Source organism: Thiorhodococcus fuscus (assembly GCF_042682685.1).
Lineage (GTDB): Bacteria > Pseudomonadota > Gammaproteobacteria > Chromatiales > Chromatiaceae > Imhoffiella > Imhoffiella fuscus.
In genome coordinates, this window is sequence record NZ_JBHUHX010000015.1 from 1 (window position 1) to 56890 (window position 56890).

At 64.1% G+C, this 56890-nt stretch carries 59 protein-coding genes and 1 other RNA gene (1 of these 60 cut by a window edge); 36 read left to right on the forward strand and 24 right to left on the reverse strand.

What is annotated here, in order from left to right; translation table 11 throughout:
- Positions 1-304 precede the first annotated feature (304 nt).
- Positions 305-781, reverse strand: a complete 477-nt coding sequence (locus ACFSJC_RS06570; protein WP_386024928.1) for an Hsp20 family protein — start codon at positions 779-781, stop codon at positions 305-307.
- Between the two features lie 304 nt (positions 782-1085).
- On the opposite strand from ACFSJC_RS06570, the gene ACFSJC_RS06575 reads away from it, so the two are divergent.
- Positions 1086-1961, forward strand: a complete 876-nt coding sequence (locus tag ACFSJC_RS06575; RefSeq protein WP_386024930.1) for a TauD/TfdA family dioxygenase — start codon at positions 1086-1088, stop codon at positions 1959-1961.
- Positions 1962-1965: 4 nt separating this feature from the next.
- On the opposite strand, the gene hisC is transcribed toward ACFSJC_RS06575, so the two are convergent.
- From hisC to ACFSJC_RS06620, 9 genes are all read right to left on the reverse strand, one after another.
- Positions 1966-3042: a histidinol-phosphate transaminase gene (gene hisC / locus ACFSJC_RS06580; protein WP_386024933.1), complete on the reverse strand. Its 1077-nt coding sequence runs from the start codon at positions 3040-3042 to the stop codon at positions 1966-1968.
- Positions 3039-4361, reverse strand: coding sequence for a histidinol dehydrogenase (gene hisD / locus ACFSJC_RS06585; protein ID WP_386024936.1), 1323 nt, complete (start codon positions 4359-4361; stop codon positions 3039-3041). Before hisD ends, hisC begins: the two co-directional genes overlap by 4 nt.
- 172 nt (positions 4362-4533) lie before the next feature.
- Positions 4534-5178, reverse strand: coding sequence for an ATP phosphoribosyltransferase (gene hisG, locus ACFSJC_RS06590; RefSeq protein WP_386024939.1), 645 nt, complete (start codon positions 5176-5178; stop codon positions 4534-4536).
- Positions 5179-5185: 7 nt separating this feature from the next.
- A complete protein-coding gene (gene murA / locus ACFSJC_RS06595) occupies positions 5186-6454 on the reverse strand; it encodes a UDP-N-acetylglucosamine 1-carboxyvinyltransferase (RefSeq protein WP_386024942.1) in 1269 nt (422 codons plus the stop codon).
- 74 nt (positions 6455-6528) lie between these two features.
- The gene (locus ACFSJC_RS06600) at positions 6529-6846 is read right to left on the reverse strand and encodes an STAS domain-containing protein (RefSeq protein ID WP_386024945.1); all 318 of its coding nucleotides are present in this window, start codon (positions 6844-6846) and stop codon (positions 6529-6531) included.
- A complete protein-coding gene (locus ACFSJC_RS06605) occupies positions 6843-7463 on the reverse strand; it encodes an MlaC/ttg2D family ABC transporter substrate-binding protein (RefSeq protein ID WP_386024948.1) in 621 nt (206 codons plus the stop codon). The genes ACFSJC_RS06600 and ACFSJC_RS06605 overlap by 4 nt, the downstream gene beginning before the upstream one ends.
- Complete coding sequence (gene mlaD, locus ACFSJC_RS06610) at positions 7463-7930, reverse strand: outer membrane lipid asymmetry maintenance protein MlaD (RefSeq protein WP_386024951.1); 468 nt, start codon at positions 7928-7930, stop codon at positions 7463-7465. The genes ACFSJC_RS06605 and mlaD overlap by 1 nt, the downstream gene beginning before the upstream one ends.
- 5 nt (positions 7931-7935) lie before the next feature.
- Positions 7936-8718 carry a lipid asymmetry maintenance ABC transporter permease subunit MlaE gene (gene mlaE, locus ACFSJC_RS06615; RefSeq protein WP_386024954.1) on the reverse strand — a complete coding sequence of 261 codons (783 nt, stop codon included), beginning with the start codon at positions 8716-8718 and terminating at the stop codon, positions 7936-7938.
- Complete coding sequence (locus ACFSJC_RS06620; protein WP_386024956.1) at positions 8715-9554, reverse strand: ABC transporter ATP-binding protein; 840 nt, start codon at positions 9552-9554, stop codon at positions 8715-8717. Before ACFSJC_RS06620 ends, mlaE begins: the two co-directional genes overlap by 4 nt.
- A gap of 345 nt (positions 9555-9899) precedes the next feature.
- Here ACFSJC_RS06620 and ACFSJC_RS06625 point away from each other — a divergent pair, with 345 nt between their 5' ends.
- The 14 genes from ACFSJC_RS06625 to mgtE all read left to right on the forward strand — a co-directional run bounded on the left by ACFSJC_RS06625 (position 9900) and on the right by mgtE (position 22195).
- Entirely contained in the window at positions 9900-10919 is a 1020-nt protein-coding gene (locus ACFSJC_RS06625; protein ID WP_386024959.1) for a KpsF/GutQ family sugar-phosphate isomerase, read from the forward strand.
- A 68-nt stretch (positions 10920-10987) separates the two neighbouring features.
- The gene (kdsC, locus tag ACFSJC_RS06630; protein WP_386024961.1) at positions 10988-11509 is read left to right on the forward strand and encodes a 3-deoxy-manno-octulosonate-8-phosphatase KdsC; all 522 of its coding nucleotides are present in this window, start codon (positions 10988-10990) and stop codon (positions 11507-11509) included.
- Positions 11506-12132: an LPS export ABC transporter periplasmic protein LptC gene (gene lptC, locus ACFSJC_RS06635; RefSeq protein WP_386024964.1), complete on the forward strand. Its 627-nt coding sequence runs from the start codon at positions 11506-11508 to the stop codon at positions 12130-12132. The genes kdsC and lptC overlap by 4 nt, the downstream gene beginning before the upstream one ends.
- The gene (gene lptA, locus ACFSJC_RS06640; RefSeq protein WP_386024967.1) at positions 12129-12650 is read left to right on the forward strand and encodes a lipopolysaccharide transport periplasmic protein LptA; all 522 of its coding nucleotides are present in this window, start codon (positions 12129-12131) and stop codon (positions 12648-12650) included. The genes lptC and lptA overlap by 4 nt, the downstream gene beginning before the upstream one ends.
- A 24-nt stretch (positions 12651-12674) precedes the next feature.
- Positions 12675-13400 carry an LPS export ABC transporter ATP-binding protein gene (lptB, locus tag ACFSJC_RS06645; protein WP_386024970.1) on the forward strand — a complete coding sequence of 242 codons (726 nt, stop codon included), beginning with the start codon at positions 12675-12677 and terminating at the stop codon, positions 13398-13400.
- Between the two features lie 270 nt (positions 13401-13670).
- Positions 13671-15158: an RNA polymerase factor sigma-54 gene (locus ACFSJC_RS06650; RefSeq protein ID WP_386024973.1), complete on the forward strand. Its 1488-nt coding sequence runs from the start codon at positions 13671-13673 to the stop codon at positions 15156-15158.
- Between the two features lie 30 nt (positions 15159-15188).
- The gene (gene hpf, locus ACFSJC_RS06655; protein WP_386024976.1) at positions 15189-15512 is read left to right on the forward strand and encodes a ribosome hibernation-promoting factor, HPF/YfiA family; all 324 of its coding nucleotides are present in this window, start codon (positions 15189-15191) and stop codon (positions 15510-15512) included.
- A 434-nt stretch (positions 15513-15946) separates the two neighbouring features.
- Positions 15947-16396, forward strand: a complete 450-nt coding sequence (locus tag ACFSJC_RS06660; RefSeq protein WP_386024979.1) for a PTS sugar transporter subunit IIA — start codon at positions 15947-15949, stop codon at positions 16394-16396.
- 22 nt (positions 16397-16418) lie between these two features.
- Positions 16419-17381, forward strand: coding sequence for an HPr(Ser) kinase/phosphatase (gene hprK / locus ACFSJC_RS06665; RefSeq protein ID WP_386024982.1), 963 nt, complete (start codon positions 16419-16421; stop codon positions 17379-17381).
- Positions 17382-17448: 67 nt separating this feature from the next.
- Positions 17449-18306 carry an RNase adapter RapZ gene (gene rapZ / locus ACFSJC_RS06670; protein ID WP_386024985.1) on the forward strand — a complete coding sequence of 286 codons (858 nt, stop codon included), beginning with the start codon at positions 17449-17451 and terminating at the stop codon, positions 18304-18306.
- Positions 18303-18698: a PTS sugar transporter subunit IIA gene (locus tag ACFSJC_RS06675; RefSeq protein ID WP_386024988.1), complete on the forward strand. Its 396-nt coding sequence runs from the start codon at positions 18303-18305 to the stop codon at positions 18696-18698. Before rapZ ends, ACFSJC_RS06675 begins: the two co-directional genes overlap by 4 nt.
- A 42-nt stretch (positions 18699-18740) precedes the next feature.
- A complete protein-coding gene (locus tag ACFSJC_RS06680; RefSeq protein ID WP_386024991.1) occupies positions 18741-19010 on the forward strand; it encodes an HPr family phosphocarrier protein in 270 nt (89 codons plus the stop codon).
- Positions 19007-20749 carry a phosphoenolpyruvate--protein phosphotransferase gene (gene ptsP, locus ACFSJC_RS06685; protein WP_386024994.1) on the forward strand — a complete coding sequence of 581 codons (1743 nt, stop codon included), beginning with the start codon at positions 19007-19009 and terminating at the stop codon, positions 20747-20749. The genes ACFSJC_RS06680 and ptsP overlap by 4 nt, the downstream gene beginning before the upstream one ends.
- 84 nt (positions 20750-20833) lie before the next feature.
- On the forward strand, positions 20834-22195 hold the full coding sequence (gene mgtE / locus ACFSJC_RS06690) for a magnesium transporter (protein ID WP_386024997.1): 1362 nt from the start codon (positions 20834-20836) through the stop codon (positions 22193-22195).
- Between the two features lie 204 nt (positions 22196-22399).
- Here mgtE and ACFSJC_RS06695 read toward each other — a convergent pair whose 3' ends face one another.
- The 9 genes from ACFSJC_RS06695 to ACFSJC_RS06735 all read right to left on the reverse strand — a co-directional run bounded on the left by ACFSJC_RS06695 (position 22400) and on the right by ACFSJC_RS06735 (position 32105).
- On the reverse strand, positions 22400-23887 hold the full coding sequence (locus ACFSJC_RS06695; RefSeq protein WP_386025000.1) for a phosphomannomutase: 1488 nt from the start codon (positions 23885-23887) through the stop codon (positions 22400-22402).
- A 128-nt stretch (positions 23888-24015) separates the two neighbouring features.
- Complete coding sequence (yihA, locus tag ACFSJC_RS06700) at positions 24016-24627, reverse strand: ribosome biogenesis GTP-binding protein YihA/YsxC (RefSeq protein WP_386025003.1); 612 nt, start codon at positions 24625-24627, stop codon at positions 24016-24018.
- Between the two features lie 81 nt (positions 24628-24708).
- Positions 24709-25206 carry a cyclic pyranopterin monophosphate synthase MoaC gene (moaC, locus tag ACFSJC_RS06705; protein WP_386025006.1) on the reverse strand — a complete coding sequence of 166 codons (498 nt, stop codon included), beginning with the start codon at positions 25204-25206 and terminating at the stop codon, positions 24709-24711.
- Positions 25206-25751 (reverse strand): inorganic diphosphatase, encoded by a 546-nt coding sequence (ppa, locus tag ACFSJC_RS06710; protein WP_386025009.1) that lies wholly within the window; start codon positions 25749-25751, stop codon positions 25206-25208. Before ppa ends, moaC begins: the two co-directional genes overlap by 1 nt.
- Positions 25752-26057: 306 nt before the next feature.
- Complete coding sequence (locus ACFSJC_RS06715; protein ID WP_386025011.1) at positions 26058-27311, reverse strand: 6-phosphofructokinase; 1254 nt, start codon at positions 27309-27311, stop codon at positions 26058-26060.
- A gap of 295 nt (positions 27312-27606) precedes the next feature.
- Positions 27607-28836: a UbiH/UbiF/VisC/COQ6 family ubiquinone biosynthesis hydroxylase gene (locus tag ACFSJC_RS06720; protein WP_386025014.1), complete on the reverse strand. Its 1230-nt coding sequence runs from the start codon at positions 28834-28836 to the stop codon at positions 27607-27609.
- Positions 28833-30065, reverse strand: a complete 1233-nt coding sequence (gene ubiH / locus ACFSJC_RS06725) for a 2-octaprenyl-6-methoxyphenyl hydroxylase (RefSeq protein WP_386025017.1) — start codon at positions 30063-30065, stop codon at positions 28833-28835. Before ubiH ends, ACFSJC_RS06720 begins: the two co-directional genes overlap by 4 nt.
- A gap of 130 nt (positions 30066-30195) precedes the next feature.
- Entirely contained in the window at positions 30196-31500 is a 1305-nt protein-coding gene (gene pepP / locus ACFSJC_RS06730) for a Xaa-Pro aminopeptidase (RefSeq protein ID WP_386025020.1), read from the reverse strand.
- Positions 31497-32105: a UPF0149 family protein gene (locus ACFSJC_RS06735; RefSeq protein ID WP_386025023.1), complete on the reverse strand. Its 609-nt coding sequence runs from the start codon at positions 32103-32105 to the stop codon at positions 31497-31499. The genes pepP and ACFSJC_RS06735 overlap by 4 nt, the downstream gene beginning before the upstream one ends.
- A 76-nt stretch (positions 32106-32181) precedes the next feature.
- On the opposite strand from ACFSJC_RS06735, the gene ACFSJC_RS06740 reads away from it, so the two are divergent.
- The 5 genes from ACFSJC_RS06740 (at position 32182) to rpiA (ending at position 34308) form a co-directional block, all read left to right on the forward strand.
- Positions 32182-32391 (forward strand): TIGR02449 family protein, encoded by a 210-nt coding sequence (locus ACFSJC_RS06740; RefSeq protein ID WP_386025026.1) that lies wholly within the window; start codon positions 32182-32184, stop codon positions 32389-32391.
- Entirely contained in the window at positions 32388-32783 is a 396-nt protein-coding gene (locus ACFSJC_RS06745) for a cell division protein ZapA (RefSeq protein ID WP_386025029.1), read from the forward strand. The genes ACFSJC_RS06740 and ACFSJC_RS06745 overlap by 4 nt, the downstream gene beginning before the upstream one ends.
- A 14-nt stretch (positions 32784-32797) precedes the next feature.
- A non-coding RNA gene (gene ssrS, locus ACFSJC_RS06750) (6S RNA) lies at positions 32798-32983 on the forward strand.
- A gap of 13 nt (positions 32984-32996) precedes the next feature.
- On the forward strand, positions 32997-33611 hold the full coding sequence (locus tag ACFSJC_RS06755) for a 5-formyltetrahydrofolate cyclo-ligase (protein ID WP_386025032.1): 615 nt from the start codon (positions 32997-32999) through the stop codon (positions 33609-33611).
- Positions 33612-33648: 37 nt separating this feature from the next.
- Complete coding sequence (rpiA, locus tag ACFSJC_RS06760) at positions 33649-34308, forward strand: ribose-5-phosphate isomerase RpiA (RefSeq protein WP_386025034.1); 660 nt, start codon at positions 33649-33651, stop codon at positions 34306-34308.
- A 101-nt stretch (positions 34309-34409) separates the two neighbouring features.
- On the opposite strand, the gene ACFSJC_RS06765 is transcribed toward rpiA, so the two are convergent.
- On the reverse strand, positions 34410-35540 hold the full coding sequence (locus ACFSJC_RS06765; protein WP_386025037.1) for a porin: 1131 nt from the start codon (positions 35538-35540) through the stop codon (positions 34410-34412).
- Between the two features lie 610 nt (positions 35541-36150).
- Positions 36151-37161 carry a sulfate ABC transporter substrate-binding protein gene (locus ACFSJC_RS06770; RefSeq protein ID WP_386025040.1) on the reverse strand — a complete coding sequence of 337 codons (1011 nt, stop codon included), beginning with the start codon at positions 37159-37161 and terminating at the stop codon, positions 36151-36153.
- A gap of 248 nt (positions 37162-37409) precedes the next feature.
- On the opposite strand from ACFSJC_RS06770, the gene cysT reads away from it, so the two are divergent.
- From cysT to ACFSJC_RS06790, 4 genes are read left to right on the forward strand one after another with little or no spacing between them, the layout of a single operon-like run.
- Complete coding sequence (gene cysT, locus ACFSJC_RS06775; protein WP_386025043.1) at positions 37410-38264, forward strand: sulfate ABC transporter permease subunit CysT; 855 nt, start codon at positions 37410-37412, stop codon at positions 38262-38264.
- The gene (gene cysW, locus ACFSJC_RS06780) at positions 38264-39145 is read left to right on the forward strand and encodes a sulfate ABC transporter permease subunit CysW (protein ID WP_386025046.1); all 882 of its coding nucleotides are present in this window, start codon (positions 38264-38266) and stop codon (positions 39143-39145) included. The genes cysT and cysW overlap by 1 nt, the downstream gene beginning before the upstream one ends.
- 10 nt (positions 39146-39155) lie before the next feature.
- The gene (locus ACFSJC_RS06785) at positions 39156-40241 is read left to right on the forward strand and encodes a sulfate/molybdate ABC transporter ATP-binding protein (RefSeq protein WP_386025049.1); all 1086 of its coding nucleotides are present in this window, start codon (positions 39156-39158) and stop codon (positions 40239-40241) included.
- Between the two features lies 1 nt (position 40242).
- A complete protein-coding gene (locus tag ACFSJC_RS06790; RefSeq protein WP_386025052.1) occupies positions 40243-41166 on the forward strand; it encodes a CysB family HTH-type transcriptional regulator in 924 nt (307 codons plus the stop codon).
- A 104-nt stretch (positions 41167-41270) separates the two neighbouring features.
- Here the strand turns inward: ACFSJC_RS06790 and ACFSJC_RS06795 are convergent, their stop codons facing one another.
- A complete protein-coding gene (locus tag ACFSJC_RS06795) occupies positions 41271-42161 on the reverse strand; it encodes an HDOD domain-containing protein (RefSeq protein ID WP_386025054.1) in 891 nt (296 codons plus the stop codon).
- A gap of 373 nt (positions 42162-42534) precedes the next feature.
- Here ACFSJC_RS06795 and ACFSJC_RS06800 point away from each other — a divergent pair, with 373 nt between their 5' ends.
- On the forward strand, positions 42535-43566 hold the full coding sequence (locus tag ACFSJC_RS06800) for a phospholipase A (RefSeq protein WP_386025056.1): 1032 nt from the start codon (positions 42535-42537) through the stop codon (positions 43564-43566).
- Positions 43567-43785: 219 nt separating this feature from the next.
- Positions 43786-44679, forward strand: coding sequence for a YfdX family protein (locus tag ACFSJC_RS06805; RefSeq protein ID WP_386025059.1), 894 nt, complete (start codon positions 43786-43788; stop codon positions 44677-44679).
- Positions 44680-44802: 123 nt separating this feature from the next.
- Here the strand turns inward: ACFSJC_RS06805 and ACFSJC_RS06810 are convergent, their stop codons facing one another.
- Complete coding sequence (locus ACFSJC_RS06810) at positions 44803-45438, reverse strand: LysE family transporter (RefSeq protein WP_386025062.1); 636 nt, start codon at positions 45436-45438, stop codon at positions 44803-44805.
- 27 nt (positions 45439-45465) lie between these two features.
- The gene (locus ACFSJC_RS06815) at positions 45466-45795 is read right to left on the reverse strand and encodes a DUF1820 family protein (RefSeq protein WP_386025065.1); all 330 of its coding nucleotides are present in this window, start codon (positions 45793-45795) and stop codon (positions 45466-45468) included.
- A gap of 250 nt (positions 45796-46045) precedes the next feature.
- Here ACFSJC_RS06815 and corA point away from each other — a divergent pair, with 250 nt between their 5' ends.
- The 10 genes from corA to ACFSJC_RS06865 form a co-directional block, all read left to right on the forward strand.
- Positions 46046-47263, forward strand: a complete 1218-nt coding sequence (corA, locus tag ACFSJC_RS06820; protein WP_386025068.1) for a magnesium/cobalt transporter CorA — start codon at positions 46046-46048, stop codon at positions 47261-47263.
- Between the two features lie 59 nt (positions 47264-47322).
- Positions 47323-48312, forward strand: coding sequence for an acyltransferase family protein (locus ACFSJC_RS06825; RefSeq protein ID WP_386025071.1), 990 nt, complete (start codon positions 47323-47325; stop codon positions 48310-48312).
- A gap of 43 nt (positions 48313-48355) precedes the next feature.
- Positions 48356-50740 carry a penicillin acylase family protein gene (locus tag ACFSJC_RS06830; protein ID WP_386025073.1) on the forward strand — a complete coding sequence of 795 codons (2385 nt, stop codon included), beginning with the start codon at positions 48356-48358 and terminating at the stop codon, positions 50738-50740.
- A gap of 77 nt (positions 50741-50817) precedes the next feature.
- Entirely contained in the window at positions 50818-51762 is a 945-nt protein-coding gene (locus ACFSJC_RS06835) for a hypothetical protein (protein ID WP_386025075.1), read from the forward strand.
- On the forward strand, positions 51738-52124 hold the full coding sequence (locus ACFSJC_RS06840; protein WP_386025077.1) for a hypothetical protein: 387 nt from the start codon (positions 51738-51740) through the stop codon (positions 52122-52124). Before ACFSJC_RS06835 ends, ACFSJC_RS06840 begins: the two co-directional genes overlap by 25 nt.
- Positions 52114-53685 (forward strand): sensor histidine kinase, encoded by a 1572-nt coding sequence (locus tag ACFSJC_RS06845; protein ID WP_386025079.1) that lies wholly within the window; start codon positions 52114-52116, stop codon positions 53683-53685. The genes ACFSJC_RS06840 and ACFSJC_RS06845 overlap by 11 nt, the downstream gene beginning before the upstream one ends.
- A gap of 267 nt (positions 53686-53952) precedes the next feature.
- Positions 53953-55284 (forward strand): sigma-54-dependent transcriptional regulator, encoded by a 1332-nt coding sequence (locus tag ACFSJC_RS06850; RefSeq protein WP_386025081.1) that lies wholly within the window; start codon positions 53953-53955, stop codon positions 55282-55284.
- Positions 55285-55492: 208 nt separating this feature from the next.
- The gene (locus tag ACFSJC_RS06855) at positions 55493-56149 is read left to right on the forward strand and encodes a DUF2202 domain-containing protein (protein WP_386025083.1); all 657 of its coding nucleotides are present in this window, start codon (positions 55493-55495) and stop codon (positions 56147-56149) included.
- 196 nt (positions 56150-56345) lie between these two features.
- Positions 56346-56528 (forward strand): hypothetical protein, encoded by a 183-nt coding sequence (locus ACFSJC_RS06860; RefSeq protein WP_386025085.1) that lies wholly within the window; start codon positions 56346-56348, stop codon positions 56526-56528.
- Between the two features lie 69 nt (positions 56529-56597).
- Positions 56598-56890, forward strand: the 5' portion of a protein-coding gene (locus ACFSJC_RS06865; protein ID WP_386025087.1) for a class I SAM-dependent methyltransferase. The gene runs 535 nt beyond the window's last position; 293 of the gene's 828 nt are visible here — the first part of the coding sequence; it begins with the start codon at positions 56598-56600; the stop codon falls past the right edge of the window.

A 56890-nucleotide genomic window follows, 5' to 3' on the forward strand; every position in this document is an offset into this window, starting at 1 on the left:
ATCGACCCGTATCCGGACTTTCAGTCCGTAGCTTCAACCCACCAGCTTTAGCTGGTGGTTGTTGAGTGGGTCTGGCGGCGGACACGAATCGACCGAACGCGCATCGAGCGCTCACGACCCAAAAGCCGATATTCGTGAAATACCGGCCCGCTGACATCCAGTCAGCGCACACGATACAAGGGGGATGCACCGTTCCGACGAGACGACCGCACCCTGACGAATCGCCAACGAAGAACGGCCGGGTACAAACCCGGCCGTTCTTCGTTGGCGATGGCCCTGCCATCGCCTGCACAGCGTCTCGATACTACGCAGCCTTGGCCGTTTCCTGGGCAGCCGGTTCATGGGTGATCGACGGCCCGCGATCCGTGCTGCGGATCTCGATGCGACGCGGCTTCATGGCCTCGGGGACCTCGCGTACCAGCTCGATGTTCAGCAGACCGTTCTCCAGACGGGCCTCGGCCACCCTGACGTAGTCGGCCAGCTGGAACTTGCGCTCGAAGCTGCGGTTGGCGATGCCGCGATAGAGGAAGTTGCCCTCCGCCTCGGCCGTCTTGCGCTGACCGGTCACGGTGAGCAGATTCTCCTTGGCCTCGATATCGAGCTCGGACTCGGTGAAGCCCGCCACGGCCAGCGTGATGCGGTAGCTGTTCTCGTCAATGACCTCGACGTTGTAGGGCGGATAGCCGCCCGGCTCGGTCCGGTAGGCGGTCTCGAGCGAATTGGCCAGACGATCGAAACCGATCATGGAGCGGAACAGGGGTGAAAAGTCGAGCGTTGTCATGGCATATCCTCCGATGAGCAATATGTGCCGCAAGGCAGTATGAACAATGGAATGGCGTTCTTGCGAACCACCGGTTTCGCAGCCCCCAAGCGGGCGACTGCTTACGTTATGTAAAGTAGAACCTCGTTAGCACTCTGTCAAGATGAGTGCTAACAACCGATTCCAATCTCAAGGAAACGCGACCAGAGCGTGCAACGGCGTCTTCTCGTATACCATCGACGACCGCAAGGGGCCGGCAACCGAGGAGACGAACCACGTTCCAGGCAGGACCCCGCACGACGAACCAGCTAGAGGACGCACGCCAATGCACGACTCCCCGTTCGACCTCGCCAATGATGCTGCCTACCGGCACTGGCACGACGAGAAACTGAGACAGGCCCCGACGGATCTTTCACGGCTGATCGTGGAGATCGGCGATCCTCGCGAACTCAGTGCCACGGAGCACCAAGCCATACTGGAACGCTGCCGCCTCGCCAACATGGCGATCTATGTCGGCAAGACGGGAGACGATCCGGCGAAATCCATCCCGCACGACCTGGGGGCCCGATTCGGACTCACTCGGCTGGATCACAACCCTGGGGCCGACGAGGACGCCATCACCTCGCTGACCGTGCAGACCGACCGCCAGCATCGCGACTTCATTCCCTACTCGAACCGTCCCATCTCCTGGCATACCGACGGCTATTACAACAGCCCGCACCGCCAGATCAGAGGCATGCTCCTGCATTGCGTCCACCCGGCGGAACAGGGCGGCGCAAATGCCCTGCTCGACCATGAGATCCTCTACATCCTGCTGCGCGACCAAAACCCCGATCATATCCGCGCCCTGATGCACCCGGAGTGCATGAGCATCCCGGCACATCATGTCGATGGAGAAGAGGCACGTCCGGAGCGCACCGGCCCCGTGTTCTCGGTGCAATCGGACGGGCGTCTGCATCTGCGTTATACCAACCGCGCACGCAATATCCGCTGGCGCGACGATCCTGAAACCGGCGAGGCCGTCACGGCATTGAGGGAACTGCTCGAACGGGAATCGCCCTGGCACTTCAGCGCGCGCCTGGAACCGGGCTGGGGCCTGATCTGCAACAACGTCCTGCACACCCGCACCGGATTCAGCGACGGGCCCAGCCAGCGCCTCATCTACCGGGCGCGTTATTACGACCGGATCAGCGGAACCTGAGCGCTCAGATCACCGCTTTCAGCGCCGCGACGAAGGCTGCATTCTCCTCCGGCGAGCCGACGGTCACGCGCAGACAATCGGCGAGCAGGGGATGCGCGCCGTCGAGTTTTTTGATGAGAATCTTGCGTTCCTTGAGGCCGTCGAAGACGGCGCCTACCTGTCCGGCCGGGGCGCGCATCAGGATGAAATTGGCCTCGCTCGGAAAGAGATGCAGGCCGTCGATCCCGCTCAGCGCCTCGAACAGATGCCCGCGCTCGACACGGATGGAGTGGGTCTGGGCATCGAAGAGCGGCTTGTGCTCAAGCGCGAAGGTAGCGGAGACCTGCGTGAGGACGTTGACGTTGTAGGGCAGACGCACCTTGTCGATCTCGGCCAGCCAGGGCCTGGGACCGACCAGATAACCGAGCCTTAGACCGGCCAGCCCCATTTTGGAGACGGTCCGCAGGACCAGCAGGTTCTCCCAGTCGCCGAGCAAGCCCAGGAAGCTGCAGTCGGTGAAGGGCGCATAGGCCTCGTCGACGATGACCAAACCGGGTGCCGCCTCGATGATGCAGACCATGTCGTCCGCGTCGAAACGGTTCCCGGTCGGGTTATTCGGATAGGCCAGATAGACCAGCGCCGGCTGTTCGCGCTCGATGGCCTCCAGCATCGCCGGCAGATCCAGCGAGAACGTCTCGGCCTGGAGCGGAACGCTGACATAGTCCATTCCGGCGAAGAGTCCGATCATGCGATACATGACGAACCCTGGATCGACCGACAGCACCTTGCGTCCGGGCTGGGCGACCGTCAGGGCCAGCATCTGGATCAGCTCGTCCGAACCGTTGCCGAGCAGCACCCCCATGTCGTCGGGAATCCCCATGGCCTCGCGCAGCGCATCCTGAAGCAGCTCGCATTGAGGATCCGGATAGCGGTTCAGCTCGACGCCGCGCAGCGCTTCGAGCCACTCGGAGACCAGGGATTCGGGCCAGCCATAGGGATTTTCCATGGCATCCAATTTGATCAGGCCAGCGGCCTCGGCGACATGATAGGCGTCCAGCGCGAGAATTTCGGGCCGAACGAGTGCATCGATCCGCGCCTTCAAGTCCCCTCCTCGCCTCGGTATTCGGCCGAACGGGCATGAGCGGTCAGCCCTTCGCCGCGCGCCAGCACGGAGGCGGTGCGTGAGAGCGTTGCCGAGCCGACGCGCGAGGCCATGATGAGGCTCGAACGCTTCTGGAAGTCATAGACCCCCAGAGGCGAAGAGAAGCGCGCGGTGCGGGAGGTCGGCAGCACGTGGTTGGGACCGGCGCAATAGTCGCCCAGCGCCTCGGCCGTATAGCGCCCCATGAAGATGGCGCCGGCGTGACGGATGCGACCGACGATCGCCTCGGGATTCTCGATCGACAGCTCCAGGTGCTCCGGGGCGATCTCGTTGGCGACGGCGATGGCGTCGTCCAGATCGCGGGCGAGGACGAGCGCGCCGCGCGCCTTCAGGGCAGCGTCGATGATTTCCTGGCGCTCCATGGTCGGCAGCAGCTTGTCGATGCTGGCGGCGACGCGATCGAGGAACTCGGCGTCCCAGCTCACCAGAATGGACTGGGCGTCCTCGTCGTGCTCGGCCTGGGAGAAGAGGTCCATGGCGATCCAGTCCGGGTCCGTCCCGCCGTCGCAGACGACCAGGATCTCGGAGGGACCGGCGACCATGTCGATGCCGACCTGGCCGAAGACGGCGCGCTTGGCGGTCGCGACATAGATGTTTCCGGGACCCACGATCTTGTCCACACCCGGAATCGTCTCGGTGCCGTAGGCGAGCGCGGCAACGGCCTGCGCCCCCCCGACCGCGAAGGCGCGATCGACGCCAGCGACGTGCGCCGCAGCGAGGACCAGCTCGTTGAGTTCGCCGTCGGGAGTGGGCACCACCATGATGAGTTCGGAGACGCCGGCAACCTTGGCCGGAACGGCGTTCATCAGCACCGACGAGGGATAGGCAGCCTTGCCGCCCGGCACATAGAGCCCGGCGCGATCGAGCGGCGTGATCTGCTGACCCAGCAGCGTCCCGTCATCCTCGCGATAGCTCCACCCGGTCATTTTCTGATGCTCGGCATAGGCGCGAATGCGCTCGGCGGCCGTCTCCAACGCCTGGCGCTGTTCGGCCGGGATGGAGGCCCAGGCCCGAGCCAGACGCGAGCGCGGAAGCTCCAGATCGGCCGCAGAGGCCGGCGTCCAGCGGTCGAAACGGGTGGTGTAGTCCAGCAGCGCGGCATCGCCGCGCGCACGGACTTCGCGGATGATCTCGGCGACGGTGCCTTGTACCCGATCGTCGGAGACCGAATCCCAGGCCAGCAAGGCCGCGAGTCGGGATTGGAAATCGGCGTCCTGGGTGGAGAGACGTTTGATATCGGTCACGGTTGTCTCACTCATGTTTGATTGGTAGCTGCCGGCTTCCTGCCACCAGCCACCAGCGGATGTATGTCTTTATGGACGACCCCTTTCCTCATCCAGCCAAGCATCGGTCAAGGGATCGAGATTGGAAAGCGGCTCCAACCAAGCTGGCAGCTGGAGGCTGGCCGCTGGAAGCTGGCCGCTCTCTCAATCACTCGCCGTCGACGGACTCGCGCAGCGACGTCAGCAAGGCGCTCACCGCCTCGTGCTTCATCTTCCAGGATGCCTTGTTCACCACCAGTCGCGAGCTGATGTCGGCGATGTGCTCCAGCGGCACCAGGCCGTTGGCCTTGAGCGTGTTGCCGCTCTCGACCAGATCGACGATCAGGTCGGCCAATCCGACCAGGGGGGCCAGTTCCATGGAGCCGTAGAGCTTGATGATCTCGACCTGCTGTCCCTTGGCGGCGAAATAGCGCTCGGCGCTATGCACGTATTTGGTGGCGATACGCAGTCGGCGGGAGGTCGGAGGCTGGGTATCCGGCAATCCAGCCACCATCAAACGGCAGCGCGCGATCTTGAGATCCAGCGGCTCGTAAAGCCCCTCGCCACCGTGCTCCAGCAGAACGTCCTTGCCCGCCACCCCGAGGTCGGCTGCGCCGTATTGGACATAGGTCGGCACATCGCTGGCGCGGATGATGACGAACTTCACCTTGGGATTGCTGGTTTCCAGAATCAGCTTGCGGCTGGTTTCGGGATCGTCCAGCGGCTCGATCCCTGCATTCGCCAGCAGCGGCAGGGTCTGCTCGAAAATCCGCCCCTTCGACAAGGCAATGGTGAGAGAGGCATTCAAATTCATGGTGCGATCATCCTCTGGCCCCGGCGATGCGCTGGATGCTCGCACCCAACCCCAGGAGCTTGTCTTCGATGTTCTCATAGCCGCGATCCAGGTGATAGATGCGGTCGATCAGGGTCTCGCCCTCGGCCACCAGCCCCGCCAAAACCAGGCTCGCCGAGGCGCGCAGGTCGGTCGCCATCACCGGCGCTGCGGTCAAACGCTCGACACCATGACAGATGGCGATGTTGCCCTCGACACGGATGTCGGCGCCCATGCGCTGCAGTTCCGGAACATGCATGTAGCGGTTTTCGAAGATGGTCTCGGCGATCGAGCCGACACCCTCGGCGATGCTGTTGAGCGCGCAGAACTGCGCCTGCATGTCGGTCGGGAAGGCCGGATGCGGCGCCGTGTGGATGTCGACAGCTTGCGGACGTCGGCCGTGCATGTCCAGCTCGATCCAATCCTCGCCAACACGCACCTCGGCCCCCGCCTCGCGCAGCTTATGCAGCACGGCGTCGAGACAGTCGGGGCGCGTCTCGGTGACGCGCACGCAGCCGCCGGTCATCGCCGCCGCAACCAGGAAGGTCCCGGTCTCGATGCGATCGGGCATGACCCGATAGCGCGCCCCGGACAGCCGCTCCACGCCCTGGATCTGAATCCGATCGGTGCCGGCGCCTTCGATCCGCGCACCCATGGCATTCAGAAAATCGGCCAGATCCGCGACCTCGGGCTCGCGGGCCGCATTCTCGATCAGGGTCTCGCCCTCGGCGAGGGCGGCGGCCATCATGAGATTTTCGGTCCCGGTCACCGACACCATATCCATGACCAAGTGCGCACCGCGCAGACGCCCGGCGCGCGCGCGGATATAGCCGCCCTCGACGGTGACGTCCGCCCCCATGGCGCGCAGACCCTCGATATGCAGATTCACCGGACGCGCCCCGATGGCACAGCCCCCGGGAAGCGAGACGTCGGCCCGGCCATAACGCGCCACCAGGGGGCCGAGCACCAAAATCGAGGCCCGCATGGTCTTCACCAGCTCGTAGGGCGCAACGAAGCTGGCGAGGGTGCGCGGCTCGACCTGCACCACCCCCTCGCCTTGCGGCGTCAGGCATGCACCCATCCGGCCCAGCAGGTCGAAGGTCGTCGAGATATCCCGCAACTGCGGGACGTTGTCGAGCGTCACCGGCTCATCGGCGAGCAAGGTCGCCGCCAGAATGGGCAGCGCGGCGTTCTTGGCGCCGGAGGCCCGCACCTGACCATTCAGGGGGGCACCACCGGTGATGAGGAGCTTATCCATGGTTTTCGTTGAATCGAGAACAGAGTGGGATCGAGAGAAACGGCAGGGGATAAACGGGATCGAGCGCGCGCCGATCAGGCGGCAACCGGCAACACATCCTGCAGATTCGAGAAGGCCGCGATCCGCAGCAGCGAATCGGGGACGTTGGCGTAGGATAGATGAATGCCACGGGCACGCGCCATGTCCGACCACTCCAGCAGCAGGGCCAGCCCGGCGCTGTTGGCCGACTCGACCTCGGCGAGATCCAGGATCAGCGCGCCGCCCTGAGCCGGCCCGGAGTCCTTGAACAGCCGTTCGCCCGCCGTGGCCAGACGGGACACGGTCGTGAAATCCATGGCCCCCGTCAAACGCCACCGGCCGGATTCGATCGGTGTCAAACGCGTCTCGGTCACTCCTGCCCTTTCCTGTTCATGTCGCCCAGCTTGGCGATCAGACCATCGATACCGTTCTGACGGATCTCGTTGGCGAAGCTGTTGCGATAGTTGCCGACCAGGCTGGCGTTGTTGATGACGACGTCGTACACCTTCCAGCCGCTGCCGTTGTCGAACATGCGGTAGTCGACCGGAATCGGCGCAGCGCCCGCCTCGCGCACCTCGGTCGGCACCGTGACCATATTCGGACGACTTCCCGGCTTGGCCGGAAGATAGCGGATCTCCTGACCGGAATAGCTGAGCAGCGAGCGGGCATAGGTGCGAACCAGCACCTGCTTGAAACCGTCGACCAGCTGGCGCTGCTGAGCGGCCGTCGCCTGACGCCAGTATTGGCCAACGGCCCCCTGGGTGATGCGCTCGAAATCGAAGTGCGGCGCCGCGATGCTCTCGATCATCCCGTAGATCAGGGACGGATTGCGCTCCACTTCGCTCCGGCGAGCCTCTAGGGTTGCCAGCATGCGGTCGGCGGTCCGCTTCACCAGCGCGGAGGCGTCCTCCTGGGACGCGAAGAGGCTGCCACTCCACACCAGCGGAATGAGGACCAGCAATAAGAGGAAGACATGACGTTTTTGAAGCATTAGCCGCTTTCACCCGCTTTCTTGAAGAGAAACTGCCCAATCATCTGTTCGAGGAGCAGTGCCGATTGCGTATTGGCGATCTCGTCGCCATCGCGCAGGAATTCCGGACTTCCGCCAGGCTCCAGTCCGATGTACTGCTCTCCCAGCAAGCCGGCGGTAAAGATATTGGCGAAGGTATCGTCGGGAATCGAGTCGATATCCGCGTCGATACGCATCGTCACCAGGGCCTCGTAGCGCGTCATATCGAACCCGATCGACTCGACCCGACCGATACGCACGCCCGCCATCGTCACGGGGGAGCGAACCTTGAGGCTGCCGATGTTCGAGAAACGTGCCGTCAAATGGTAGCCGTCCCCGCTCGACGCCTGGCTGAGATTGCTGACCTGCATGGCCAGAAAAAAGAGCGCGACGACGCCCAGTACCACGAAGGCGCCGACCATGACCTCGATCGTATGCCGCTTGCCCATTGTCATCAGCCTCCAAACATCAACGCCGTCAGGACGAAATCGAGCCCCAGCACCAGGAGCGCGGAATGCACCACGGAGCGCGTGGTCGAGCGACTCACACCCTCAGAAGTCGGAACGGTATCGTACCCCTGAAAGAGCGCGACCCAAGTGATGGCGACACCGAACACGAGACTCTTGATGACGCCATTGACGATGTCCTCCTGAAAATCGACCTTGGCCTGCATCTGATTCCAGTAGGCACCGTCGTCGACACCAAGCAGCCCCACACCGACGAAATAGCCGCCAAGCACGCCGACCGCACTGAAGATCGCCGCCAGCAACGGCATGGCGACCACGCCACCGTAGAAACGCGGCACCAGGATGCGCCGAATCGGATCCACCGCCATCATTTCGAGCCCTGAAAGCTGCTCGGTCGCCTTCATCAGGCCGATTTCGGCGGTCAGCGCCGAGCCGGCGCGACCGGCCACGAGCAGGGCGGCGACCACGGGGCCGAGCTCACGCACCAGCGAGGCGGCGACCATAATACCAAGGCTCTCGGCCGCGCCGAACTGCACCAGCACATAATAGCCCTGCAGCCCCAGCACCATCCCGACAAAGAGCCCGGAGACACCGACGATGAGCAGCGAGAGGACGCCGACATTGTAGATCTGCTCGAACAGCAGGCGCGTATGGCGCAGAACCTCGCCGCTGCCGGCCAGGATCGAGAGCAACAGCAGATGTGCCCGCCCCAAGCGTTGGAGCGCACCCAATACGCCACGACCGAGCACGGCGACGGCCTCGAATCTCATCGTTTTCTCCCCTGGGCACGCAGATCTTCGGCCAGCGGCGGTGCCGGGTAATGGAAGTGAACCGGCCCGTCGGGCAGACCATCCATGAACTGGCGCACCCACTCGGACGAATCCTGGGCGATCTCCTTCGGCGTTCCCTGGGCGACGACCCGCCCCTGCGAAATGAGATAGAGAAAATCGGCGATACCGGACGTCTCGCGCACGTCGTGCGACACCAGGATGCTGGTCATGCCAGAGGCATCGTTGAGCTGACGGATCAGCGTCACCAGCATCCCCATCGAGATCGGATCCTGGCCGGTGAAGGGCTCGTCATAGAGGATCATCATGGGATCGAGCGCGATCGCACGCGCCAAGGCGACGCGGCGCGCCATACCGCCGGAAAGCTCGCTCGGCATCAGATCGCGCGCGCCGCGCAGGCCGACCGCCTCAAGCTTCAGCAGAACCAGCTTGCGCAGCATCGAGGGACGCAGATCGGTGTGCTCGCGCAGCGGATAGGCGACGTTCTCGAAGACGCTGAGATCCGTGAGCAGCGCGCCGCTTTGAAACAGCATCCCCATGCGTCGGCGCAACCGGTAGAGCCCAGCCTTGTCCAGCCGCAGCACGTCCTCGCCATCGACCTCGATAGTGCCTGCGTCGGGATGCAGCTGTCCGGTGATCAGCTTGAGCAGCGTCGTCTTGCCTGTACCGCTTGGCCCCATGACGGCGGTCACGGAACCTCGGCGGATATCGAGATCGAGGTCCTCGAAAATGACGCGGGATCCGCGACTGAACCGGAGCCCGCGAATCTTCACCAAGAGGTCTTGGTCGGCCAGATCGCGATCGGTTTCACCGGACATGACCATCCCCCGCCGCCATCGAAATCGGCATCGATTCATGGATGAGCGCATACAATGCCCCGGCGCGGCCTGCCGCGCACCGAGTCACCGACACCGCCCCCGAGCCTCGCCTATGCATGATGATGGATCCGCGCAAGACGCGTCATTGACGAAAAACAGGTGATTCTCGCGACCGAACCCATGGGCGTCAAGGCGAACCGTGCGGCCCGAATGCCCCGGAACAGCGCTTCACTCGACGCAAATACCGGGACCCGGAGGACATCCGAGTCGCCCATGGTGTATTTTTGTGCACCACCCGAGCCCCATGACGATGAATTAGGCGCTAAACCCAGGACCCCGGCACGCATGACAGAACGCAGACAACTCGGCGCACGCGAGGCCGCGCTGGCCGACGGCCAGGCGGAAAAGATCCTCGAACTCGGCCGCGCCGTGATCGACATCGAGGCCGCCTCGGTCGCCGCCCTGGGCGCACGCATCGATTCGGCCTTTCTCAGCGCCTGCCGCTACATGCTTGCGTGCGAGGGACGCATCGTGGTGCTCGGCATGGGCAAGTCGGGGCACATCGGCGGAAAGATCGCCGCGACCCTCGCCAGCACCGGCAGTCCGGCCTTCTTCGTCCATCCCGGCGAGGCGAGCCACGGCGATCTGGGCATGATCACGCCACGCGACGTGGTTCTCGCCATCTCCAACTCGGGCGAGACGAACGAGCTTCTGGTCATCCTGCCGATCATCAAGCGACTCGCCGTCCCCCTGATCTCCATGACCGGCCGACGCGGCTCGACCCTGGCGCGCGAGGCCGATGTCTGCCTCGACATCAGCGTCGCCAGCGAGGCCTGTCCGCTGGGCCTGGCCCCTACATCGAGCACCACGGCCGCGCTGGCCATGGGCGACGCACTGGCGATCGCTCTGCTCGAAAGCCGAGGCTTCACCGCCGAGGACTTCGCACGCTCGCATCCGGCCGGAACGCTCGGACGACGACTGCTGCTGCACGTCCGCGACGTCATGCACCACGGCGAACGCCTGCCGACGGTTGCCCTGGGCACCAGCCTCATGGCCACGCTGGAGGAGATGTCGCGCGGCGGACTGGGGATGAGCGCGATCCTGGCCGCCGACGGCACACTCGCCGGAATCTTCACCGACGGCGACCTGCGCCGCGCACTCGATCGCGGGATCGACGTCCACCAGACACGCATCGATTCGGTCATGACGCGCGACTGCGTCACGCTGTCGCAGGACGCGCTCGCCGTGGAGGCCGTGCGACTGATGGAATCCATGTCCATCAATGGCCTGCTGGTGCTCGACGCCCAGCGCAGACCGATCGGGGCACTCAACATGCACGACCTGCTCCGAGCGGGCGTGGTGTGACGCCGACAGGCGTCGCGCCGGACACCCAGGACACCACAACGATCCACAGCCAACGAGGTCAGCCAGCCATGCAGGACATTCGAGAACGCGCATCCCGGATCCGACTGGTCATTTTCGATGTCGACGGCGTGCTGACGGACGGGAGTCTCTATCTCGGCGACGACGGGCTCGAGTACAAGGCGTTCAATTCGCGCGACGGACACGGCATGGTCATGCTCCAGCAGAGCGGCGTGCGGCTGGCCGTCATCACCGGACGCACCTCCAATGTGGTGCAGATGCGCATGGAGAGTCTCGGCGTCTCCGACGTCTTCCAGGGCTACCGCGAAAAGCTTCCTGCCTACGAGGAACTCAAGCAACGCCTTGAGCTGCCAGACGAAACGATCGCCTATGTCGGCGACGACGTGGTGGACCTGCCCGTGATGCGCCGCGTCGGGCTCGCCGTGGCCGTCGCGGACGCCCAACCGCAGGTCCGCGACCTGGCGCACTGGTGCACTGTCGCGCCCGGCGGACGCGGCGCGGCGCGCGAAGTGTGCGAAATGATCATGGATGCTCAGGGCACCTTCGAGCAGATGATGTCGCGCTATCGATGAGCGCCTATTTCGGCTATTTCGATCGCCCCTTCTGGAGCGGACGGCAACTGATGCTCGCGATCCTGTTCGCGATCGTCGGGGCCATCGCCTGGTGGCAGCTCAAGACACCGGACGGGGATGTCGGCGCGCACCGGACGCGCCCCCGACTGCCGGACTATGTCGTCGATCGATTCTCGGCGGTCGAGACCAACGACAGCGGGCGGCCGATCCGTCATCTGAAGGCGACCGAGCTGCGGCACTACGCCACGGACAATATCTCCGAACTGGACCAGCCGCGCCTGGAGCTGTACCAGACCAAGGGACCACCCTGGAACGCCAAGGCCGACCGAGGCACCATCTACGCGGACGGCGATCAGATCCGCCTGGAGGGCAACGTCGAGCTGGACCGAGCGAGCGACGATGAAAGCCGCCCGGCGCATTTCGAGACCGAACGTCTGGATATCTGGCGCGAGCAAGGATTGGCCGAAACCGATCTCGAAGTACGGGTCGACAGCGATGGCGACGCACTGACCGCGAACGGAATGCGCCTCTGGTATAACGAACCGACCCGCACCACCTTCCATGGACGCGCGCGCATCCGGCTCGCGCCCGAGTCCGATCCCGAGCAGGATCCGCACCCATGACGACCCTCAAAGCCGACCAGACCCGCGCACCCAGGCCCATCGCACACCTATTCCTGGCCGCACTCGCCGTCATGAGCGCCGGACAGGCCTGGGCGCTGAAGGATGACGCCAAACAGCCGATTCTGATCGAGGCCGACGACGTCGAGGTCCGCGAAAGCGACAACACCAGCGTCTATGTCGGCAACGTCCAGGTCGACCAGGGCAGCATGCAGCTCCTGGCCGACCATGTGACCGTCTACCATCGCGAGGACCGCCAACCCAAGTTCATCATCGCGCTGGGCAAGCCGGCACGCTACAAACAGCGTCTCGACGGCGACCAGAGCGAGGTGCACGCATTCGCCAAACGGATCGAATACAACGCCGACAAGGACGAGCTCGTCCTGATCGGCGATGGCGTGCTGATCCAGGGAGAGGACCGACTGACCAGCGAGCGCATCATCTACGATCGCGCCCACGCCCAATTCCGCGCTGGAGGCTCGGGACGGGTCAAGATCACCATCACCCCCGAAAAGCAATAAGGCACCTGCGATGAGGAGGCCCGTTTGACCGCACTGCGCGCCGAACACCTGAAGAAACACTACCGTCGGCGGCAGGTGCTGCAAGACGTCTCGGTCGAGGTCGAACCAGGAGAGGTCGTCGGCCTGCTGGGACCCAACGGTGCCGGCAAGACGACCTGCTTTTACCTGATCGTCGGGCTCATCACGGCCGACCAGGGCCGGATCTCGCTGAACGACCGCGACATCACCCGCATGCCGATGCATGCGCGCGCACGCGCCGGACTCAGCTATCTGGCGCAAGAGCCCTCGGTCTTCCGCAAACTATCGGCACGCGAGAACATCCTGGCCATCCTGGAGACCCGACGCGATCTCAAGCGCGCCGAGCGCGAGGAGCGCTGCGAGCGACTGCTCGAAGAGCTGGGCATCGCGCATGTCGGCGATTCGCTCGCCCTGAGCCTTTCGGGCGGAGAACGGAGACGGCTCGAAATCGCCCGCGCGCTCGCGGTGGATCCGGTCGTCATGCTGCTCGACGAACCCTTTGCGGGCGTCGACCCCATCGCCGTGGGCGACATCAAGGCCATCGTCTCCCATCTGCGGGACCGGCGCATCGGCGTCCTCATCACGGACCACAATGTCCGCGAGACACTCGATATCTGCGATCGAGGCTACATCATCAGTAATGGAAACGTAATCGCCTCGGGCCAGCCGCGCGAGTTGCTCGCCAACCAGCAGGTTCGAGACGTCTATCTCGGCGCCGACTTCTCGATGTGAACGGCGACCTCACGAAGCATCCATGAGCCGACATATAGCCACCAGCCTCACGCCGTCAGCCGCCAGCGCCGGTCCATCATGGACTGGATGGCGTTCTGCACCGCCCGCCCCATATCTGGCGAGTGAAAGACAGAAATGTCTTACAAAACAAAGCCGCAAACCAACCTCCGGCGACTGGCGGCTCTTTTCGCCGAAATGGGCTAGAATGGCAACAGGCACTCTTATTGCTTTAGACCTCAAGCGGTTCACCTCAAGGCGCGTACGCGATCGATGAAGCAATCCATCCAGCTTCGCCTCAGCCAACACCTCACCATGACGCCCCAGTTGCAGCAGGCGATCAAGCTGCTGCAACTCTCGACGCTCGAGCTCCAGAAGGAGATCCAAGAGGCACTCGAAACCAATCTCATGCTCGAAGAGGGCGATGAGAACGAACGTTTCGCGGCCAGTGAGCAGAGCGACGTGCGGCTCGACCAGAGCCAGGTCGAGGCGGAACCCCAGCGCGGCGAGCAGGACTTGGCCGTGGATCGCGAGATCCGCGCCGAGTCGAACGAGATGCCGGACGATCTGCCGGTCGACACCCAGTGGACCGACGTCTTCGACAGCTATCTGCCGCCGACCTCGCACGGCAGCGACGACAGCTCCGATTTCGATCCGTTCGCCCAGCAGAGCCGCCCACAAAGCCTGCAGGATCATCTCGCCTGGCAGCTGAATCTGAGCCGTCTGAACGAGCGCGACTTCATGATCGCTCAGACGGTCATCGACTCGATCGATCAGGCCGGCTATCTGCGCGCGGACGTCGATGAGCTGCTCGCCGCCATCGACAACCCGGATATCAGCGTCGAGGAGGTCGAGACGCTGATCCACCGCGTCCAATCGCTCGACCCGCCAGGCATCGGCGCACGCAGCATCCAGGAATGCCTGATCATCCAGCTGCGTCAGTTGCCCGACCAGGTTCCTGCACGCAACCTGGCCCTTCGGGTCTGCGCTGAGGGTTTCGAGCATTTGCCCAGAAGGGACCTCGGCGCGCTCGCCCGCCTGCTGAAGGAACCGGAGGAGCGCATCGCGGAGGCGGTCGCGCTCATCCGCCAACTCAATCCGAAGCCGGGGACCTTGATCGAAGAGGCGCCGCCGGAGTACGTTGTCCCCGACATCTTCGTCCGTAAAGGGGAGGGTCGCTGGCACGTCGAACTCAATCCGGAGTCGACGCCGAAACTGAGAGTGAACGCGGATTACGCGCGACTGATCAGGCGCTCGGATCAAAGCGCGGACAGCACCACGCTCAAGAGCCATCTGCAGGAGGCACGATGGTTCATCAAGAGCCTGGCCAGCCGCAACGACACGGTTCTGCGCGTGGGATCCAAGATCGTGGAGATGCAACAGGACTTCTTCGAACTCGGCGACGAGGGCATGCGCCCGATGGTTCTGCGCGACATCGCCGAGGCGCTCGAACTGCACGAATCCACCGTATCCCGGGTCACCACCCAGAAGTACATGCATACACCGCGAGGCACATTCGAGTTCAAGTATTTCTTTTCATCGCACGTCAACACCGCTTCTGGCGGCGAGTGTTCATCCACGGCGATCCGCGCCCTGATTCGCAAGCTGATCTCGGGGGAATCCGCCAGAAAGCCCTTGAGCGACAGCAAAATCGCACAGGAACTCGCTGATCAGGGCATCAAGGTCGCACGCCGAACAGTCGCCAAATATCGCGAGGCAATGGGTATCCCACCCTCGAACGAGCGCAAACGCCTAGCATGAGCAGGCTGTTTGAACCTAAGGAGTCAAATGATGCAGATTAACCTGACGGGTCACCACATCGACGTAACCGAAGCGCTGAAGGGTTATGTCGACAGCAAATTCGAACGTCTCGAACGACACTTCGACCACGTCATCAACGCCCACGTCGTCCTCAGCGTTGAAAAGCTCACCCAAAAGGCGGAGGCGACGCTCCATATCAATGGAGGCAAGGTATTTGCCGACTCCGCCCATGAAGACATGTACGCAGCCATCGACGGGCTCATCGACAAGCTCGATCGACAAGTGATCCGCTACAAGGAGAAGAAGAACAGCCACCGACCTGGTGCACCGATCGCCGCCGCCGAGGAGGAATGAGGCGATGGCCGGAAACGTTCATACCGAATGACGCCGAATGGGCGTTCGTCCTCTAAGAGGGCCGGCGGGAGCATGGCCAAGCGCCGCCCCGCCCTCGCCCGACACCGAAGACGGACGTCACGCCAGGTCGTCGCATGAACGTTGACCGAAAGCGCCTAAGATCCCGATACGCATCGATCTGACCGCTGCGCCGACTCGCTGAGGCGCGCGACACCTCGAACGGACACAAGGAAGGCCGTTCGAGGTGTTTTTCATTGAGACGATGGCGACTGAGCACATATGATGCACCCGTCATCCCATGCACCCGTCATCGGGCCGATTTCGAGGAAACCACGACTCATGACCAGAATCACTTGTCCGCGATGCCTCTGGCAACCATCGCCAAGCGACATGATCGCCGTGAAACGCGCCGGTGCCTGACAGGAGTTGACCCCATGTTCAGCCCCGATCTGATCAGCGAATCCCGCATCGGATGCGGCCTTGAGATCTCCAGCAAGAAGCGTCTGCTCGAAACACTGGCCGAACTCCTGGCGACCGATCACCCGCGACTACAGACCGAAACCGTCTTCGAGCGCCTGCTCGAACGCGAGCGTCTCGGCAGTACCGGGCTCGGTCACGGGATCGCGCTGCCTCACGCGCGCCTGAAGGAGGTATCCGACGTCATCGGCGCCTTCGTCCAGATCAAGCAAGGGATCGATTACGATGCCGCAGACGGCGAGTCCGTCGACCTGGCCTTCGCCCTGCTCGTCCCGGAGGCGGCGAACGAGGAGCATCTCCACCTGCTCGCCCATCTGGCCAGCCTCTTCAGCGACCCCGAGATCCGAGCGCAACTGCGCGAAGCCGACTCCGCTGCCCGACTCCTGAGCGTCCTGAACGCACGATAGACCGCCCGGCGAGACGCCAGCAATGATCGACAGCCTGCAATTCCTGATCGCTCAGACGGCGCCGCAACTCAAGCTCGGTTGGCTCACACCCGAGCCCAAGGAGCCACGCCCGCTGCGCGGCGAAACACCTGCGCACGGGAGCCAGTCTCTGATCGGATCGCTCAACTGCATCCACCCCAACCGACTGCAGGTGATCGGCCACCCCGAGCAGATCTATCTGACCGAACTGGGAAGCACCGCCTTTACCGAAACCATCGAAAAGCTCTTCGCCGACCGTCCCGCAGCGGTGATCTTCTCCGATGACATCGAGCCGGATGCCGCCCTGCGAGAGGTCGCCGAGCGCACCCAGACCCCGCTTCTCAGCTCGTCGCTCGGGGATCAGGATCTGATCAACCATCTACGCTATTTCCTGACCCACGCCTTGGCCGAACGCGAGACCGTTCACGGCGTCTTCATCGAGGTGCTGGGCATGGGCGTGCTGCTGGTGGGCAATCCAGCGGTGGGCAAGAGCGAACTGGCGCTGGAGCTCATCACGCGCGGTCACCGCATCATCGCCGACGACGCGCCCCGGTTCGCCCGCATCGCGCCCGAGGTACTGGAAGGGACCTGCCCGGAGACACTCCGAGACTTCCTTGAGGTCCGAGGACTCGGCATTCTCAACATCCGGGCCATGTTCGGCGAGGGCGCGGTGCTGCGCGACAAAACGCTCAACCTCATCATCGACCTGCAGCCGCTGGACCACCAGCAGCTCGAATGCATCGATCGGCTCAGCGGAAGCCTCACGGCCATGAACATCCTGGGCGTCGCCGTCCCCAAGATCCTGATGCCGGTCGCCCCCGGCCGCAATCTGGCCATCCTGGTCGAAGCGGCGGTGCGCCACCAGATCCTACGGATCCGGGGCTATGACGCCGGAGTGGATTTCATCGACCGCCAGGCCAGAGCGATCAGCATCGACCGACCCGATCCACCGACACTCCGACGCTGAGTTCGCTGGACAGCGACGCCTCATATTCGATGTCTCACATCAACGACACCCGACGCGAAGACATGCGATGAAACTCATCATTCTCAGCGGCCTGTCAGGCTCCGGAAAGAGCGTCGCGCTCCACACGCTCGAGGATCTGGGGTATTACTGCATCGACAACCTGCCGCTCTTCCTGCTAAAGGATTTGGCGCTGGGGCTCCACAACACGCTGGATACCGCCTTCACCAACACGGCCGTCGGGATCGATGCCCGAACCAACAGGGAGGCGCTGATCCAGCTCCCCCAGCTGGTGACGACGGCATTGGAGCAAGGCATCGACTGCCATGTGCTCTTTCTGGAGACGCAGACGGAGACCCTCATCAAGCGCTTCAGCGAGACACGCCGCAAGCACCCGCTGACGCGCGGCGAGCGCCCCTTGAGCGAGGCCATCCAGTTGGAGCGCGAGCTGCTCAAACCGATTCGAGACTGCGCCGATGTCCAGATCGACACGACCCAGACCAACATCCACGAACTTCGCGACCGGGTTCGCGGCTGGGCGATGGGCAACGCCTCGCCCAAGGCATCGATTCTGCTTCAGTCGTTCGGCTTCAAGCACGGGGTCCCGCAGGACGTCGACTTCGTCTTCGACGTGCGCTGCCTTCCCAACCCTCATTGGCAACCCGAGCTCAAGCCGCTGACCGGGCTGGATCCGCTGATCGAGGCGTTCCTGGAAGAGCACACCGAGACCCGAGACATGCGCGATGACATCCTCACCTTCTTCGAGCGCTGGATTCCCCATTTCGAAACCGACGGCCGCAGCTATCTCACCATCGCCATCGGTTGCACCGGAGGGCAGCATCGCTCGGTCTACATGACGGAGCAACTGAGACGCCATTTCGAGCGGCTCGGGCACAGCGTCATCGTCCGGCATCGAGAACTGGCGTGAGCGTCGGAGTCCTACTCATCACACACAGCCCGCTCGCCCGGGATCTGCTGCGGATCGCAGGCGAGATACTCGGCACCGTCCCAGCCGGGGTCGAGGGTGTCGAGGTCGTCAACGACACGCCGCGCGAGGACCTGATCGAGGAATGCCTGCACAGTCTGGATCGGCTCGACGAGGGCGACGGTGTACTCATCCTGAGCGACCTCTTCGGCTCCACCCCGTGCAACGTGGCCAACAGGCTCCTGGAACTACGGACCAACGTACAGGTGCTCACCGGCGTGAATCTGCCCATGCTGTTGAGAACGCTGAACTACGCCACCCTCGACCTGGATGCCGTGGCCGAGAAGGCACTTCAAGGCGGACGCGATGGCGTCCAACGCTGCAAGCACGATTGAAAACCGCGATGAGACCACTCGCGCAACAGGGATTCATGCCGGATGATTCGCAAAGAATTCGAGATCTGTAACAAGCTGGGCCTGCATGCGCGGGCGGCAGCCAAGCTGGTGCAATGCGCCGGACGCTTCAAGAGCCATATCGAGATCGAGCGCCGCGGCCAGAGCGTCAACAGCAAGAGCATCATGGGCGTGATGATGCTGGCCGCCAGCCAGGGCACCTGTGTGACGGTTCAGGCCGAGGGCGAGGACGAGCAGGAGGCCATCGACGCGATCGAGACGCTCATCCGCAACCGTTTCGGAGAGAGCGAGTGACGATCGCGTTCCAGGGCATCGGGATCGCCTCGGCCTGCTCGGTCGCCCTGGGGCCAGCCTTCATCGACGACCGCGACCAGCATGCCGCCGCCCATCGCGCCATCGCGGCCGATCAGGTCGACGCCGAGCTAGCCCGGTTCGATCAGGCCCTCGAGTCCGCGCGCAAGGCGCTGCGCATGGTGCGTAACCAGATTTCGACCGACAGCCGGATCCATGCCGCCGAATTCCTGGACGTGCACCTCCTGATGCTCGACGATCCGGCGATGGCCAGTGCGATCCAGCACATCGTCCAGAGCCAGCTGTGCTGCGCCGAATGGGCCCTACAGATCCACTGCGAACGACTGATGCAGGTGTTCGACGAGATGGATGACGCCTATCTGCGTGCGCGCGGGGGCGACGTCCAGCACCTGGTACGTCAGATTCAGGGCTTCCTGCGCGAGGACGCCTCCCCTCCCGTTCTCGCCGACCAGGACCTGATCGGCCACATCGTGGTCGCCCGGGATCTCACCCCGGCCGACGCCATTCTGCTCCACCAGCGTGGCGCCGTCGCCTTCGTGACCGAATACGGCGGACCCACGTCGCACACCGCGATCCTGGCCCGCAGCCTCGGTATCCCGGCAGTCGTTGGGATCCACGAAGCCACGCGCTATCTGCAACCGAACGAATTCCTGATCGTCGACGGCGAGACCGGCACGCTGCTGGCCAGCGCGGACGACAACACGCTCCAGCATTTCCGCCAACGGCTGCGTGCCATCGAGCAACGTCAGCGCCAACTGCGCGACCTGGTGGACCTGCCCTCTCGGACCCGCGACGGCGTATCCATCAAAATCATGGCCAACCTGGAGCTGTCAGAGGACGTCCAGGTCGCTCGGGCCGCAGGGGCGGACGGGGTGGGCCTCTACCGCACCGAGTTCCTCTACATGAACCGGGACGACCTCCCGAACGAGGAGGAGCATCTGACCAATTACATCGAGATCCTGGAGGGACTCGATGGAATCCCGATCACCATCCGCACGCTCGATCTGGGCATGGACAAGCGCACCGGCGCCATGGCCGACCCGAGCGGCGGCGCGACCAATCCAGCGCTCGGGCTGCGCGCGATTCGGCTCTGCCTCAAGGAAATCGAACTCTTTCGCCCGCAGCTGCGCGCCATACTGCGCGCCTCCGCGCTCGGATCGGTCAGACTCATGCTCCCCCTGGTGACCAATCTGCACGAGGTGGAAACGGTCCTCGACCTCATCGGCGAGATCAAACGCGAACTCGATGCAGACGGACTCGACTACGATCCGCAGATGCAGATCGGCGCCATGATCGAGGTGCCGGGCGCCGCGCTCGCGGCCAGACCCATCGCCCGCCGACTGGATTTTCTCTCCATCGGCACCAACGATCTCATCCAATACACGCTCGCCATCGACAGGCTGGACGACGCGGTCAACTATCTCTTCGACCCCACCCATCCGGCCATTCTGCGGCTGATCCGCATCATCATCGAGGCCGGCGCAGCCGAAGGCGTCTCTGTCAGCATGTGCGGCGAAATGGCCAGCGACCCCCGCTTCACCCGGCTGCTGCTCGGAATGGGATTACGCGAATTCAGCATGCAACCAGGTGCCATTCTGAATATCAAAGAGACCGTACTGAACGCCGACACCCAGGATCTGAGCGCACGCGCCGAGTTCCTTTTCGCGCACCTGGACGACGCCGATCCGAGTCTTCTGCTCGATGCCCTGAACGCCGACTGAGTGCGCGAAGATCGCCGCTCGGCTCTGGTAGCATAGGCGTCATCACGGCATTGCGTCCGCCACCTCGCGACCGACAGGGCTTCCATGACCGTCCCCGTTCCCAGCAACCCCGACAACACCCGACTCGAGGATCTGCAGCAGGTTCTGCAGCAGGGAGGGATGCGTCAGGCCGCACGCATGCTCAACGCGCTACAGCCGGCGGAAATCGCCCATCTGCTCGAATCGCTCCCACCCAAGGAGCGCGAACTGGTGTGGAATCTAGTGGAGGCCGAATACGACGGCGAGGTCCTGACCTATCTCCATGACGACGTCCGCGAGCATCTGATCCGGCTGATGGACGCCGGCGAGCTGATCGCCGCCATGGGCAGTCTGGACACGGACGACCTGGCCGACATGCTGCAGGATCTGCCGGTCGCCATCACCCAGGAGGTGGTCAAATCGCTCGATCAGCAACGGCGCGACCGTCTCGAAAAGGCGCTGTCGTTCGACGAAGACAGCGCCGGCGGCCTCATGAACACCGACACGGTGACGGTGCGTCCCGAGATGACGCTCGACGTGGTGATGCGCTACCTGCGTCGACTCAAAGACGGACTGCCGGACATCACCGACAATCTCATCGTGGTCAACCGCAAGGGGCACTATCTCGGCGTGCTCTACCTGACCGACCTCCTCACCCACGATCCGGAAGACACCGTCGCCGAGGCCATGACGCTCGACGTACAGGCCATTCCGGCCTCTTGGAGCGCACGCGAGGTCGCGACCCGATTCGAGCAGCACGACCTGGTCACGGCGCCGGTCGTGGACGAGGACGGAAGCCTGCTCGGACGCATCACGGTCGACGATGTCATGGACGTCATCCGCGAAGAGGCCGATCACCAGTTCCTGGGACAGGCCGGTCTGTCGGAGACCGAGGACATGTTCGCCCCGGTCCTGCTCAGTGCCCGCCGCCGAGCGCTCTGGCTCGGCGTCAACCTGCTCACCGCCTTCCTCGCCGCCTGGGTGATCGGACGCTTCGAGGCGACCATCCAGCAGGTGGTGGCCCTGGCCGTGCTGATGCCCGTGGTGGCCAGCATGGGCGGCATCGCCGGCACCCAAACGCTCACGCTCGCCATACGCGGACTCGCGCTCGGACAGCTCTCGATCAACAACGCACGCTGGCTCCTGTGGAAGGAAATGGCGGTCGCCGGCATCAACAGCGTCATCTGGGCCATCGTCGTCGCACTGGTCGCCAAGCTCTGGTTCCATGACACCGACATCGCACTAGTCATCGGCGCCGCCATCAGCATCAACCTGCTGGCCGCCGCCTTTTCCGGCGCCCTGCTCCCCCTGGCGCTGGAACGCTTCGGCATCGACCCCGCACTGGCCGGCGGAGTCATCCTCACGACGGTCACCGATGTCGTCGGCTTCCTCGCCTTTCTTGGACTGGCGACCCTTTTCCTGCTGTAGCGAGCTACCAGCGTAGGGCGCAATAGCGACAGCGTATTGCGCCACATGACAGACGGCGATGCGGTATCGATCCCGCCCATCAATTCCATACGGCGCAATACGGCCGCCCCAAGATCGCACGCCGGCCGTCCATGAAACCCTTCGTCAACGAGAAGGTGTTACAGCCACAGCGTGCCGGCGGCCTATTGCGCCCTACCAGCCAAATCATCGCCGCCAGCTTGCGAGGATCTCCATACAGATTGCGTTCATGTCGCGGGCACGCTCGGACGTGTCGGCCTCGGTATAGGCGCGCAGCTCGGGGGCGTTGCCCGAGGGACGCAGATGGGCGATCTCGCCACTGGCGAAGGTGATCCTCAGGCCATCAGTGGTATCGGTCGAGATGACTGGGCCAAAAGACGCGCCGAACAGGGATTCGATCGCGGCCTTGTCCTGTGGAAAATCACCGCTGACCAGCGTGGCAATGCGCGCTTGGCTGATATGGGTGGGGAAATCCTTGAGCCGATCGCTGTAGGTGAAGCGGTGCGGAAGATCGCTCGCCAGGGCCGAGAGCGGCTTGCCCTGCTCGACCGAGGCCAGCAGGATGGTGACGGCGACCAGCACGGCGTCGCGGGTGGGCAGGGCCGCCAGTCGGCGGTCGTCGGCCTCGATAGGACTGCCGAGCAGGAAGCCACCGTTCGCCTCGTAGCCGACCACGGGGCTCAGCCCCCGATCGATCAGCGTCTGCATGCCTTCGATCACGAAGGGAGAGCCGATACGGGTCCGCAGGACGGACTGGAAGCAGCCGCATTTCTCGACCGCCGTGTTGCTGCTCACCGGCGTCACGACACCAGCGACACCCAACTGACGGGCACAGAGCACGCCCGCGATATCGCCGCGCAGCCAAACACCCTGCTCGTCACCGACCAGCGGACGGTCGCCGTCACCGTCGGCCGAGACCAGTGCGTCGAAACGGTCGGCCGTCGCCCATTGGCGCGCCAAGTCGATATCCTCCGAACGTATCGCCTCGGTATCGACTGGAATGAACTGCGCCGAGCGCCCGAGGCGGACGATCTCGACCCCGAGGCCGCCAAGCACATCGGCATAGGCCTCGCGTGCCACGCTCGAATGCTCGTAGATTCCGACCCGCAGACCCGCGAGACAACCCGGCGGGAAGAAGTCGAGATAGCGGGCGATATAGTCGCGATAGGCCGAATCGTCGCGCGAGGGGAGCCGCGCGGCATCCGTGTCGATGAAGGCGCCCGCCGCATCGAACACTCCGCTCGGCCGTTTGACCTCCTGCTCGCGGATGCCCTCCTCGTCCTGTTTGAGAATCTCGCCAGTCGGTAGATTGAACTTGATGCCGTTGCGGTCGTCCGGGATGTGACTCCCGGTCACCATGAGTGAAGGAATGCCGAGCGCGATGCCATAGGCCGCAAGCGCCGGACTCGGGATGGGGCCACAGTTGATCGGCCGGCATCCCTGGTCCAGCGCCGCCTGTGCGCAAGCGGCCATGATACGCGGCGTGCTCGGACGCAGATCGCCCGCGATCCCGACCGCCTGGCCCGGAACCAGGACGCCCACCTCCTGGAGATAACGCAGAAAACCGACCGTATAGGCATAAGAGACCCAGTCGGTCATCTCGGAGGCAAGACCTCGGGCACCGCTAGTGCCAAATTTGACCCCACTTTCGGCCATCAAATCGCCAATATGCATCTCGCTCCTTTGGGCGGATCACGCTCGCCGCCAATCGCTGCAATGAAAATACGATTCTAGCCCAGGTGCTCCAGGTCGCACGCACAGGCCATCGTGACATCGCGCCAAGCGGCATCCGAGCGTCCCCCTCAGGTCGCCGGCGACGGCACCTCCAGCCAGCGGTCCAACACCGCCTGAACCGACTCGACGCCTTGGCGCTCCAAGGCGGAGAAGAGCTGCACGCTGACACGGTCGCCGTGACTGGAGACGGCACGCTCCACGGCGAGCTGCGCCGAGCGCGCCGGACCCCGCTTGAGTTTATCCGCCTTGGTCAGCAGCAGGAGCAGCGGCATCTCGCCCTTCAGCCCCCAGGTCAGCATCTGACGATCGTAGTCGGTGAGCGGATGCCGGATGTCCATGACGATCACCAGGCCCGCCAGCGAGCGCCGACAGTCCAAATAATGCGCGAGATGCTGCTGCCATTCGCGTTTGACCGACACGGAGACCTTGGCGAAACCGTAGCCGGGCAGATCGACCAGGCGCCGCTCCTCGTCCAGCTCGAAAAAGATCAGTTGCTGGGTTCGCCCCGGAGTCTTACTGGTCCGAGCGAGCGCGTTCTGATGACAGAGCACATTGATAGCGCTCGATTTTCCAGCGTTGGAGCGACCGGCGAAGGCGACCTCGCGACCGCTGTCGGCCGGGGCGTGATCGAGCCGACTCGCGGCCGAGAGAAAATGAGCGCGCTGATAGAAGGGATTCATCGTCGGAACGCATCCTGGATGTAAGGCAAGAGAAAGACGGCGGGTGCCCGAAACGATGACAGAGACGATCGAAGGGCGGGATCAAGGATTCGAGTTGGAGGCGTCGGGATCACGCCTCCAGTGCCCGGAGCGACCTCCCGATTTTTCGACAAGCCGGATATCGGTCATGCACATGCCGCGATCCACGGCCTTGCACATATCGTAGATGGTGAGCAACGAGACCTGAACGGCGCACAGCGCCTCCATTTCCACCCCGGTCCGTCCGTTGGTCTCGACCGTCGCGCTGCACTGCACGGCGCACTCGCCATGCCGAAGTTCCAGCGCGATGTCGATCCGGGTCAGGCTCAGTGGATGACAAAGCGGAACCAGTTCGGAGGTCCGCTTCGCACCCATGATTCCGGCGACGCGCGCGATTCCGAGCACGTCGCCCTTACCATGTCCACCCTGCTCGATCAGCGCGAGCGTCTCCGGCTCCATCCGGATCCACCCCTCGGCCACGGCCCGACGCCGGGTCGCGACCTTGTCGCCCACATCGACCATGTGGGCGTCGCCCGATGGGGTGAAATGGGTCAGAGACATCAGAAGGCCGGCTTATCCGGGGCGTCCTCGAACATCTTGACGCTGTTCATGATCTCCTGATACGCCTCTTCCCGGCCGCCCCAACCGCCGACACGCACCCATTTGCCTTCGTCGAGATCCTTGTAGTGCTCGAAGAAGTGCGCGATCTGATCGAGCAGATGCTGCGGCATGTCGCGGAAGCTCTCGATATGACGATAGCCCTTGTAGAGCTTATCGACCGGAATGGCCAGAATCTTGGCGTCGTCGCCGGACTCGTCGGTCATCTTGAGCACGCCGATCGGCCGGCACTTGATGACCGAGCCCGGGATCAGCGAGTAGGGCGTAGCCACCAGCACGTCCACCGGGTCGCCATCCGGGGACAGCGTATGCGGCACATAGCCATAGTTGCAGGGATAGTACATGGCGGTGGACATGAAACGGTCGACGAACATGGCGCCCGTCTCCTTGTCCATCTCGTATTTGACCGGATCGGAGCGCGCCGGAATCTCGATGATCACGTTGAGCACATGGGGAAGATCGCCCCGGGAAACCTTGGAAAGATCCATAAATGACCTCTGTAGAGTCTATGAGAGATGCGTGAATGCGCGATGAGTGAGTTGAAAGACAGTTCAGGCGTCGAAGGAGAGTGCCGGCGGAGTGTCGGAGCCCAAAGAAAAAAGGCCCTGAAGGGCCCGCTGGGACGTTTAGCCGTGAATTGTAATCCATCGAGCCATCTAAAATCCCAATGCTTGAGATGTTCAAGGAATGGTTGCGGCCCGATTGCGTATCGGTGACGCCCGAGACGGCAACGGAGGGTGCCGCACCCGACGGCAGCCTCCGCGTGCTCGACCGCATCCCCGGCCGCAGCGCGATCAGAGCTCGAAGGACGGCAGCCGGCGCTCGACCGAGGCGTTCTTCAAGGTGACGTACTTGGGCAGCCCCTGCTCGAACGGCGGATAGTCCTCACCCTGGATCAGCGGAATCAGATATTCCTTGCAGATGGGCGTGATACCGAAGCCGTCCTCCGAGATGAAATCGCGCGGCATGAATTTCTCGACGTTGGCGACCTCGGACAGCGGCGCTTCGCCAACCTCCCAGGCATAGGGATCGCTGCTCAGCCGCTTGACCGTCGGCATCACGGCATTGTGGCCAGCAAGCGCGAACTCGACCCCGGCACGCCCCATGGCATAGGCCTGTTCGACATCGGTCTTGGAGGCCAGATGGCGCGCAGCGCGCTGCAGATAGTCCGCCACTGCCCAGTGGAACTTATAGCCGGTGGCCTCCTTGATCATATTGGCCACAACCGGGGCCGCGCCACCGAGCTGGGCATGGCCGAAGGCGTCGCGCGTCCCCTGTTCGGCAAGGAAACGTCCATCGGGATACTTGGCGCCCTCGGACACCACGATGGTGCAGAAACCGGACCGCTCGACCTTGTCTTGGACCGAGGCGAGGAAACGCTGCTGATCGAATTCGATCTCGGGGAAGAGGATCATGACCGGGATGTCGTGATCCTCGATCAGTCCACCGGCGGCGGCGATCCAGCCGGCATGACGCCCCATCACCTCCAGGACGAAGACCTTGGTCGAGGTCTTGGCCATCGAGCGCACGTCGAAGGACGCCTCCAGAGCCGAGGTCGCGATGTATTTGGCCACCGAGCCGAAGCCGGGACAGTTGTCCGTAATCGGCAGGTCGTTATCCACCGTCTTGGGGACATGGATCGCCTGCACCGGATAGCCCAGGGTCTCGGAAAGCTGAGAGACCTTGTAGCAGGTATCGGCCGAATCGCCCCCGCCGTTGTAGAAGAAATAGCCGATGTCGTGCGCCTTGAAGACCTCGATCAGACGCTCGTACTCGCGCCGGTTGGCCTCCAGGCTCTTGAGCTTGTAGCGGCAGGAACCGAAGGCGCCGGATGGGGTGTAACGCAGCGCGGCGATGGCCTCGTCCGACTCCTGGCTGGTGTCGATCAGGTCCTCGGTCAGGGCGCCAATAATGCCGTTGCGCCCGGCATAAACATTGGCGATCTTGTCCGTATGGCGACGCGCGGTCTCGATGACGCCGCAGGCCGAGGCGTTGATGACGGCGGTAACACCACCGGATTGGGCATAAAAGGCGTTCTTCGCAGACATATTCGTCCCCTATCGTTCTGATTCAGCTGATATGAAAAACGGCACCGGCCACGTCAGTCGCGCCGCGCGGATAGATCGCCCCGCTCCTCGGCGGCATGGCCGGCCTGGTTCTGTAGCAGGACGACGACGCATCCGGCGATGCCCATCTGCATGCAGGGCTTAGAAGAACAGGCGGCGACAAGTCCGTTCGCCGGCCTTGAAAATGACAACGCTGCAGCCGAAACGGCGGCAAGACTAACCAAAAGCAACCGTCGGTCCAAATCGAACATTTCGCCGCAGGGATGAATCGAATCGATCAGCGCCCGATCCAGGGCCGCGCCAACGGCGGCAGATCCTGACCGAGCCCGAGCGCCCGATCCATGAAGAGACGCTTGAGCGGAACGAGCCGGTCCGCGATCCGCAACCCCAGGCCACGCAGACTCACGACCGGCTCGCCATCCTGACCGAACAGCCGCTTGAAGGCGTCCATGGCGGCGAGCATCGCCAGATTGTCGCCACGCCGAGCGCGCTCATAATGACGCAGCGTCCAGAGACCGGCTGGCGAACGACCGGCGCCTGAGGCCAGATCGAGCGCGGCGGCCAGTTCGGCCGCGTCCAGGAATCCGAGATTGACACCCTGCCCTGCCAGCGGATGGATGGCATGCGCGGCGTCGCCGACGAGGGCGAGTCCGGGCCGGACGTACTGCTTGGCATGTTGGAGCCTGAGCGGCACCGCCGCCCTGGGTCCATCGAGGGTCAGGCGCCCCAGCCGCGACTCGGAGGCGGCGGTCAGTGCGTCCGAGAAGGCGTCCTCGTCCATCGACATGATCTGGGCGGCACGCGCATCGTCCGCCGACCAGACGATGGAACAGCGCCCGTCGGCGAGCGGAAGCAGGGCCAACGGGCCGGTCGGCAAAAAGCGCTGCCAGGCGGTCTCCCGATGCGCGCACTCCGGCCTGACGTTGGCCACGATCGCCTTCTGACCGTACGCCCAGCCCTCGGTCGCGATCCCGGCGAGTTCGCGCACCAGCGAGTCGCGCCCATCGGCGCCGATCAGCAGCGGGGTCTCGACCGAGCGGGCGTCGGTGAGCAGCAGACGCCATCCATCCTCGGTCCGCTCCATGTCCGAAATGGCGGCCGGACAGAGCAGGACCACATCCTCGGCGGCCTCCAGCTCCTCCCAGAGCGCCAGTTGGATCACTCGATTCTCGACGATGTGCCCGAGATCGGCCTCGCCGACGTCCCGGCTGTCGAAATGGATCTCGCCACCGCCGAGCGCATCCCAGACATGCATCTGTCGATAGGGACTGGCTCTCAGTTCGAGGATGCGATCCCAGGCATCGAGTCGCTGCAGCATCCGTTGGCTCGCGCGGCTCAAGGCGGAGACACGCAGATCGACCTCGCCCTCGGGCCACTGGCGGGCCGGCTCGCGCGGCTCGATGACGGCGATCGAACGCCCCCGCCCGGACGCGGCGAGCGCGAACGCCGCGCCGACCATGCCGCCACCGACGACCACCAGATCGAATGTCGCATCTGCCCCTGTCATAAACGACCTCCATCGAGCGAGAGTCCGCAGGCCAGGCGCGGTTGACGGCCGTCCAGCCCCATGAAGCGCCTGGCCAGCAGGTGGCGGGCCGGCGGGATGAGATCCACGGCCAGCATGCCGGCGACACGGGCCATGATCAGCGGTGTCCAGTCGGGCACGAAGAGACGCGCGAGTGCGTCCGTCATTCCGGCGGTCGCCATCTGGTCGCGACCGCGCCAGCGCCGATATCCGGCGAGCGTCTCGGTCGCGCCCGGATCGCCCCCAGCGGCCGCGCAATCCGCCAGCACCTCGGCCAGACCGGCGACATCCCTCAGCCCCAGGTTGAACCCCTGACCGGCCACCGGATGCAGGGTGTGAGCCGAGTTACCGATCATGACCAGACGATCCTGCACCGAATCCCGCGTCAGCACGAATTTCAAGGGATAGGCGCGGCGCGGCGCCACCTGACCCAACCGACCGAGCCGAAAACCGAAACGCGTCTGCAGCCGATCCAGGAAGTCCTGATCGGACAGCATCAGCAGATCCGAGGTCTCGGAATCGCGACAGGTCCAGACCACCGAATAGCGCCCGGCCGTCATGGGCAGCATGGCCAGGGGACCCGTATCCGTGAACCGCTCGAAGGCGACACCGCGCAGAGGACGGTCCGGGGTGACGGTGGTGATGATGGCATCCTGTCCGTAGGCATGCTCCTTAACCCGCAGATCCAGTCCGTCTCGGATCCCGGACTGACCGCCGTCGGCCGCGACCAGCAGCCGGGTCTGCACGGAGACCGGCTCGCCGTCGGCGAGCAGGTTCAGCTCGACGCCATCGGAGCGGACACGATGTGTCAGCAGCTGGGCCGGACAGAAGATCTCCAAGTTTCCCGCATACTTGAGCGCGGTTTGGATCGCCGCCCCCATGGCACGCGCCGGGATCACATAGCCGAGCGCCTCGACGCCCTCCTCGGCATGATCGAGTCGCGTGAAGGCGCAATGCCCGCGATCGGACACCCGCACCTTGAGGATCGGCTCCGCCTCGGGAGCCATCTCCGGCCAGACCCCGATCGCCTCGAAGATGCGCTGGCTGCCCAGGGAGAGCGCGATGACACGCTCGTCATAGCTCGGCCGCGCGCGCGACTGCTGAGAGAGCGCCTCGATCAAGGCGACCCTGAGTCCGGTATTGGCCAGGGCGCAGGCCAAACTGCCGCCGACCAGACCACCGCCGACAATGGTGACGTCGTATTGGTACATGTCGTTCACACCTGACTTGATTCGATCCAGGAATGGGTTGGAGTCGGCCGCCCCACAGGCAAAGACGCGAGGGCATCGGGGGCAAACCCTGGAACGAGACAACGAAACGCGCCGGAGGATCCCGAGCCGGCTAGCGGACCATCAATGCCTCGATCTCGTCCGGATCCTTAGGCACGTCGGCAGTCAGGATCTCGTTGCCGTCCTCGGTGATGAGGACGTCGTCCTCGATCCGGATGCCGATCCCGCGATAGGGCTTAGGCACCGCCTCAGTGTCCGGCAGATAGAGACCCGGCTCCACGGTCAGGACCATACCGGGCTCGAGCCGGCGCCAATCGCCGTCCGACTTATAGTTACCGACATCATGTACGTCCATTCCCAGCCAGTGCCCGGTCCGGTGCATGTAATAGGGCTTGTAGGCCTCCTCTTCGATCAGTTTCCCGACCTTTCCCGACAAGATGCCCAACCGAACCAGCCCTTTGGTCAGAGCCTTGACCGCCGCCTCGTGCGGCGCATTCCAAGAGACCCCGGGGCGCGACTTGGCGATGGCGGCACACTGCGCCTCCAGCACCAGCTCGTAGACTTCGCGCTGCGGCCGGGTGAAACGGCCGTTGACCGGAAAGGTCCGGGTGATGTCCGAAGCGTATCCCTCCAGCTCGCAACCGGCGTCGATCAGCACCAGATCGCCATCGCGAAGGGTGGCATCGTTCTCGACATAGTGCAGGATGCAGCCGTTGATACCGCCGCCGACGATGGAGGGATAGGCGAGATGACGCGCGCCTTGCTCGGCGCAGGCATGTTGGAACTCGGTTTCCAGGTCGCGCTCCCCAAGCCCAGGGGCCGCCAGACGCATCAGCCGACAGTGGGCCTGAGCCGAGATACGGGCCGCGCGACGCATAACCTTCTGCTCGGCGGGACTCTTGCGCAATCGCTGCTCGTGCAGGAGCGACTCGATCGCAACGAAGGTATTCGGAGCGACGGCACCGAGCCTGACCTTGGAACGCACCTTGTTCACCCAGCCCATGACCTGCTGATCCAGGCCGGCATCCGTGCCAATGGGGTAATAGAGCCGACCGCAGCCCTCGATCAACTCGGGCATGCGCTCATCGAGCTCGCTCAACGGATAGGCCCGATCCGCGCCGCAAACGGCGACGGCCCCTTCCACGCCGAGCCGCCTGCCATTCCATTGCTCGCGCTCCGGATCGCTCGGGCGGCAGAAGAGAACGAATTCGCCATCCTTGCGCTTGGGAATCAGAACGGCAAAGGCGTCGGGCTCGGGGAACCCGGTGAGATAGGCGAAATCGCTGTCCTGGCGAAAGGGATAATGGACGTCGCGATTGCGCACCACTTCCCGCGCCGCAGGCAGGATGACGACCGCACCTCGCCCGAGCGCCTTGGCCAGGGCACGCCGACGGCGCTTGTACTCGGACGCTGTCATGCCGGCTCCCCGGTGGGCGGCAACGGCGGGACACTGCGCTCCTCTTGGATGAGCATGGCGGCGACCCGGACGAACTCGGTGATTTCCACGAGCGCCTCCTCGTTCTCCTCGGTCTCTTCGAGGTCGGAGAGGTCCATGCGCGTCAGGTCGGCGAAATCGCGGATGACCTCGCGACTCTGATCCGAGAGGTCGCCCTCTTTCAGTCCCAGCACACCGAAAGCGTAGAGAAAGCCGCGCACCCAATCGTAGATTCCGGTCGCGCGATCCAGCAGCGGCCCCTCCTCGGACGGCAGCAACAGCATCAAGCCATCGCCGCGCGCCTGAATCTCTTCGGTAACCGACTGACCGAACGCCTGTAGCCCGCCGCGCGCCTCGGACAAGGCGTCGTCCTCGGCCTCCTGCTCGGAGAGTAGATGGTCGAGCCAGAGCGCAACCGGATCCTCCGCCCCAGCACACACGAAGCCGCCCAACATGCCGTGCGCCTCGCTCGGAGACGGGACGAGATGGGTGGCCCGCAGCAGTCGGTCGACCTCGTCGTATTGGTTGTCCGTGGAATCCCCCCGGCGCAATGGAAACGCCTGATTACTGTGTCGACGCCCGATCATAGCATGCACCCCGACACGATTGACCGCTCACGGCACCCCTTCTATAGTGCGCAGAATTTCAACGGAGTCGTGGACTTTGGCCAGCTTTGACCTCGACCAACTGGAGCAGCAGGTGAGCGCCCTGATCCACCTGAACCGACGGCTCCGAGACGAAAACACTTCGTTACGAGCGCGCCAGGACAGCCTGGTCGCCGAACGTAGCGAGTTGATCGAAAAAACCGAGCAGGCACGGAGCCGCGTTGAGGCGATGCTGTCCCGGTTGCGCGCGATGGAGGAAAACCTGTGATAGAAGAGCCCTTGCAAGTCAGCATCAAGATTCTCGAAAAGGAGTATCGCATCGCCTGCGAATACCATGAGCAGGACGACTTGCGGGCGTCGGCCCGTCTACTCGACAACCGTATGCGCGAGATCCGCCAGTCCGGCCGCGTCATCGGCACCGACCGGATTGCGGTCATCGCCGCCCTGAACATCGCGCATGATCTCATTCAGATCCAGCGCTCGCGGCCAAATTATGGCGAAGACACCAATCGGCGTCTCAGGCAGCTTCAGGACCAGGTCAATGCCGCACTGATTACCGAGCATGACGAGCAGCACCCAGAGCAGCAGCGAGACGCCGAACAGCACACCGCCCAGACGAGCGCCGAGCCCCCTCTGGACGCGTCGGACGAAAGAGTATAGCCTTGCTTGCAAGACACCCCCTGTAGTGTTCGACAGCGGCCTGGGTATTTTCTTGAGCCTAATCACTACCCCGGGGATATGACGGAATAGCTGTTGCGCAAGTCCGCCTTCGAGCGGAAAGCCTGAAGCGGCTACGACTGTCCCCACTTGAACCGTCTGGTTCAAGAACGAAGGCCCGTAACGGCACAAATGGGGGGTGTCCCTTCCTCTCCCATGCAGTCACTCCCATCGACACGACGCGCGCTGAGGCACGCAAGGCGCGCACTGAGCCCACGAGAACAGCGGCGCCACGCCATTGCGGTCGCTAGGCGACTCCGGCGAGCCCCCCACTTCCTTCGTGCACACCGCATCGCCTTCTATTGGCCGGCGGACGGAGAACTCGATCCCAGACCCTTGATGGAGCATGCTCTGGCGCTGGGCAAGACCTGCCTCCTCCCGATTCTGGACCGGGCATCCAACAGCACGTCACGCCGCCGACTCCAGTTCGTCCGCTTTCGGAGCGGGGACCGGATGCGCCCCAACCGATTCGGCATACCGGAGCCGAACGCCCGAGGCAGACTGCTGACGCCAAGCCACGCCATCGACCTGATCATCATGCCGCTTGTCGGGTTCGATGAACGCTGCCACCGAATCGGAATGGGCGGCGGCTATTACGACCGCACCCTCGCCTTCCTGAGACGACGCAATCATTGGCGGCACCCGAGGCTGATCGGAGTCGCGCATGAGTGCCAGCGCCTGGAGCGCATCGAGCCACAGTCCTGGGATGTCCCGCTCGATGCTGTCGCGACGGAGTCCAGACTCTACGCCCCCAAGGGCGCTCTGATATGATCGGCACCCCAAAAATAGCCAGACCGGAGGACCAACGATGAACCAGGACGACCTCAAGCGACAGGCCGCAAAGGCGGCGCTCGACTATGTCGAAGGCGGCGTGATCGGCGTCGGAACGGGCTCGACCGTCAACCACTTCATCGACGCGCTCGCGACCGTCAAGAATCGCATTGAAGGCGCCGTTTCGAGTTCGGAGGCATCGACCCAACGTCTGCGCCAGCACGGCATCGAGGTTCTCGACCTCAACGCAGCCGGCGAACTTTCGCTCTACGTCGATGGCGCCGACGAGTCCAACGCACGCCTCGAATTGGTCAAAGGGGGTGGCGGCGCCCTGACGCGCGAGAAGATCGTCGCCGCCGCGAGCGCGCGATTCGTCTGCATCGCGGACGAATCCAAACTGGTCGATCGGCTCGGGACCTTCCCTTTGCCTATCGAGGTCATCCCCATGGCGCGGAGTTATGTCGCTCGGGAGATCGTACAGATCGGTGGAACCCCCGTCTGGCGAGAGGGATTCGTCACCGACAATGGCAATCTCATCCTCGACGTGCACAACCTCCAGATCGAGGCGCCCGCCGAGATGGAAACTCGGATCAACGACATCGCTGGCGTGGTGACCGTCGGCATCTTCGCGTTGCGACCAGCGGACGTCCTGATCCTCGGCTCGGCGCAGGGACCCAAGACGCTGACCCGCGACTGAGCACACGAAACGACTGCGCTCGCCCGTCGAAGCGAACGACCAAAGCAACGAAAACGGGGCCCGAAGGCCCCGTTTTTCTTCTCAAGCGATGAGTGGATCGCTTAGAAATTGTGGATCATACCGACGGAGAAACCGTCCCAGCCAGCATCAGGCGCATCGTCGTCGACCTGGGTGTAGACCGCATAGGCCTTGGTACGCTTGCTCAGGCTGTGATCGAACGCAATCGCCCAAGTGTAGTAATCGCCTTCGATGGCATCCTTGAACTCGTCGACCGTGTTGGCATCGTTGAAACGACCGTCACGATTGCCGCTGCCGTACATGGCCTTGACCATGTTGTTGCCGAAGGAGTAACCAGCCTGGATCTGCCACAGCTTCAGCTTCTCGGGCTCGGTCGAAGGCGAGAGCTGGCCGCCCGGCAGGTTGGAATCTTCTTCGTAGATACCGGTCAGGGTGAAACCGTTCCAGTCCATCAAGCCGAGACCAACACGCCACTTGGTGTAATCGTCATCGACGTAGTTGGGGCTCAGCTTGCCCAACTCGCTGGCGGCGGAGTTCATGAACATCTCGTTGCCAAGCGACTCATAGGCCAAGGACGCGTAGAAGGGTCCGTTGCTATAGATACCGGCGACGGAGTAGGCCTCGGCCAGGCTGTCGGAGTTGATGTTCTCGCCATAGCCAGCGGTGGAGGAGCCACCGGCCACGACCGCAGCGGCCAGCTGGAAGCCGCTCAGGCTGGGGCTGATGTAGGCGATAGCATTGTCGGCGCGCACGTCGTCGAAACCGACGGTGCCGTTGTAGTCAGCCATGGTGTCGGAGAACAGATCCAACTTGGCGGTGGAAATCTTCATCGGGGTGTCGTGACGACCGACCAGGAAGGTACCCCAGCCGCCGGCCAGACCCACGTAGCTGTTACGCATGGTGATGGAGTCGTTGCTGCCGGAGGCGATGTTTCCGGAGGCGCTCTCCTCGGTCATCTTGACGCCGAGCTCGACCTGGTAGATGGCCTTCAGACCATTGCCCAGATCCTCGGAACCCTTAACACCGATGCGGTTGGCACGACCCTCGCCCGGAATCGAACCCTTACCATTGAGGCCCCAGCCTTTGAAGCCAGACTCGACATCGGCATAGTCGATGGACATGTGCAGCTTGCCGTAGAGGATCGCATCGGCCATCGCGGCGGTCGGAGCAACCATCGCGGCGGCGACCGCCAGGGTAAGAAGTTTCTTGTTCATGCTGTTCTCCGCTATGTTGTGAATTTGTCAGATTGACTGCAGAAACCGAGCGCAATCATGCTTTGCGCTGTGAACTATAGAGGACGACATGGCGTTTTGCAACAGATTGGGCGAAAAAAAGACACACCAGACCGTTGTGTATCTTTTTTGCACTCACTAGGCATTCGAATCGCTGTACGCACATCTTAACGGCTTGAAAAATGACCGATCGATCGATCGACGTCAACCTGCCAAATACCCTAACCACGTCTCAAGAAAGTCCCTGACGCAGATCCGTTCACTCGAACCCGCCCCATAACCTTCGACATGTGACGCAGAACAACGAGACAAAAACCCCGCTCCCACCGAAAACATGACGCGCCGCGACACCGGAGCATGTCAGCAGCGCAACTCGCCTCCCGAGTCGCTACGCGAACCGGACTGAATCTCCCACGATACAGATGGCATACGTCGACCTGAATCGCTTCAAGGGCGTCAACAAAACCTACGTGCACGCCGTCGGCGCCGGTTGCGGCAATCGGTCGTACAGCGGCTGCGCGAAACCTTCCGCCGTGCCCCGCTGGGGGACGTCCGGAGCCTGCTCCGACCGGCCAGGCCCAGCGGCAACGGATCAACGCAAGCCGTAAATCTGGTCGAACAGACCACCATCGGCAAAATGCTTGCGCTGGACCGCCTGCCAGCCACCCAGGTCGTCGATCCCGACCCTCTCGACCTTGACGAAACGCTCGGCGAAGCGGGCAGCCACCCCGGGATCGCTCGGGCGGTAGAAATGCGTGGCCGCCAGTTCCTGCGCCGCCGGCGTATAGAGGAATTCGAGATAGGCGGTCGCGACCGCGCGGGTTCCCTTCTTGTCGACGGTCCGATCGACCACCGCGACCGGCGGCTCGGCGCGAATGGACAGCGACGGGACGACGATCTCGAAGCGTTCCTCACCGAACTCCCGAAGCGCCAGGTAGGCCTCGTTCTCCCAGGACAGCAGCACGTCGCCCAACCCCCGTTGCACGAAGGTGGTGGTGGCCCCGCGCGCGCCCGAATCCAGCACCGGGACATGGTGATAGAGCTGTGCCATGTAGTCCTTCACCTTGGCCTCGTCTCCGCCGTAACGACGCTCGGCCCAGGCCCAGGCGGCCAGATAGTTCCAGCGCGCCCCGCCTGAGGTCTTGGGATTGGGCGTGATGATGGCGACGCCATCCCGGATCAGATCTGCCCAGTCGTGAATCCCCTTGGGATTGCCCTTGCGCACCAGGAAGACGATGGTCGAGCTGTAGGGCGCACTGCGGTGCGGCAGACGCGACTGCCAGTCCTTGGCGAGCATGCCCTGCTCGGCGATGGCGTCGATATCGTAGGACAGCGCGAGCGTCACCACATCCGCCTCCAGCCCGTCGGCGACCGCGCGCGCCTGTTTGCCCGAACCGCCATGGGACTGCTGGATGACGAGCCGCTCTCCGGTCCGGGCCTTCCACTCGGCGATGAAGGCGGGGTTGAAAGCCTGATAGAACTCGCGGGTCGGGTCGTAGGAGACGTTGAGCAGGGTGGTCTCGGCCAGGACGGGTGCGGCGAGAACGAGCCCCAGCAGACCGCCGGCAAGCAAGCGGAACGAAGGCGCGAATGGGTGCTTCATGATGGAATCCTGTCTGTCGGCAAGGTTTGGTGCGCCCCATTGAAAAGCCCCGCGCATCCGGGACCAACCAAGAAAAACCGCATTGCTTATCAGACGACGCACCAGAACGCGGCATATCAGAATCCCTGCTTAACAAAGCAGAATTCGCTCGTTCCAGCCGTCACGCCACTGACATACCCTTCCGTGACCGATACGCACGGCCGCCGCGCCCTGCCCCAAGCACGCCCGATCCGGCAAGTACATCATCCATGAGTTTTGCGACCGCACTCGCTCCAGCGCCCCAGACCCGCGTCCTGCCGAGTTTCCGTCTGGCGCTGGGCTACACCCTGATCTATCTGTCGCTCATGGTGCTCATCCCGCTGGCGGCCGTGTTCCTGCGGACCACGACCCTGTCATGGGAGGCATTCTGGACCATCGTGACGGCGCCGCGCGTGGTAGCGACCTACCGACTGTCCTTCGGCGCCGCGCTCCTGGCGGCGGCGATCAACGGATTCTTCGGACTGCTGCTGGCCTGGACCCTGGTCCGCTACCGCTTTCCGGGCAAACGGATCGTCGATGCGCTGGTCGATCTGCCCTTCGCCCTGCCGACCGCGGTGGCCGGCATCTCGCTGACCGCGCTCTATGCCGCAAACGGCTGGATCGGGCGTCTGCTCGAACCGGTCGGGATCGAGGTCGCCTTCACCCCGCTCGGGGTCCTGGTGGCGATGGTGTTCATCGGGGTGCCCTTCGTGGTCCGCACGGTGCAGCCCGTCCTCGAGGATCTGGAGCGCGACCTGGAAGAGGCCGCCGCCAGTCTCGGCGCGACCCGCGTCCAGACCTTCTGGCGGGTCATCCTGCCGACGCTCTGGCCCGCCCTCCTGACCGGCTTCGCCCTGGCCTTCGCGCGGGCGGTGGGCGAATACGGCTCGGTGATCTTCATCGCCGGCAACATCCCGATGATCTCGGAAATCACACCGCTCATCATCATCACCAAGCTCGAACAGTACGACTATGCGGGCGCGACGGCGGTCGCCAGCGTCATGCTGGTCTTCTCGTTCGCCATGCTGCTCTCGATCAACCTGCTTCAGGCCTGGAGCGCGCGCCGCGCCGGGAGGAACCGCTGATGGCCACGGCCGCAACGCTCGCCGCCAGTATTGCGAACGACCGCGCACCAGCCAACGCCATCAGCGAGCCGCCCTGGCTCAAGGGGTTGATTCTGACGACCGCGCTAGGTTTCTTCGCGCTCTTTCTGCTGATGCCCCTGCTGGCGGTGTTCGCCGAGGCGCTGCGCAAGGGCTGGCTCACCTATTTCGGCGCCCTCGCCGACCCGGACGCACTGGCGGCGGCGCGGCTCACCCTGACGGTCGCGGCGGTCGCGGTTCCGCTCAATCTGGTGTTCGGCGTCGCCGCCGCCTGGACGATCGCCAAGTTCGAGTTCCGAGGCAAACGGCTACTGACGACCCTGATCGACCTGCCCTTCTCGGTCTCGCCGGTCATCGCCGGTCTCATCTTCGTGCTGCTGTTCGGCGCCCACGGCTGGTTCGGGGCCTGGCTGTTCGAGCACGACATCAAGATCATCTTCGCCGTCCCAGGCATCCTGATGGCGACGGTGTTCGTCACCTTTCCCTTCATCGCGCGCGAGCTGATCCCGCTGATGGAGGCGCAGGGGAAAGAGGAGGAAGAGGCGGCCGTGGTGCTGGGAGCCAACGGTCTGCAAACGCTGTGGCGGGTCACCCTGCCCAACGTCAAATGGGGCCTGCTGTACGGGGTGATCCTCTGCAACGCCCGCGCGATGGGCGAGTTCGGCGCCGTCAGCGTGGTCTCCGGTCACATCCGAGGACTGACCAACACCTTGCCGCTGCACGTCGAGATCCTCTACAACGAATACAACTTCGCCGCCGCCTTCGCGGTGGCCTCGCTGCTGGCGCTGCTGGCCATCCTGACCCTGGGGCTGAAGTCGCTCGTCGAATGGCGGGCACGCCGGGGCATCGAACACCCCCACTGAGGAGACACCCATGAGCATCAGGGTCGAGCATATCCACAAACGCTTCGGCGACTTCGCCGCGCTGAACGACGTCTCGCTCGATTTTCCGTCGGGCGCCCTGACCGCCTTGCTGGGTCCGTCCGGCTGCGGCAAGACCACGCTGCTACGGATCATCGCCGGACTGGAGTCGGCGGACAGCGGTCGCGTCATCCTCGACGACGAGGACGCCTCCGGCACCCACGTGCGTCAGCGCCGGGTCGGATTCGTCTTCCAGCACTACGCCCTCTTTCGTCACATGACGGTATTCGAGAACATCGCCTTCGGATTGCGGGTCAAGCCGCGCCGCGAGCGTCCCAGGGAGGCCGACATCCGCCGTCGGGTCCAGCGGCTGCTCGATCTGGTCCAGCTCGGATCGCTCGCCGAGCGCTTCCCGCCCCAGCTGTCCGGCGGACAGCGCCAGCGGGTCGCGCTCGCCCGCGCCCTAGCGGTCGAACCCTGCGTCCTGCTGCTCGACGAGCCCTTCGGCGCGCTCGACGCCCAAGTCCGCAAGGATCTGCGGCGCTGGCTGCGCCGTCTGCACGACGAATTGCACATCACCTCGGTCTTCGTCACACACGACCAGGAGGAGGCGCTGGAGGTCGCCGACCGGGTCGTGCTGATGAACCAAGGACGGGTGGAACAATGGGGAACGCCCGACGCGGTCTACGAGCATCCGTCGACGCCCTTCGTCTATGGGTTCCTGGGCGCGGTCAACCGCTTCCAGGGCCATATCGATGGGGCGCATCTGCGGATCGGCGAGGCGCGCCTGGCCCACCATCAGAACGCGGCGGCACACGGCAGCCAGGCGGTCGGCTTCGTCCGCCCTCACGAGCTGGAAATCCTCACCGATCCCATGGCCGACCAGGGTATCGAGGCCCTGGTGGCGCGCGTCCTGACCTTCGGGGCCAATGCACGCATCGAACTCGAGGATCCGATCGGAGACGCTGACACGGGCGAGCCACGGCATTACGAGGTGATCCTGCCGCGCGAGCGCATCGCCGAACTGGGCCTGACGGCCGGACAGACGGTACGGCTGGCCCCTTCGCGGATCCAGGTCTTCGCCGAGCGGGCCGCCTGAGATGAACTTCCAACAGCTGCGCATCGTGCGCGAGACGGTCCGTCGCCAGTTCAATCTGACCGAGGTGGCCAACGCCCTCTTCACCGCCCAATCGGGCGTCTCCAAACACATCAAGGATCTGGAGGACGAACTCGGCGTCGAGCTGTTCGTGCGCAACGGCAAGCGGCTGCTCGGCCTGACCGAGCCGGGCAAGGAATTGCTGCCCATGGTCGAGCGTATCCTGCTGGAGACGCAGAACATCAAACATCTGAGCGAGGAGTTCGCCCAACAGGACAGCGGCCATCTGGCGATCGCCACGACCCACACCCAGGCCCGCTATGCCCTGCCCCCCGTGGTGAGCCGATTCAAACAGGCCTTTCCCAAGGTGCACCTGGAATTGCATCAATGCGGGCCACGGGAGATCGTCGCGCTGCTACATGGGGGACAGGTCGATATCGGTATCGCCACCGAGGCGCTGGGCGACGAGGCAGGCCTGGCGACCTTTCCCTTCTACGAATGGCGGCATGCCCTGATCGTGCCCGACGGGCATCCGCTGATCGACGCCACGCCGCTGACGCTGAAGACGATCGCCGCCTATCCCATCATCACCTACCACCCAGGCATCACAGGCCGCGCCCGCATCGACGTGGCCTTCGCCAGCGCCGGACTCAGCCCCAATCTGGTGATGTCGGCACTGGACTCGGACGTCATCAAGGCCTATGTGGAATTGGGCCTCGGCGTCGGCATCATCGCCGCCATGGCCTATCATCCGGTACGCGACGCCGGGTTGCACCTGTTGGAGGCGCCGCATCTGTTCGGGGTCAACAGGGCCCGCATCGCGCTGCGCCGGGGCCGCTATCTGCGCGACTATGCGCTGAGTTTCATCACCGATTGCGCCCCCGAACTCACGTCAGGGGAGATCCGCGAAGCCGTCTTTCCTAAATAGACGCGAATTGATTCGCACCCACGCACATCGGAACGCCATTGCTGAGCGGTGCCGACTCCTGCGGGGGAATGGGACGCACCCTGATGCCCCCGAACGGCACGGAATCAGGAGCCCGAACCTGCCTGGACCATCGATTCGCACAGCCGCACCCAGTCGTCGTCCGCAATCTTCAGCTCTCGCCAGATCGCATCTTCCTCGGAGCAGACTTCGGACATGTCGAGCGATCCCTCGGAGAAGGCGGACAGCCGATGCGCCAGATTCGCCAGCGCGACCAAGGCGCGCACCTTGGGGTCATCCACCTCGGAGCACTCGACCCTGTGGTGCAGATAGATGGCCAGGGCCATCTGATCGGGCAGCTTCCAGTTACCGGCGAGCAGGAAGCTGACGGTCGGATGATCCACGCCAAGATGCTTCATCTCGAAATCGATCAGCACTGCGCTATCCGTGTGCCGATGGAGGATGAACTCGGTACTGTAGGACTCGAACAGGCCGGTGAAAACCAGACAACCAACGTCGTGCATCATGCCGAACAGATAGGCCTCGTCCGGGGTGACGCCCCGCGACAGGCGCGCGATTTCGACCATGGTGCGCGCCTCTTCGAGTATGGAATCCCAGACGACCTTCGACTCTCCACCCTGATCCGCCAGCATGCGGTCGATCGCCTCGGCCGTCACCATGTTGGCCAAACGGCGCAGCCCCATGATGGATACGGCCTGCTGAACGCTCCCCACCTTAGCGGACAGACCGAACGCAGGCGAATTGATGGTCTTGAGCAGCTTGCCGGTGATGGCAATATCCTGCCCGATGAGTTCAGACGCCTTCTGCATGTTCGGATCGGGGCGTTCCAGCTCGTCCTTCAGCGCCAGCACGATATCCGGTATCGGGGGAAGCTTGGCCTTCTTGACGACATCGAATGCCGCCTCCAGCGCCGGTCGCGAGGGATAGAGCCGGTTATCGGTGGATGTCGGAGCAGCAGCCCCTGTCGTCGTAGCCATTCGAAAATCACCATCGGAGCAGGAAATCATGCGGGAATGTTGGGACCTGACGCGCACCGAAGCAACCCCGGCTACGGGGAGCGATAGATGGACACGACCAGCGGAAACGCAAACCGAGCGACAGCGCACATGATGCGGATTGAAATCGCTCCGAGGCCAAGACATAGTGCGCGAAACGACGGGCATCGTCGAAATGGCCGAATCGACTCCCTCTCGTGAGGCCCGCCCATCGGCCATCCAGCGCCAAAACCCGGCGAACCTCGATCTAAGGAGTCCTATCATGGACGTTTTGCCAGCCGCGAATAGACCGACAGAAGAACCGATCCCCGCACCCGAAGTCGCGCGAACCGCCACGAGACCATCAGAGATCGCCGTGAATCGACCCCGCTGGATCGTCTGGGTCGCCTGCATTCTATGGCCGAGCATCGGCCTGGCGAGCGCGAATCTGGAGGACGGACTCGCGCGCTGCGCGGCCATCGCCGAGTCGAGCGACCGACTGGCCTGTTTCGATACCCTGGCCAAGCACGAACCGAGGGTCAAGCCAGGCATCGCGGTCGCTCCAGTCCCTCTGCCGGCCGCCGAAACGCCAGCGGTCGCCGCCCAGCCCATGACTGCCGCTAAGGCGCCCTCGATACCCGACATCGGAGAAGAGGCGAGCCAGCGGCGCTCGCTCGGAATCCGCCCCTATCGACCGAACTACCTCCTGCCGGTCTCCTACAACGACAATCCCAACCGCAACGTACCGGGTGAGGAGCGTATCGACATCCCCTTCCTCGGCGATGCGCTCGACAATGTCGAGATGAAGTTCCAGATCAGCTTCGAGGTGCCGATCTGGACCAACATTATCAACCGCGACTTGGACCTCTACTTCGCCTACACCCAACTCGCCTTCTTCCAGGCCTACAATCAGGAATACTCGTCGCCCTTCCGCGAGACCAACTACGAGCCCGAGCTGGGCCTGAATTGGCAGCCGAATCTCTCTGCGCTGGGTTGGCGTCTGTACTCGGCGCGGGTCATGCTGAACCATCAATCCAACGGCCGCTCCGACCCATTGTCGCGGAGCTGGAACCGTCTGATCGGACAAGTCGAGGCCGAGCGGGGTCCGTTCCAGCTCGCCCTGAGGGTCTGGTCGCCGCTCGAACCCAATCCGTCTGATAACCCGGACATCTACGAGTATCTGGGCTACGGCGAACTCCACGGCGGTTACGATCTGGGCAAGCACCATTTCGGCGTCATGTTCCGCAACCCCACGCACCCCAGCGTCCAGCTCGACTGGACCTATCCTTTGAGCGATTCGATCAAGGTCTACGCCCAATATTTCAACGGCTACGGCGAAAGCCTGATCGATTTCGACCACTCGGTGAACCGCATCGGAGTCGGCTTCCTGCTGAACGAATGGCCATAGGTTCCGTCCAGTTTCCGCTTCCCAGTCTTCAAGACTGGCCATCGGCCGCACTCCCCGGCCGGTGGCTTACCTCGATGTAATCCACTCGCCAGCGTTCGTTAAGGTGCCCTGGCGGATACTGTCAGCGTCGGGAAAGAAGACTCACGTCGAAACAGGATCGCAGCACCATCGCGGCGATCCATGGGTTTAAACGCCATTTAGACACAAGGGGAGACTTCGATGAAACGCACCTATCAGATCACCGCCGCCACGCTCATTGCACTGGCCTTCGTCGGCGTCACTCGGCAGCACGCCCAGGCCGAGAGCACGACGGCGACCAGCGACGCCAGCACCATCACGACCATCGTCACCGGCGGCCCCAGCAAGAAACAGGCGGCCGAACTCTCCGAGCACGGACTGGCCGCCACCAATGCGATCCATCTGGCGCGGCTGGCGATCAACGACGGCTATGTGGACAGCGCCAAGAAACTGCTCGCCGACAGCCGCAAACTGCTCGATGAAGTCCGAAAGGAAGACCGTCCGGTCACGGTCACGACCGATGTCAAGAACGCGGGCAAGAAGGTCGAACAGGCACGCAACAAGGAACGCATGGACCTGATTCCCATCCTGTCCGAACTCCAGGTGGTCGAAGGCTTCGACACGCCAGCCAACGCGGCGACCGATACGGCCAAGGACAAGCCACAGACCTCGGCGGACGCCAAACAGACCGCAACCATGGACAAGGCAGCGGAGCAGCAGGCATCCGCGCGAACCCAAGCGGAAGATAAGGCCATCTCGGAGGCCAAGGAGCATCTGCGCCAGGGCGACCAGCAGGCCGCAGCCAAGGCGTTGAAATTGGCGGATCTGACCCTGGTCACCCGGATAGTCAGCCTGCCTCTGGAAGAAACCAGTCAGAAACTGGATGCCGCCATCAAGCTCGTCGACCAAGGCAAGCTGCACGAGGCCAACCTGGAGCTGAAGCAGATCCAAGATAGCATGGTCCTGACCACGTCGGTCGTGTCCGAACCGGTCGCCGCGACCGATACCGCCCAGGCCGACGCCCACAACCAGACGGCCCGAAACGACCAACCTCAAAACGATCAAACCAACTCGGCCAAGACCAAGGTCAACTGATCGCGCCCCCGAGGGAAGACGCCCGGCCTTCCCGCAAAACCGAAAGCGGGACCGAAAGGTCCCGCTCCCTTTTGCCGCAATCGGCACCCCGCCACCCTGACGCGGGATTTCCATTCGCCTCCACTAGCCGCCAATCAGTCCCAGCAGCTCCAGGCCATCGCGCGCCAGCAGACCGGCCAGAAGCATCAGCAGCAGGCCCAGCAGTCGCATCAGATTGCGGTAGACCCTTCCGTTCAGATAGGACCGCGACCGGCCTGCGATCAGCGCCAACGCCAGCTTGGATCCGACCAGCAGCAGATAGAAGCTGACCACGAACACCCAAGGCGCCGCCGCACTCGCGGCCGACGCCTCGGACATGATCGGAGCCCCGACACCGAACCAGAAGAGGTAGGGATGCGGGCTCAAGAAATTCGCCAGGACGCCCTTGGTCAGCGACTTGGCCGGCCCCTCAGCGGAAGACACATCGATACCGGTGGTACGCAAACCTTCGTACCCCATCGAAAAAACGAAGGCGGCGCCCAGGAGCGAGATGACGCCGAGGACGGGGTGGAAATCCGCAAGCCCCGACACCAGAAACCAGGTCGCCAGGATGATCGGCAGATCCGTAAGGACCGGAGCGAAGGCGATCCGTACACCCGCCTGCACGCCGTGACGCAAGGTCTCGGAGATCACCAGCGCCAGCAGCGGTCCAGGAGCCAGTCCAGCGGAAATACCGAGCAAAGCACCGACGGAAAGGTAATGCACGACATCCTGATGCATGCGGTCACTGCGCCTCTGCGATCCCGGTCACTCGCGCCCCTTGGGTTTCAGCGGCATTGGGAAAGGGGTGATGGTCGCGCCCTCGCTCGTGCCGACGATGCGATTCTGTCCCTCCTTGCTGACTTCGTCGATACGGATGACGGCGTGCATGGGGATGTAGGTCCGCTTGACGCCCTCGAACTCGGCCTTGAGCTTCTCCTCCGAGGGATCGACAAGGATCTCGGAACGCTCGCCGAAGAGGATGTCGGCGACCTCGACGAAGGCGTACAGGTTGCTCGAATCGACGCTACGGGCATGGAGCTGATAGATATTCCCCTGATTGAGGAAGCTGATGCGGTAGATGCTGTGGTCACTCATATGGAAACGTCCTGACATTGGCCATCGTCTTCGGCTCAGAGCGGAGGCACGCACGCTGTCGCGGCCCCGTGGGCGCAGCCTACGCTAGAGATTCTCATCCTCCAAGAGAGCGCCCCCGCACCGGAAGGGATCCACCGACTATCGGTCGGCAGCACACGTGTCCCGATGCCCAGACCCGACGCCAACGGACTTGATCGCCGAGACGCCCCGACCGATAGTGGGTGCCGAGACTCGGAGATCGGATCAGACGATGACGCGAGAGCCCAGCGATTCCCGGCCCGACCCAGGCGGCACACCGCCGCCCGGAGCAGTGAACCCACGCCCAGAACACGGCCACCGGCACCCAAGAGCGGCACGGCATCGCCACGCCCGTCGGCTGTCCCGACCGCGCCTGCCGAGAGCCAAGCGAGCGCCCCCCGGACTGCCGGCCGGCATCGAGTATCACGAGCTGACCGCAACCTCGCCGGATACGCCGACCCGCATCCTCTGCACCGACTACAGCCCGGAGCGCATGGAAACCCAGGAGATCAGCGACGTCGCGGCCTTCCTCGCCATCCACCGTCCGAGCTGGACCCGGGTGCGCTGGATCCACGTCGAAGGGCTCCAGGACCAGAGCGCGCTGCGCACCCTGGCCGAGAAGTACAAGCTGCACCCGCTCGCCATCGAGGACGTTCTGGACCGGGCGCAGCGACCCAAGCTGGAAGACTATCCAGGGGAGGACGACCTGCCGGGCCGGCTGTTCGTCATGGCGCACGGAATCCAACTGATCGAGGGCCAACTGATCTCCGAGCCCACCGGATTCTTCCTCGGGCGCACCACGCTGCTGAGCTTCCAGCACAGCACCTGTCCTGCGATCGGGGAGATCCGCAAACGCCTGGACAGCCCGCGCTCGCGGGTGCGCCAGAACGATGCCAGCTTTCTGCTCTACGTCCTGATCGATGCGATGGTCGATCGCTACTTTCCCATCCTGGACGCCAGCTCGGAACGCCTGGAGGCCGTCGAGGACGAGGTGCTCACCCGGCCCGAAGCACTGAGCCTGCACGCCATGCACGAGATCAAGCGCGACTTGGTGATGATCCGCCGCAGCGCCTGGCCGATGCGCGAGCTGGTCGCCCAGCTCCAGCGCGAGCGCCACGAGTGCCTGTCCGAGATCGCCCAGACCTATTTCCGCGACGTCTACGACCATTGCGTCCAGATCATCGACCTGATCGAGACCTACCGCGAAATCGCCAGCGCCGTGACCGAGACCTACGTCTCTCTGGTCTCGAACCGCACCAACGACATCATGAAGGTCCTGACCGTCATCGGAACCATCTTCATTCCGCTGACCTTCCTCGCCGGGGTCTATGGGATGAACCTCGAAATGCCCGAGACTCACTGGGCGCCGGCCTATCCACTGTTCTGGATCACCTGCCTGGTGATCGCCGGCATCATGCTCTGGCGCTTCAAGCGCGGCGGCTGGCTCTAGCGCGAGAAACGCGAACGACCGCGCCCGATCTCAATCCACCCCAGCGAGGCATCTCCACCATGACCGACAGTGCCGACCCAGCCAAGGTCTCACGCAGCCTGGGCATCGATTTCCTACGTGCCGTCTGCATCCTCTACATCGTCGGATACTGGCATCTGATCCCCTACACCACCGCCCTGCCCGGCTACGCCAACTGGTTCACCGAAGGGCTCAAATACGTCGCGCTCTCGACCTTCGTCTTCTGCTCCGGCTATCTGCTCGGACGCGCGCGCATCCAGCTCGACCCGCGCGGGCTCTGGTCCTTCTACCAGCGACGTCTGCTGCGCATCTATCCCCTCTATCTGATCGCGCTGGTGGCGTTCGGTCTCTACGGCATCGCCAGTTGGGGACAGGTCCGCGACGGCGCGCTCCTGACCTCCATGTTCACGCCCCCGGCCATGCCGACCCTCTGGTTCATCACCATGATCATGGTGTTCTATCTGGTCGTGCCGCTGCTGATCCGCGTCGCCGACCGACCGCTGCCGACCGTCCTCATCGGCCTGCTCCTGGCATTGGCGCTCGCCGCGCAGCATCTGTGGGTCCGGCACATCGACATCCGCATCTTCATGTATCTGCCGGTCTTCGTCTTCGGCATCCTCTACCAGCGCCAACCGTCCTGGCGCGCCCTGGCCGAACGCCATCGCTGGGCACTGCTGGCGCTCGCCCTGCTTCTGCTGCCGAGCAGCCGTTTCGGCAACGAATGGACCCTGACCGGCGGCCTCACCATCGTCCCGCTGCTGCTGGCGAGCGCCACCGCTGCCGTCCTCTTCGCCGACCGTCTCGCCGCCCGGCTCCATGCCAACAGCATCGCCTGGCTCGCCTACACGAGTTTCGGCTTCTACCTGGTGCACCGTCTGGTCTTCAAGGCAAGCATCGCGTTCTATTTCCCGGCCGAAGGCTGGCATCAAGTCGGCTATCTCATCGCCATCGCCGTCCCTCTCAGCCTGCTGATCGGTTATGGCATGCAACGCGGCTACGACAGGATCATCGCACGCCGAACGGCGACCTGAGACGACACCGAAGGCTCGATCGCTGAACCGGAGGATTCGAGACATGAGGCACCCCACCGCTCGACGCCAACTTCCCCGCGTGCTGGTCCGGATTCCGGTCGGCCTGGTTCTGATCGCGCTCGCGGGTCTCGGCGGACTGCTGGGGGCGATCTACGCCAGCCTGCCGCCAGTCGATGGCAGCGAAACGCTGGCCGGACTGCATGCCGAGGTCGTCCTCGAACGGGATGCGCGCGAGCGCGTCAGCATCCAGGCGTCCGATCCGGAGGATCTGCTGTTCGGGCTCGGCTACGCCCACGCCCAGGATCGCTATTTCCAGATGGATCTGCTGCGCCGGGTCGGAAGTGGAACCCTCGCCGAGCTGATCGGATCGGCCGGCATCAACGCCGACCGTGGCGCGCGGCTGCACGACCTCGCCGGTACGGCGCGCGCATCGCTCGCCCGACTCGGCCCGAACGAGCGCGCCCTGCTCGACGCCTATGTTCGGGGCGTCAACGCGGGTCTGGCGAGTCTGACGGCACCGCCCTGGGAATACCTGCTCCTGCGCCAATCGCCCGCACCCTGGCGCCCGGTCGACAGCCTCCATGTGGTCCTGGCCATGTTTCGCGATCTCCAGGAGGAGACCAACCGGGCCGAACGCGCCCTGGACCTGGCCTCGCGGACGCTGGATCCGAGCGTCTTCGCGCTCTTCAGACTCTCCCCCGGTCCCTGGGAAGCGCCGATCGAAGGATCCGCCGGAACCTGGCCAACGGTTCGCATCCCGGCCTCGGGACCAGCCGCCGCATCGAGCGCACCGGTCCCGCCGCCTATCCCCGACCCCATGCCGGCCGGCAGCAACGCGTTCGCCGTCGGCGGAGCGCTCACTCGGGACGGTCGCGCACTGATCGCCAACGACATGCATCTGACGCTGCGGGTGCCGACCATCTGGTATCCGATCCGTCTCCAGCGCAGCGGCGACAGACCGATCGATGCGGTCGGAGTCAGCCTGCCCGGCGCTCCGGCACTGGTGGTCGGCAGCAACGGACACATCGCCTGGGGCCTGACCAACAGCTATGGCGACTGGCTCGACCATGTGGTTCTGGAGCTGGACCCGACCGACCCGACTCGCTATCGCACCCCGGACGGCTGGCGCACCCTGGAGTCCCGTACCGAGTGGATTCCGGTTGCGGGCGCCGAACCGGTACGGTTCAAGGTCCAGCAGTCGATCTGGGGGCCGGTGGTCGGCCATGACCCGGACGGCCGTCCGCTCGCCCTGCGCTGGGTGGCCCAGGAGCCGGAGGCGCTCAATCTGCAACTGATGCGGATGGTCGAGCAAACCTCGGCCGAGTCGGCGCTGCGGCTCGCACCCAACTGCGGCGTTCCGGCCCAGAACATCCTGGTGGCCTCGGACAGCGGCGAGGTCGGCTGGACCATCCTCGGCCGCGTCCCACGTCGACAGGGGCTCGATGGCCCCCGCCCGCAAAGCTGGGCCGACGGCCAGACGGGCTGGTTCGGCTGGCTGGAGCCGGATGAGGTGCCCCGGATCGGACCGGATCGCGGGGCGCGTCTCTGGACCGCCAACGCACGGGTGGTCGATCTGAACGCACAGCGTCTGCTCGGCGACGGCGGCTACGACCTGGGTGCCCGGGCACGCCGCATCCGCGATCGGCTCATGGAGCGCGAAATCTTCGATGAGTCGGCGCTCTTCGACATCCAGCTCGACGACCGTGCCGAACTCATGGAGGGCTGGTATCGGCGACTGAACGCCTTGGTCCAGGCCCGACCGGCATCGCCTGAGCGATCCGCGCTCCTGACACTCCTCGCCGACTGGGACGGCAGGGCGAGCACCGACTCGGTCGCCTACCGGCTGACACGCGAATGGCGCACAGCGGTCTCGGCGGCCGTGCTCGACGCACTCAACCAGCCCCTGAGCCGACTCTCGAACGACTATCGGCTCGCCGACCTGCCCCGCACTGAGGTCGCGGTCTGGTCCATCCTGCGCGATCCGCCAGACTGGGTCCCACCCGGCTATGGCGACTGGAACGCGCTGGAGAATCGATGTCTGGAGCGGGTGATCACCCCTCGAAACATGCCCGAGCCCTGGTCGGAGCACACCTGGGGCGCGCGCAACACGACCGCCATCGCGCATCCATTCTCGCCACTCCTGCCGAGCTGGATCCGATCCTGGCTGGACCTGCCGCCACGCCCCATCCCCGGCGATTCGAACGTCCCGCGCGTCGCCAGTCCCACTCACGGGGCCTCGGAACGTCTGGTCGTCGCCCCCGGCGCGGAGTCGCGCGGCATCCTCCAGCTACCTGGCGGGCCCAACGCCCATCCCTTCGCCGCCGCGCGCGAGGGCGACTATGACGCCTGGGTCGCTGGAGAACCGGTCGCCCTGCTGCCCGGACCGGCAAGACACCGGCGCATCCTGCGCCCCATCGCCAACGACTGATGCCCGTCCGCCCCCATCCTCCAAGCCCCGCAAGCCGAATCAGGCGACATGCGACGCGGCTCGGGCTGTGTGCGTCCATGCTTCTGTCGTCGTGCCAGACCAGCGCCGATAACATCGAGCTGAGCGGAGAAGCCAGTGTCGGCTATGACACCAACCCCGCGCAGAGCCACGCGAGCGAGGATCTGGCCTTCGCCCGCATCGCGCTCGGCGCCGCAAAAACGCTGACCCTGGACCAGTCGGATCTGAGATTCGCCCTCGACGGCTGGTACCGCGACTACGCAGCCGACAACGACAGCTATCGCCTGGCCCTGAGTTCCGCCTGGTCGCGCCCCACGGCGCGCGACAGGGGTCTGCTGACGCTCTCGGTCGCGGGGGCGATCTACCGCGACGCACTGGTCCCGGCCGACGCGCGCAACGAGGCCGCGCTAACCTTGCGCTACGATCGCATCCTGAACGCCCGCGACACCGTCGGTCTCTCGGCCGAGGTTCGCCGGCTCGACTATCGCAACCCATCCCTGCCCTGGTCGGGTCGGCCCGGATCCGGCTCGGGCCTGCAGCTCTCGCACGGCCGAGGCAAGACATCGGGCAGACAGGGACCAGGACGTCAATCAGCCGCACGGGAACAGCGACGCGACGACCAACGCTCGACCATCGCCCTCGACGCCAGTCACGCCTGGTCCCCGGCCCTCTCGACCCGAATCACCCTGGCCCATGCGCGCAACGCATCGACGGTCGCACTCGAATCCTACGATCGCAGCGGCATCGGATTTTCGGCTCGGTTTATGCTGAATCATTCCTGGCTGCTGGAGTCCGGCCTTGGCTGGTCGCGCTCCGACTACAGCCACACCCAACGCCGGTTGGAGCGCCGGGACGAGGAACTGAATGCGGCGTTGGTCATACGACACCGGCTCGGCGCACGCGAACTCTTCTGCGGACTGGATTGGCTAAACGACAAGTCGACAATCGATGAACGCTCATTTCGACAACAGGTGATCCAGTGCGGCATGGCCTGGTCTTTCTGAAACGCGCCCTCAACGTGCTGGCGCTCTGCTGCATTTCGAGCGTGTGGGCCGAGGATCCCTGGCTGGCGCGCGTGCAGAACGTCGAGCCGGACCGGGTCACGCTCGCGATCGAGAACGCGGCCGAAGGCGGCCCCCGCACCGTCGTGGTGGCGGTCGACCCACAGTCCGGCCCGAGCGGAATCGCACCGGGACAGCTGATCCGGGTCTGGCCTGGTGCGCCACCCGGCACCGACGGCATCTGGAATCAGGCGCGCCTGGTGCCCTTCGAGCGCGGTCCCGGCCTCACCGACCGCACCGGCGTGCGCACCCGCATCAGGTTCGGCGCCCAGCGTGGATTCGGCGGAGGCCGAGGTGGACGTTAAAGGCGGCAGCGGACGGCTGCCGCCGCTCTGGCTCGGGCATCTGCTGGTCTTCGGGCTGCTGTTCGCGCTGGTCCTGACCTGGTTCTTCGTCCAGACCCGCCAGGCGCAACGCCTCTTCCTCGAAGACGCCAGCGAGCACGCCCGGCTGCTGACCGATGCGGTCATCCTCCATGCGCGCGGCGCACTGATGGCAGAGGAGATGACCGAATCGCTGCTGACCCGCTCGCTCGCCAACTCGGCACGTTTCGTCGCCTATCTCGACGCCATCGCACCCTTTCGCGCCGAGGAGTTGAGCGCCTTCGCCGCCGAGGCCGGGCTCTCGGTGATCCGGATCGTGCGCGCGGCCGAAAGCGTCCAGGGGCCGCCCGACTGGCGGCCGAACCAGCCGCTCGATTGCAGCCGGCTCGACCAACTCATCCTCATGCGCTCCACCCACACCCTCCTCTATGGACTCGGGAACGCGGACGGTAACGGTTGCATCCTGGTCGGCATGGACAGTCGCGACAGCGAGGCGCTGGAAGCGGCGGTCGGTCTGCCAAAGGCGTTAGAGTCAGTCGCGGCCCTACCGGGCGTGGTTACCGTTCGTCTGGAGGGCCAGCCCCGCACCCGCACGACGCAACCCCTGGAATGCAGCCTGCCGCAGGTCTCCATCCGACAGTTCGCAAACGGGCTGACGGTCGCCCAGGCGCGCGCCTCGGTGGCCGGGGCACGCCTGTTGCTCGAATTGGACGCCGGCCCGCTGATCAAGATGCGCGAACGGCTGTGGCTCGAATTCCTCGCCTTCATGGCCGCACTCCTGCTGGCCGGTGGCACCGGGACCTTGATCCTGCTCCGCCACCAGCGCGCCCACGAGCGCCAGCGGCTCGACTACGAGCGCCGTCTGTACCGCCAACGCGAAGAGGCCGCCCTGGGTCGAGCCGCCGCCGCCATCGCCCACGAGATCCGCAATCCGCTCAACGCCATGGCGATGGGGCTGCAGCGTCTGCAACTGGAGGCCGATGAGCTCGACCCAGAGCACCGGCGTCTGGTCGAGCTGGTCGCCCAGGCGGTGCGACGCACCAACGGCTCCGTCACCGGGCTGCTGGACTATGCCCGGCCGGTACGCCCGCGCAGCGAGCGCATCGCGCTCGATCGGCTGGTCGCGGATCGGCTGAGCCTCTATCGCCAGCGGCTCGACGACAGCGGCATCCGACTCGAGGCGAGCTTGCGGCCGGAGACCTGGATCAGCGCCGACCCGGATCTCCTGACCCAGGTCCTGGACAACCTCCTGCGCAACGCCCTGGAGGCACAGCCGCGAGGCGGAGACATCCAGGCCCGAGTCGAACGCGACGGCGACCAGGCGCGCCTGATCGTCGCCAATCCCGGACTGGAGCTGGAAGCCGCCGAGGTCGAGCGCATCCTGGAACCCTGGTTCACCACCAAGGCCGAGGGAACCGGACTGGGCCTGGCCATCTCGCAGCGCATCGTCGCCGCGCACGGCGGACGGCTGGAGATCAGGGTTCCGACGCCGGGACGGCTGAGCCTTTCGGTGACGATGCCGATACGGGGAGCAACAGACTGATGCGTCGAGAGCCGGGTCTCGTAGGGCGCAATAGGCCGCCGTCAACGGGTACCTACACCCCTTCGATGCCGGCGATACGCTCGCTGCATTGCAGACCGATCGACCCCGGAGCGGCCGTATTGCGCCGTATCACCGTATGCAAACGACGAACGGGGTCGAAAGCTCAATGCCTTTCCCCATGCGGCGCAATACGCTATCGCTATTGCGCCCTACGCCGGGTCGCAAAACGCGCTTGAATGCGCGCCGAAGCCAGATGGATCGAGAGCCATGAACATCCTGATCGCCGATGACGACGCCATGCAACGCGAGCTGCTCGGCGGATTTCTGGAAAAGCAGGGACATCGGGTCTTCGCCGCCGCCGACGGCGAGGAGGCGCTGCGGCTCTTCGGCCAGGAGCACATCCAACTGGCACTGCTCGACCATCGCATGCCGGGTATGACCGGGGATCAGGTGCTGGAGCGGATGAAGGCACAAAACCCGCTCGTGAGCGCCATCATGATTACCGCCTACGGCGCCGTTTCGACCGCAGTCAGCGTCATGAAGCTCGGCGCCGACGACTTCCTCGAAAAGCCGATCGACCTGACCCAGTTGCTGGCCAAGATCGACGATCTGGATCAGCAGCTCGCCATCGCCGACGACGTGGCCGAACTGGTGCAAGCGGTCGAAGAGGCACCGCTGCCGCTTGACATCATCGGCTCCAGCCCGACGATGCGGGAGACCCTCTCACGGGTGCGCCGCGTCGCCGACAGTCCCTGGAGCGTGCTCATTCAGGGCGAAACCGGCACCGGCAAGGAGCTGATCGCGCGGCTCATCCATCTGCTCGGCCCAACCCCGGACGTGCCCTTCGTCGAGGTCAACTGCGCCGCCATCCCCGAAAACCTGTTCGAGAGCGAGCTGTTCGGACACGAGAAGGGCGCCTTCACCGGGGCGGACCGCCAGCACAAGGGGCGTTTCGAGCAGGCGCGCGGCGGCACGCTCTTCCTCGACGAGGTCGGCGAGCTGCCCGCCAGCCTCCAATCCAAGCTGCTGCGCGCACTGCAGGAGAAGCGCATCAGCCGAGTCGGCGGCGAGCGCGACATCGCCGTCGAAACACGCGTGGTCGCCGCCACCAATCGCGACCTGCGCGCCATGACCGAGACCGGCGGCTTCCGCGAGGACCTCTATTTCCGACTCAACGTCCTGGACGTCCCAGTCCCCCCGTTGCGTCAGCGGCGCGAGGACATTCCAGCGCTGATCGAGCACTTCATCGCCCGCTACGCCCGACGTCCCACCCAGCTCGCGCCCGAGGCGCTCGACGTTCTGATGCGTTACCACTACCCAGGCAACGTGCGCGAGCTCAAGCACATCATCCAGCGCACGCTGACCCTGGCGCGCGGCAGCCGGCTCCAGGCATCGGACCTCCCCGACGCGGTGCGTCGGGCCGAACCCCTGGACCAGGGCGTACTTCAGGAACGTCTCGACAGCGTCGAGCGCGAAATGCTCATCGCCGCGCTGGATGCATGCGACTGGATCCAGACACACGCCGCAGAGCGACTCGGCATCAGCGAGCGGGTGCTGAGATACAAGATGGGCAAATATGGGATTCGGCGGAGAAGCTGATATTCGATAAGGCATCCAGTTCGACGCAAAACGCGGCTTCCAGGCGCAGCCGGGCTCGACATTTGTGTCGAGCCGAACCGTCGATGTCGAAACGAACTGCCGATCAAACTCAAGAAAACGCTTGTTCGATAGACGTTTGAGCAATGGCACGACTCCTGCGCAACAGCGCATGAACACGACAGAAAGTTCACTGAAAAGGAGCGTTCCAATGAGAGCCGACTACAGACTGATCCCGTTCGCACTAACCGCAATCCTGTTCGCCGCCCCCGTATTGAGCGCCGGACCGCACGGCAATGGCTCCGGACCCGGCACCGGACCTGGGCAAGTCACCCTGAATCCTCTGGACACCCAGGAAGCGAGCACCCTGCTCTTCATGCGAGAGGAAGAGCGGCTGGCACGCGACGTCTACCTCGGCATGGACGACCTCTGGCAGTTGCTGCCATTCGAGAACATCGCCCAGTCCGAGCAGAAACACATGGACGCGATCAAGAACGCCATGGACAACTACGGGCTGGAGGAGCCATCGGATCCGAACCAGACCGGTGTCTACACCGACGGCTCGCTGCAACAGTTCTATCTGGATCTGATGGCGCGCGGAGAGACCTCCTATCTTGAAGCCCTGCATGTCGGCGCACTGATCGAGGAGGTCGACATTCAGGATCTGGAAGGTGCCATCGTCGAGACCGGCAACCAGGATCTGCAGAACATCTATTCCAATCCGTTGCGGGGCTCGCGCAATCATCTACGGATCTTCGTCTCGACGATCGAAAGCCAGGGCGTCGTCTACGAGGCCCAATCGATGGATCAGGACGCAGTGGACGCCATCGTCGATACCCCAATGGAACGCGGCGGCAAGTGGCGTTGACAGGATCCTCTGAGCCCTACCCCACCGTAGCGATCGAGCACCCGGACCCGCGCACGCGGGTCCGATGCGTATAGCGACTCATCCACCGGCGTCTCCTCATCTGCGAGCAACGGCTTGACGATGCCGACAGGCTTCGCCAAAGTCATCCGACGTCTCGAACGCCTCCTTCGCCGATCTCACGCCTGCAACCGAGAAGATGATCGCCTGGCTCGGCAGTCTCATCGAGCGCAGCTTCGTCTGGGCCGAGTCGGACCGGCTCACACTGTTCGAGTTGCTCCGGCAGATGAGCGGACACATCGCCCGGATCGACAACGACCCCGCCCGCTACATTCGCCTCCAAACCAAACAGAGCATCGAGCGCGTCAGCAGACTCTACTGAGCCAATTGTCCTTGCAGCCCCGAAAAGGCATAAAAAAGCCTCACCATCAAAATGTAATATGGATTATCAATGAGCGCCCAAAAGCCATTGATCGACAATGGAAACCCAAGGAAATATTTCTACAAAAATGATATAGCTATCCAGTATGACGAAGAGCGATCCGTCGAGAAAAAATGGAGCACAGAACTGGCGATAATCAGTAAGATCGTCGCCAAAATAGACCCTGAAGCATCCATCCTAGACGTCCCCCTAGGCACCGGGCGATTTTTGAAAATTTATGGAGAAAAGGGTCGGAGAATCCTGGTCGGAGCCGATATATCCATGGATATGCTATTGCAGGCAAGGAGAAAAACCGAAAGCCA

Bases quoted from the DNA above. Each gene is read 5' to 3' on its own strand.
- ACFSJC_RS06795 (WP_386025054.1), bottom strand. From the start codon at position 42,161: ATGGCTACGACGACAGGGGCTGCTGCTCCGACATCCACCGATAACCGG.
- ACFSJC_RS06770 (WP_386025040.1), bottom strand. From the start codon at position 37,161: ATGAAGCACCCATTCGCGCCTTCGTTCCGCTTGCTTGCCGGCGGTCTG.
- ACFSJC_RS06810 (WP_386025062.1), bottom strand. From the start codon at position 45,438: ATGCATCAGGATGTCGTGCATTACCTTTCCGTCGGTGCTTTGCTCGGT.
- ACFSJC_RS06715 (WP_386025011.1), bottom strand. From the start codon at position 27,311: ATGTCTGCGAAGAACGCCTTTTATGCCCAATCCGGTGGTGTTACCGCC.
- ACFSJC_RS06785 (WP_386025049.1), top strand. From the start codon at position 39,156: ATGAGCATCAGGGTCGAGCATATCCACAAACGCTTCGGCGACTTCGCC.
- pepP (WP_386025020.1), bottom strand. From the start codon at position 31,500: ATGACAGCGTCCGAGTACAAGCGCCGTCGGCGTGCCCTGGCCAAGGCG.
- ACFSJC_RS06695 (WP_386025000.1), bottom strand. From the start codon at position 23,887: ATGCATATTGGCGATTTGATGGCCGAAAGTGGGGTCAAATTTGGCACT.
- cysT (WP_386025043.1), top strand. From the start codon at position 37,410: ATGAGTTTTGCGACCGCACTCGCTCCAGCGCCCCAGACCCGCGTCCTG.
- hisG (WP_386024939.1), bottom strand. From the start codon at position 5,178: ATGAATTTGAATGCCTCTCTCACCATTGCCTTGTCGAAGGGGCGGATT.
- murA (WP_386024942.1), bottom strand. From the start codon at position 6,454: ATGGATAAGCTCCTCATCACCGGTGGTGCCCCCCTGAATGGTCAGGTG.
- yihA (WP_386025003.1), bottom strand. From the start codon at position 24,627: ATGAATCCCTTCTATCAGCGCGCTCATTTTCTCTCGGCCGCGAGTCGG.
- lptC (WP_386024964.1), top strand. From the start codon at position 11,506: ATGAGCGCCTATTTCGGCTATTTCGATCGCCCCTTCTGGAGCGGACGG.
- lptA (WP_386024967.1), top strand. From the start codon at position 12,129: ATGACGACCCTCAAAGCCGACCAGACCCGCGCACCCAGGCCCATCGCA.
- ACFSJC_RS06765 (WP_386025037.1), bottom strand. From the start codon at position 35,540: ATGAACAAGAAACTTCTTACCCTGGCGGTCGCCGCCGCGATGGTTGCT.
- ubiH (WP_386025017.1), bottom strand. From the start codon at position 30,065: ATGTACCAATACGACGTCACCATTGTCGGCGGTGGTCTGGTCGGCGGC.
- kdsC (WP_386024961.1), top strand. From the start codon at position 10,988: ATGCAGGACATTCGAGAACGCGCATCCCGGATCCGACTGGTCATTTTC.
- ACFSJC_RS06805 (WP_386025059.1), top strand. From the start codon at position 43,786: ATGAAACGCACCTATCAGATCACCGCCGCCACGCTCATTGCACTGGCC.
- hprK (WP_386024982.1), top strand. From the start codon at position 16,419: ATGATCGACAGCCTGCAATTCCTGATCGCTCAGACGGCGCCGCAACTC.
- ACFSJC_RS06825 (WP_386025071.1), top strand. From the start codon at position 47,323: ATGACCGACAGTGCCGACCCAGCCAAGGTCTCACGCAGCCTGGGCATC.
- mgtE (WP_386024997.1), top strand. From the start codon at position 20,834: ATGACCGTCCCCGTTCCCAGCAACCCCGACAACACCCGACTCGAGGAT.
- rpiA (WP_386025034.1), top strand. From the start codon at position 33,649: ATGAACCAGGACGACCTCAAGCGACAGGCCGCAAAGGCGGCGCTCGAC.
- hisD (WP_386024936.1), bottom strand. From the start codon at position 4,361: ATGAGTGAGACAACCGTGACCGATATCAAACGTCTCTCCACCCAGGAC.
- ACFSJC_RS06790 (WP_386025052.1), top strand. From the start codon at position 40,243: ATGAACTTCCAACAGCTGCGCATCGTGCGCGAGACGGTCCGTCGCCAG.
- hpf (WP_386024976.1), top strand. From the start codon at position 15,189: ATGCAGATTAACCTGACGGGTCACCACATCGACGTAACCGAAGCGCTG.
- ACFSJC_RS06650 (WP_386024973.1), top strand. From the start codon at position 13,671: ATGAAGCAATCCATCCAGCTTCGCCTCAGCCAACACCTCACCATGACG.
- ACFSJC_RS06575 (WP_386024930.1), top strand. From the start codon at position 1,086: ATGCACGACTCCCCGTTCGACCTCGCCAATGATGCTGCCTACCGGCAC.
- corA (WP_386025068.1), top strand. From the start codon at position 46,046: ATGACGCGAGAGCCCAGCGATTCCCGGCCCGACCCAGGCGGCACACCG.
- mlaD (WP_386024951.1), bottom strand. From the start codon at position 7,930: ATGGGCAAGCGGCATACGATCGAGGTCATGGTCGGCGCCTTCGTGGTA.
- ACFSJC_RS06620 (WP_386024956.1), bottom strand. From the start codon at position 9,554: ATGTCCGGTGAAACCGATCGCGATCTGGCCGACCAAGACCTCTTGGTG.
- ACFSJC_RS06850 (WP_386025081.1), top strand. From the start codon at position 53,953: ATGAACATCCTGATCGCCGATGACGACGCCATGCAACGCGAGCTGCTC.
- cysW (WP_386025046.1), top strand. From the start codon at position 38,264: ATGGCCACGGCCGCAACGCTCGCCGCCAGTATTGCGAACGACCGCGCA.
- ACFSJC_RS06815 (WP_386025065.1), bottom strand. From the start codon at position 45,795: ATGAGTGACCACAGCATCTACCGCATCAGCTTCCTCAATCAGGGGAAT.
- ACFSJC_RS06570 (WP_386024928.1), bottom strand. From the start codon at position 781: ATGACAACGCTCGACTTTTCACCCCTGTTCCGCTCCATGATCGGTTTC.
- mlaE (WP_386024954.1), bottom strand. From the start codon at position 8,718: ATGAGATTCGAGGCCGTCGCCGTGCTCGGTCGTGGCGTATTGGGTGCG.
- ACFSJC_RS06660 (WP_386024979.1), top strand. From the start codon at position 15,947: ATGTTCAGCCCCGATCTGATCAGCGAATCCCGCATCGGATGCGGCCTT.
- moaC (WP_386025006.1), bottom strand. From the start codon at position 25,206: ATGTCTCTGACCCATTTCACCCCATCGGGCGACGCCCACATGGTCGAT.
- rapZ (WP_386024985.1), top strand. From the start codon at position 17,449: ATGAAACTCATCATTCTCAGCGGCCTGTCAGGCTCCGGAAAGAGCGTC.
- ACFSJC_RS06720 (WP_386025014.1), bottom strand. From the start codon at position 28,836: ATGACAGGGGCAGATGCGACATTCGATCTGGTGGTCGTCGGTGGCGGC.
- ACFSJC_RS06680 (WP_386024991.1), top strand. From the start codon at position 18,741: ATGATTCGCAAAGAATTCGAGATCTGTAACAAGCTGGGCCTGCATGCG.
- ACFSJC_RS06855 (WP_386025083.1), top strand. From the start codon at position 55,493: ATGAGAGCCGACTACAGACTGATCCCGTTCGCACTAACCGCAATCCTG.
- ppa (WP_386025009.1), bottom strand. From the start codon at position 25,751: ATGGATCTTTCCAAGGTTTCCCGGGGCGATCTTCCCCATGTGCTCAAC.
- ACFSJC_RS06835 (WP_386025075.1), top strand. From the start codon at position 50,818: ATGCTTCTGTCGTCGTGCCAGACCAGCGCCGATAACATCGAGCTGAGC.
- ACFSJC_RS06625 (WP_386024959.1), top strand. From the start codon at position 9,900: ATGACAGAACGCAGACAACTCGGCGCACGCGAGGCCGCGCTGGCCGAC.
- ACFSJC_RS06735 (WP_386025023.1), bottom strand. From the start codon at position 32,105: ATGATCGGGCGTCGACACAGTAATCAGGCGTTTCCATTGCGCCGGGGG.
- ACFSJC_RS06860 (WP_386025085.1), top strand. From the start codon at position 56,346: ATGATCGCCTGGCTCGGCAGTCTCATCGAGCGCAGCTTCGTCTGGGCC.
- ACFSJC_RS06830 (WP_386025073.1), top strand. From the start codon at position 48,356: ATGAGGCACCCCACCGCTCGACGCCAACTTCCCCGCGTGCTGGTCCGG.
- ACFSJC_RS06605 (WP_386024948.1), bottom strand. From the start codon at position 7,463: ATGCTTCAAAAACGTCATGTCTTCCTCTTATTGCTGGTCCTCATTCCG.
- ACFSJC_RS06755 (WP_386025032.1), top strand. From the start codon at position 32,997: ATGCAGTCACTCCCATCGACACGACGCGCGCTGAGGCACGCAAGGCGC.